The following is a 55427-nucleotide window of genomic DNA, read 5'->3' as shown; positions in this document are numbered from 1 at the left end:
GCGCATCAGCATCTCGGCGAAGTCCGCCGCGTCGACGCCGCCGGCGCCCGCGCGGATCGTGACGACGGCGTCCCGGGCGTCGTACTCGCCGGACAGCAGGGTGCGCACCTCGAGGGCGTCGAGGTCCTTGCGGATCGCCGCGACCTCGGCCTCGGCCTCGGTCAGCGAGTCCTCGTCCTCCATCTCCTGACCGAGCTCGACGAGCGTCTCGACGTCGTCGATGCGACGCCCGAGCTTCTCGACGCGCTGCAGCTCGGCCTGCGCGGTGGACAGCGCGGAGGTGACCTTCTGGGCCTTCTCCGGGTCGTCCCACAGGTCGGGGGCCGAGGCCTGCTCCGTGAGGTCGTCGATCTTCGCCTGCAGCACCGTGGGGTCGCTCACGGCCTCGATGGAGTCGAGGGTGGCGCGGAGCGCCTTGATCTCTGCGGGGAAGTCGATGGTGGCCACGATCCTCAAGGTTACCCGCCACGCGGCCCTGTCCCGCCCGACGACGTCGGCGGGCTGCCCGCGGCCGGAGTCAGCCCCGCTCGGGCAGCGCGCGGCCGAACATCTGCGCGGTGTCCCGGGCGCTGGGCGTCCCCGCGTCGGGGTCGGCGCCGGCGGCGAGGAGCGCCGCGACGACGTCGTCGGAGCCCTTGAAGACCGCGCCCGCGAGGGGCGACTGGCCGCGCCCGTTGACGCGGTCGACGTCGGCGCCGCGCTCGGCGAGGCCGCGTACCAGGCCGGCGTGCCCGTGGTACGCCGCCAGCATGAGCAGCGTGTTGCCCGCGGCGTCGGCGTGGTCGGCCGGGACGCCGGCGTCGACGAACTCCAGCAGCAGGTCGGCGCCCGCGCGGGCGAGGTCGAACATCTGGTCGAGGTCGACCGGCAGCTTGTCGACGGGCGGGTTGTCGTCGGTCATGCGCGCGAATCTACCGGGCGGGGACGGCGGTCCGGGTCGATCCTGGACCGAGCGGACCCCGTGCACGGGGTCCGCGCCACGACGGAGCACGGAGGCGGGCGGGGATGGCGACGTACCGGTGGCGGCGGCTCGGGTCCGGCGGCGTCGAGCACCTCGACCTGCTCCCCCGCGACGACCGGCTCCGCGCCCGGTCCGTCGTGGACCTCGGGCCCGTGCGGCTCGAGTACGCGATGGAGCTCGACGCCACCTGGACCTTCCGGGGCCTGCGGCTGCGCTCGTCGGACCGCCGCCAGCTCGACCTCGGCCGGGACGACGACGGCTCCTGGTGGGTCGACGGCGCCGCCCGGACCGACCTGGCCGACGCCGTGGACGTGGACCTCTCGTTCAGCCCGTTCACGAACACGCTGCCGATCCGCCGCCTCGACCTCGCGGTCGGGACGGCGGCCGACATCGTCACGGCGTACGTCGACGGGGACACCTTCGAGGTCTCGCCCGACCCGCAGCGGTACACCCGGCTCGACACCGACCGGTACGTCTACGAGTCCCGCGACGGCGACTTCCACCGCGAGATCTCCGTCGACGCCGACGGCCTCGTCGTGGACTACCCGGGCCTGTTCACCCGCCTCGCCGACGACGGATGAGCGGACCGGTCAGGCGGCGGCGATCTCCCGGCCGGGGCCGAAGACCTCGTGGTGGATGCGGTCGGCGGTGACGCCGCGGCCGAGCAGGGCCGACTGGACCACCGCCATGAAGGGCGCCGGGCCGCAGAGGTAGGCGTCGGCGTCGTGCGGGACGTCGACGCCATCCAGGTCGATGTACCCCGAGCGCAGCCGGTCCTGCACCGGACGGGTCCCGAGGTCCTCGTACCAGCGGTGCAGCTCGGCCGTCGGGAGGTCGTCGACGAGCGCGCGGAGCTCCGCGCGGTGCGCGTGGCGCGACGGCGACCGGTCGGCGTGCAGCACCACGACGCGGCGCGAGGTGCCGACGTCGCGCAGGTGGTGCAGGAAGCCGATCATCGGCGTGATGCCGATCCCCGCCGAGACCAGAACCAGCGGGTTCTCCCCCTCGACCAGGGCGAGCTCACCGAACGGGGAGGAGACCTCGAGGGCGTCGCCCTCGAACACGTTGTCGTGCAGGTGGTTGGAGACCTCGCCCGCGGGCGTGACGCCGCCCGGGACGGCGCCGGCGAGGATCGCCTTCACCGAGACGGCCCACGCGCCGGGCGCACCGGCGCCCGTGAGGCTGTACTGCCGGATCTGCCGCGCGCCGTCGGGCAGGGTGACGGCGACCGAGACGTACTGCCCGGGTCGCGCGGCGGGGAGCGGGGCGCCGTCCGAGGAGACGAGCTCGAGCGAGATCGTGTCGGGCGACTCCTGCACCCGCCGGCGCACGTAGGCGGTGCGCCACACGTCGCCGGGCGCCACCCCTGCCTCGGCGTAGAGGCCGAGCTCGATCTCGACGAGCGCGTCGGCCATGTCCCAGTAGACCTCGTCCCACGCCGCGGCGACCTCGGGCGTGACGGCGTCGCCGAGCACCTCGACGATGGCGGCGAACAGGTGCTCGTGCACGATCGGGTACTGCTCCGGGAGGATCCCGAGCGAGGCGTGCTTGTGCGCGATGCGGGCCAGGACGGCGCGCGGGTCCGGGCCGCCTTCGACGAGGAGGGTCGCGTAGGCCGCGATGGCCCCGGCGAGCGCCCGCTGCTGGTCGCCGCGGGCCTGGTTGCCGCGGTTGAACAGGTCGCGCTCCAGCTCGGGGTGCGCGGCGAACATGCGCCGGTAGAAGATCGGCGTGATGTCGCCGATCGCGCCGCCGATGGCGGGCAGCGTGGCGCGGACGACGGCGGCGGACTCGGGGGTGAGCATGGGTGACTCTCCTGTCTCTTCCTTCGGGGATCTCCGCGCCTGGTGGGTGCGCCTCGTGGGGGCGCCCGGCGCGGACGTCAGCCGGGCGGGCGCGCACCGATGGTGAGCAGCAGGTCCCGGGTGGGCGCGGCGGAGACGTCGGCGATCGTCACCGGGTCCAGGGCCGCGAAGAAGGCCTCGCGGGCGCGGGCGAGCGCCCCGCGCAGCCGGCAGCCGCCGCGCAACGGGCAGGGGTTCGCGCCCTCGCACTCGACGACCTCGCCGTCGCCCTCGAGGGCGCGCGCGACGAACCCGACGGACAGGTCGCGGGCGCCGTCCGCGAGGCGCAGCCCGCCGGCCCGGCCGCGGCGGGCCTCGACGACGCCGAGGTGCCCCAGCCTCGTGACCACCTTCGCCGCGTGCGTCGCGGGCACGTTCAGCTGCTCGGCGAGCACGCGGGTGGTGGCCGTCTGCTCGGCGTCGAGCACGGCGAGGCGCATGACGATCCTCAGGCCGAGGTCGGTGAACGCGGTGAGCTGCACACCCGCAGGCTAGCCAAATCGGCATCCTGGATGCGCCTTTGACGGTTGGGAAGTTCCACACCTGCCCACCCGGATCCCGCGAGCCTCCCGCGGGGCTCAGCCCGCGCGCGCCGACGACGTCGCGGCGACGGTGAACCCGCCGCCGAACGCATCCGTGAACCACCGCAGCAGCGGCGGGCGCGACGTGGCCGCCAGACCGACCTGCGCCGTCCGCCCGTCCGGCGAGGTCGCCTCCACCAGGCGCAGGTGGTCGAGCCCCTCCGACTCCCCCGGGTGCGCGGCGAGGTAGTCGCGCACCGACGCCTCGACGTCGGCGTCGGTGAGCGTCAGCACGGCCTCCCCCGGCGACGAGGCCGTCCCGTCGTAGAACCGCTCCGGGGGCACGGCGTCCGCCGCGTCGGCCGCGACGGCGTCCGCGAGGTCGTACAGGTGCTTGCGGTCGAGGTGCACGGCCGTCGCCGACGCCACCATGCCGACCAGCATCAGCGCTACCGCCACCACACCGGCCGTGAGCAGCATGATCCGCCCGTCCTCGGGATCGCCCTCGGGCCCGCCCCGGCTCACGACCGCGCCGTCCCGTACTCGTCCACCGTCGCGACGTGCGTCGCGGTGACCGGGATCTCCAGCGGCAGCCAGCCACGCAGCGCCTCGGGCACGAACGGCAGCGGCACCGCCAGCCGCGTCCGGACCCCCACCGTCGCGCCGGGCGTGAGGCACGGGTCGGACGAGCACTCCAGGGACACCGAGCCGTCGGCGACGGCGAACCCCTGGTCCCCGAACGCGATCCCGGCCGCCGCGCGGGCCCGCCCCGCGCCCGCCTCGGAGGAGTCGGCCGTCACCATCGCCCGGCCCGCCTCCCGCGCCGCGCCCTCGACGGCGAACGCCCCGGCCTGCACCTGCGCGACCGTGAGCACCAAATACACCAGCGGCACCAGGAGCAGCACCGCCGTGCCGAGGAACTCCACCAGTGCGGAGCCGGCCTCGGGGTCCGGTGCCTCGGGGTCCGGTGCCTCGGGGTCCGAAGCCTCTTGGTCGGGCGCCGCGGGGTCGGGTGTCCTCCGGGCTGCTCCCTGCGCCGCCCGAGGTCCGCGCGGCTGCGCAGCGCACGCTCTCACGCCTCCTCCAGCGCGTGGCCCTGGAGCGTGAGCATCCCGGACGGCCCGATCAGCCCGACCACCGGTAGCGGCACCTGCACCGTCACCTCGACGACCTCGAGGCCGTCCTGCACGGTGCGGCGCACCGAGACGTCGTCGGCGTACCGGGACCCCAGCGCGGCGGTCAGCAGCTCCTGCGTCCGGGTGGCGCCGCTCGCCAGGTCCCGGTCGGCACGGGCCGCCACGCGGGCACCCTCCGCGGCGGCGTCGATCGCCAGCGCGCGCACGTGCATCGCCAGCGCGACCTGCACCACGGCGAGGAACAGCGCGATCACCAGCGCGGACACCATGACGAACTCCGCGACGGCGGACCCCCGCTCGCCGTCCCGCCGTCCGGTCGAGGCCGACCCGACCTGGACAGGCCCGACCTGGACAGACCCGGTCTGGACGGGCCCGGTCTGGACAGGCCCGGTCTGGACAGGCCCGGCCGGTCCCGTCACGCCCGGCCCGCCTCGACCGGCGGCGCCCAGCCGGGCCGCGGGACGAGGCAGAACGGGTGGCCGGCAGGGTCGGCGTACACGTCGCCCTCCCCCGAGCCCGGCGCCGCGGCGGTCAACCGGCGGGCGCCGAGCGCCAGTACGCGCGCGTGGGCCTCCGCCACGTCGTCGACCATGACGTCCAGGTGCATCTGCTGCGGCCGTGCCGGGTCGCCCCAGTCCGGTGCCTGATGGTCGGGGGCGCGCTGGAACGCGAGGCCGGAGTGCCGGTCGCTGCGCGCCACCACGACGAAGTCGTCGTCCGCGTACGTCACGTCCTGGCCGAGCACGGCCGACCAGAACTCCGCGAGGCCCCGCGGGTCCGGGCAGTCGATCACCAGGTGGTGCAGCCTGCCGATGGCCATGTCACGGACCCGTGACGCTCGTGATCGCCCGCGTGAACGTGTCCTCGAGCAGCGGGCCGGCGATCGCCCACAGCGCGACGACCAGCCCCGCCGTCATCAACGTCACGAGCACCCAGCCGGGCACGTCCCCGCGTTCCGGGTCGTCCGCGTCGGGGCGCTCCATCAGGTTCTCGGTCTCGTCGTGCATGGTCGGTCCTTTCGGTGGCACCGCGCGGAGGCGGCGGGTTCGGATGTCGGCACGCACGTTCACAAGCCGATCTGCAGGGTGGCGAGGGACGGGAAGACGGCGAAGACGACGGTGATCGGCAGGATGAGGAAGACCACGGGCACGAGCATCGCGACCTCCTTCTTGCCACCCGCTTCCATGAGGGCCCGGCGCCCCGACTCACGCACGTCCTGCGCCTGCGCGCGCAGCACGTCGGCGAGCGGCGTGCCGCGCTCCAGCGCGACGGCGACGCCCTCGGCGAAGCGGGTGAGCGACGGCAGGCCGGTCCGGTCGGCCATGGCCGTGAGGGCGGCGGCGATGGGCGCCCCGGCGCGGACGTCGGCGAGCATCACGGAGATCTCGCCGGACAGCTCACCGCGGGCGGTGGCGGCGACACGCTCGAGGGCGGGCACCGGCCCCTCGCCTGCCGTGACGGCGAGGGCGAGCAGCTCGGCGACGGTCGGGAACTCGGCGAGCATCCGCTCCTCCCGACGGTGGACGGCGCGGCTCAGCCACTGGTCGCACAGGACGAACCCGCCGGCGCCGCACAGCAGCACGAGCGCCGCCAGCGGGACCGGTGCGGACCCGCGCGTGGCCGCGAGGAGCAGCGCGAGCACGAGCCCGGCCGCCAGCCCCAGGGCCGTCGAGACGACCTGCCGTGCCCGGAACGCCTCGACGCTCTCGTGCCAGCCGGCGCGGTCGAGCCGTCGACGCACGTCCGCGCGGGAGGAGCCGAGCCGCTCGAACCAGTGCGCGGTGTCCGCGACCCAGGGGGCGAGCAGCCGCTCGATCACGGGGAACGGGGTGTGGGTGGGCTGCTCCCGCAGCAGCCCGGACGTCGCGTCGCGCGGGCGCAGCGCCGGGGCCAGCCGTTGGTCGAGGGTCGTCCGGCGGGCGCGGAGACGCGCGATCACGAGCAGCAGGCCGAGCCCGCCGAGCAGCCCGACGAGGGCGCCGGCGCCGGAGATCCCCGGAACCGTCATCGCAGCACCCGGCCTTCCTCGGGCAACCGCCCGATCCGGCGCATCGACCAGTACGCGAGCGCCGACGTGGCCGCCCCGGCGGCGAGGACCGCGACCCCCGCCGCCGAGTTGTACGCCTGCGCCGTCTCCGGCCGGGTCGCGAGGAACGCCAGGACCACCCAGGGCCCGGCGGCCGCGAGCCGCGCGCCGTTGACGGTCCAGGACTGCCGCGCCTCGAGCTCGCCCCGCGTCCGCGCGTCCTCGCGCAGGAACGACGACAGGGTGCGCAGCAGGCGCCCCAGGTCGGTGCCACCCACCTCGCGCGTCAGCCGCAGGGCCTCCACGATCCGGTCCGCCACCGGGTCCGCCAGGCGCGCCTTCAGCAGGTCGAGGCACTCACCGAAGCGACCCGTCGCCCGGTAGTCCGCCGCGAACCGCGCGAACGGCTCACGGAGCTCCACCGGGCCGCGCTCGCTCAGCTGCGCCACCGCCTCCGGCAGCGAGAGCCCGGCCCGCACGCCCGACGCGAGGTGGTCGACCACCTCCGGCCAGACCTCGCGCAGGTCCCGCCGGCGCTTCCTGGCCCGCACCCGCACCAGCAGCTCGGGCGCGGCCGCAGCCATCAGCGCGAAGCAGGCGGCGATGGCGGGCGAGCGGGTCAGCGCCAGCCCTGCGAGCAGCACGACGACGCCCGCCGTCGCGCTGAGCCACCACAGGGCTGCCGGGGTCACCGAGGGCGCACCGGCCTGGACGAGCAGGTCCTGGACGGCGGCCGAACGACCGGCGCGACGGCGCGGACGCGCGGGTGCCTCCCAGCACGACAGCCACACGGACGCCAGGCCGGCGCCGAGCAGGAGCCCCACGACGACGCCCATCAGCGGCCCCCGGCCAGCAGCGCACGGACGTCGACGCCGGCGCGCGCGAAGCGCTCCTCACCGGGCGGGAAGCCGTCGCCGCGCACCAGGTCGCCACCCTGCTCGGCCGGCAGCCGGTGGAAGATGCCAGCGGTCTCGACCCGGTCCCCCTCGACACGTCCCGTCACGGCCACGACCTCCCGCACCTGCCTGGAGCCGTCCGAGGCCACGTCGAGGTGCACCACCAGGTCGATCGCCGACGCGACGGTCGGCACGACGAAGCGGTCGGACACGTTCTCCCCCGCGAGCAGCGGCAGGGTGCACATCTTCGTGACGGCCTCGCGCGCCGAGTTCGCGTGCACGGTGCACATCCCGGGGATGCCGGCGTTGAGGGCGACGAGCATGTCGAAGCTCTCGGCCTCGCGCACCTCCCCGATGACGATCCGGTCCGGTCGCATCCGCAGCGCCTCCTTGACCAGCCGGCGCAGCGGGATCTCGCCCGTGCCCTCGAGGCTGGGCTGGCGGCACTGCATGGCGACGTGGTCGCGGGCCGCGAAGCGGACCTCGAACACTTCCTCGCAGGAGATCACCCGCTGCCCCGCGGGGATCGAGCCGGCGAGGGCGTTGAGCATCGTGGTCTTGCCCGCCTGGGTCGCGCCCGAGACGAGCACGTTCAGCCCGGCGCGCACTGCGGCGTCGAGGAAGGCGGCGGCGTGGGCGGTGAGGGAGCCCAGCCGCACCAGGTGGTCGAGGTGGTCCGCGCGCACCAGGTGCTTGCGGATGTTGACGGCCATGTGGTCGCGTGTGACGTCGGGGATCACGACGTGGAGGCGCTCGCCGCCGGGGAGCGAGGCGTCGACGAACGGGCTGCTCAGGTCGAGGCGGCGGCCGGACGCCTTGAGCATCCGCTCCACGAGGTCGCGCACCTGCGCGGCGGTGAGGATCGTCGTCGTGAGCTCGGGGACCCCGCGTCGCGCGACGAACACCTTGGCGGGCGAGTTGATCCAGATCTCCTCGACCTCGGGGTCGTCGAGGTAGCGCTGCAGCGGGCCCAGGCCGCCGAGCGCGTCGACGACGGCGCGAGCGGTGCCCTGCGGGTCCGCGAGCGCCGGGACGACGCCGCGGGTGGCGCGCTCGGTGTAGTCGGCGGAGGCCTCCGCGACGAGGCGCTCCAGGCCCGGCCGGTCGCGGACGGGGTCGAGGGCGCGGCGGCGCACGAGCTCGCGCACCTCGTGCTCGAGCAGTGCGGCGGCGTCGGCAGGCACCGTCGTGTCGATCGACACTGATCTGTCCTCTCGTCGGTGCCCTCATCGGCGGCGAAAGCGGCACCAGAGTAGGGGACCCGGGCAATCGCCCGGGTCCGCCCTGTGGACAACCCGGGCGAAGGTCTCGTACCGCTACCCGGGACCGCCTCCGCGGGAGGCCGCCAAGAACTCTCTGACCAGCGCCGACGCCGCCTCGGGCTGGTCGTAGGTGACGATGTGGCCGGCGTCTCGGATGGTGGTCAGACGGGCGCCCGGTGCCGCCGCGGCGGCCGCGGCCAGCTCCTCGTGCCCGACCAGCGGGTCGCGGTCGCCGCGCACCCACAGCGACGGCACGCGCAGCGACGAGAGGTGGGGCAGGTGGTCGAGGGCCATGGCGAACGGCCCGTAGGCGCGGACCATCCAGTCGTCGAGCGCGGGCTCGCCACGGGCGGCCTTCGCCCGCGCCTCCTCCTGGACGAGCGCGACGATCTCCTCGAAGCCGTCCGTGGCCTCTCCGGCCACGAGGTTGTCCACCATCGACCGGCGCACCACGGCGGGTCGCCGTGCCAGCCAGCGGCTGGTGAGCCGCAGCAGGCCGGGCGTGCGCAGCGCGAGCCAGGTGACCAGCTGCGCCCGGCGCCGCCGGCCGATGCCGCCGGGCCCGATCGCCACGAGCGCGTCGACGCGCTCCGGGTGGTCCAGCGCGAACCCCACCGAGACGCCGGCGCCCAGCGACAGCCCGACCAGGGCGGCGCGCTCCAGCCCGAGGGCGTCGAGCAGCTCGCCGAGGAACGTGCGGTAGAACGCGTCGTCGAGCAACCCCGCCCACGGCCTGCTGCCGCCGTGCCGCGGCAGGTCGACGACGTGCACGCGATGGTCGGCGGCGAGGTCGCCCGCGACGTGGCGCCACACCCCCGCCGCCGTGTCGAGCATGCCGCCGTGCAGCAGCAGGACGGGCGGGCCGGTGTCGCCGGCACGGTAGTGCCGCACGGGGCCGCCGGCCACGGTGAGGTCGGTCCAGGTGGCGAAGACGCCCGCCACGGCACGGTCGGTCACGGTTCCTCCAGGAGGTCGAGCTGGTGGTCGAGCCGGGCGAGGAGGCCGAGCTGCGCGGCACGGGCGGCCTCGACGTCGGCGGGGACGTCGGCGGCGTGGCCGGAGGGCCGGTCGACGGCGAGCCCGCGGCCGACGAGGTCGGCGAAGAGCGCGACGGCGTCGCGCAGCTCGTCGTCCGACGTCGCGCCGATCGTGCCCGGCGCGTGCACCATGCCGACGCTGAAGATTCCGAGGACCCGCACCACCGACTCCGTGGGCACGGCGGGGTCCACCACCCCCGCGTCCTGCAGCCGTGCGACGTACTCGGACAGCCACCCGAGCCGCCCCACGTACCGGTCGCCGCCGGCACCGCCGGCCACGTCGCGCACGTGGTCGCCCAGGAGCGTCTCGTCGCCGACGTAGAGGGCCCGCATCAGGGGGTCGCCCAGCAGCGCCTCGGTGCCGAACCGGTAGACGGCGGGCAGGTCGACCACGCCGGCGGCCTCGACGACGCGTCGGCGCACCTCGGCGGTGAGGTCCCGGGTGCTGCGCCGCAGGACGGCGTCGAGGATCGCGGCCTTGTCGGGGAGCTCGAGGTAGACGGCGCCCTTGCCGATGCCGGCTCGCGCCGCGACGTCGGCGACCGTCGTGCGGGGCCAGCCGTGCTCGAGGATCAGGGCGCGGGCGGCGTCGAGGATGCGCGCACGACGGTCGGGGACGAGCGGACGGGGCACGAGCACCTCCGTAGTGACCATTATGTCTAATCTGGTCACTACCGTAGCCGGACACGGGCCGCACCCGCCACCGGCCGGGGCTAGGGTCGAGGACCATGCCGACCTCTCCCCCGCCCGGCCGCTGGAACGACGTCGCCCGCGCGACGGGACTGCTCGGGGCGGACGGCGCCGTCGCGCAGACGATCTTCGCGGAGATGACGGCGCTCGCCGCCCGCACGGGCGCGATCAACCTGGGCCAGGGCTTCCCCGACGTCGACGGTCCGGCGTTCATCCGGGACGCCGCCAAGGACGCGATCGACGCGGGCCGCAACCAGTACCCGCCCGGCGACGGCGTGCCGGAGCTGCGGCACGCGATCGCCGACCACCAGCGGCGCCGCTACGGGCTCGACGTCGACCCGGACGGCGAGGTGCTGGTCACCACCGGCGCCACGGAGGCGCTCGCCGCGTCGATCCTCGCGCTCGCGGGACCGGGAGACGAGGTGATCACCCTCGAGCCGTACTACGACTCGCACGCCGCGAGCATCGCCCTGGCGGGCGCGACGCACGTGCCGGTCCCGCTCACCGCGGAGGGCTTCCGGCTCGACGCCGCCGCCCTGCGCGCCGCGGTCACGCCGCGCACCCGGCTCATCGTGCTCAACACCCCGCACAACCCCACGGGCACGGTGCTCACGCGGGCCGAGCTGGAGCAGGTCGCGGCCGTCGCGCGCGAGGCCGACGCCGTCGTCCTCACCGACGAGGTCTACGAGCACCTCACCTTCGACGACGCCGTGCACGTGCCGATCGCGACCCTGCCCGGCATGGCGGAGCGCACCCTCACCGTCTCCTCCAGCGGCAAGACGTTCAGCCTCACGGGATGGAAGGTCGGCTGGGCGCACGGCCCCGCGGAGCTCGTCACGGCCGTGCGCACGGTGAAGCAGTTCCTCACGTACACCTCCGGCGCGCCCTTCCAGCCGGCCATCGCGAAGGCGCTCGCCGACGACGACGCGCCGCGCGCGCTGGCGACGTCGCTCGCCACCCGCCGGGACCTGCTGTGCGAGGGGCTGACCGCCGCCGGGTTCGACGTCGTCGTCCCCCAGGGCACGTACTTCGTCGTGGCGGACGGCGCGCACCTGCTCGAGCCGCTCGGCGTCGCCGACGGTCACGGGCTGTGCCGCCGCCTCCCCGAGCTCGCGGGCGTCGTCGGCGTCCCCGTCGCCGCCTTCTGCCGCGCCGGCTCGACGACGGCCGAGGCGCTCGCCTCCCGCGTGCGCTTCACGTTCGTCAAGCGCGAGGACGTGCTGCGCGACGCGGTCGACCGCCTGCACCGTCTGACGCGCTGACCCCACCACGTCGGCCCCGATCTGTTCGGCACCGCGTCGATCTGTTCGGCACGAGGCCATGCCGAACAGATGCAGGAGCTGCCGAACTGACGGGATCTACGGCATGAGCGCCGGCAGCACCAGGCTCACGGCGACGACCAGCATGATCGCGGCGACGACGCCGTCGACGACGCGCCAGGCACCGGGCCGCTCGAGCACGGGCGCGAGCAGCCGCGCGCCGTAGCCGAGGCCGACGAACCACAGGATGCTGGAGACGATCGCGCCGGCGGTGAAGAGCCAGCGCCCGTCGCCGTACGACGCGGCCAGCGAGCCCTGCAGCACGACCGTGTCGAGGTACACGTGCGGGTTCAGCCAGGTGAGCGCGAGCGCCGTGAGCAGCACCGGCCGCGCGCGCCGTCCGGCGTCGGGCACCGAGCCGTCCGACGCGGCGGCCAGCCCGGTCTCGTCACCGCGCCACGCCCGGCGCGCGGCCAGCGCGCCGTACCCGAGCACGACGACGGCGCCCGCCCACCGCGCCACCTCCACGACGGCGGGGTGGCTCACGACCAGCGCGCCGAGCCCGGCCGTCCCGGCGAGATACAGCACGACGTCGGACGCCGCGCACACGGCGACGACGAGGCCCACGTGCTCGCGGCGCACGCCCTGGCGCAGCACGAAGGCGTTCTGGGCGCCGATGGCGACGATGAGGGACAGGCCGAGGCCGAGGCCGGCGAGGAGGGTGAGCACCCCTCGACGCTAGGTCGGCAATGTCGTGAAGTCCATCTACGGTTTCTTCATCTGGCGAAGCACTCCTTCATCTAGGCTCGGCGCATGCGATGGGACTCCCGCCAGCTCGAGGCGCTCGCCGCCGTCGTCACCGAGGGATCGTTCGAGGCCGCTGCCCGCGCGCTGCACGTCACGCCGTCGGCGGTCAGCCAGCGCGTCCGCGCGCTCGAGAATGCCGCCGGTTCCGTGCTGGTGCGCCGCACCCGCCCGGTCGCAGCCACCGAGCCGGGGCGCACCCTGCTGCGCCTGGCGCGCCAGGTCGAGCTGCTCGGCGCGGAGGCGAGCCGCGAGCTCGGCCCCCGGGACGCCGACGACGACGGCACCGGCAGCCCTCCCCGCCCGGTCACGGTGCCAGTCGCCGTCAACGCGGACTCCCTCGCGACCTGGGTGATGCCGGCGCTCGCCCGCGTCGAGGGCGTGTGCTTCGACCTGCACCGCGACGACCAGGACCGCACGGTCGACCTGCTGCCGGCCGGCGTCGTGACGGCCGCGATCACGTCGCAACGCGACCCGGTGCAGGGCTGCACCTCGACGTTCCTCGGCATCACGCGCTACCGCCCGGCCGCCACCCGGGCGGTGGTCGACCGCTGGTTCCCGGACGGCCCCACGGTCGAGGCGCTGGGCCGCGCCCCGATGCTCGTGTTCAACCGGGCCGACGACCTCCAGGACGCCTGGCTGCGCGAGCGCGCCGCCGCGGCGGGCGCCGCCGTCCCCGGCCCGCCGCGGCACCACGTGCCGAGCACCCCCGAGTACGTGGACGGCATCCGCCGCGGCCTGGGGTGGGGCATGTGGGGCCCGCTCCCCGGCCCGGGGGCGCGCTTCGGCATGCTCGACGGCGGTCCGGGCGACGCCGGCAGCCAGGTCGTGCTGCTGCAGGACGACGCCGTCGTCGACGTCCCGGTCTACCTGCAGCAGTGGAAGCTGCGCTCGACGGTCCTCGACCGGGTCGCCGAGGCCCTGCGGCTCGAGGCACGCCGCGCCCTGCCCCAGCACTGACCTCCGGGCGCGGCGGCGATCAGGCGCAGACGCCCGGCAGCACGGACGGGCTGGGCGACGGGTCGGGCGACGCGCCCTCGCCGTCCTTGTCGCCACCCGTGTCGCCACCCGTGTCGCCACCGGCGTCCGGGGACGCGACGTCGTCGTCGACGGCGGTCGCGCCGGACGGGGTCGCGCCGGCGTCGCGGTCCGGCTCGGGGGTGCCGGGCGGAGCCTCGTCGGCGCGGATCCGCTCCCAGATCGCGTCGGCCTCGGACGTCCACTCGACCCGGCCGGGCTGGCTCACCGAGTCGACGACCGGCACCGAGGTGAACACGATCCGCGACGGGTCGAGGTCGCGGATGCTCCACGCCAGACCCGCGAGCGCCGTCGGGCTGGCGAGCTCCGGATCCGTGGAGATGGAGCCGAGGACCTCGCGCACCATCCGGTACAGGCGTGGCGAGTCGGTGATGACGTTCTGCGACAGGATCTCGCGCATCGCGGCGTCGAAGAACGCCTGCTGCCGCTCGATGCGCTTGAGGTCGCTGCCGATCTCCAGGCCCATGCCCTCGCCCTTGCGGGCGCGCAGGAAGTTGATGGCCGTGTACCCGTCGAGCTTCTGCTTCCCCTCCGGCAGGTCGAGGTCCACGCGCTGGCCCTTCACCGGCTCGGGCAGGCACATCGTGACGCCGCCGATCGCGTCGACGACGCCGATCACGCCGGTCATCTGCACCACCATGTGGTCGGCGATCCGCACCCCGGTGAGCTTCTCGACGGTCCGGATCGTGCAGGCCGCGGCACCCGTGACGTCCTTCTCGGGCCCCCCGCCGAGCGCGAAGGCCGTGTTGAACATGGCGTTCGACTGCGGCGCGGTCTCACCGCCGCCGGGCAGCTTGCAGGACGGGATGTCCACGAGGGAGTCGCGCGGGATGGAGACGGCCTCGATCCGGCTGCGGTCGCCGGAGATGTGGACCAGCAGGGTGGTGTCGGAGTGGAACTCGTCGCCCGCCCCGGCGATCTCCGCGTTGGCCTCGTCGCGGAAGTCCGTGCCCATCACCAGGATGTTGAGGTCCTTGCCCGCGAAGGGGTCGCTGGGGTCCTGCTCGACCGGCACCTCCGGCGGCCGGTCGTCGCCGGCGAGGAGGTCGTCGACGTCGGAGACGCCGATCTGGGAGCGCAGGTCGACGAACGACGCGACCGCGGTCGCCGCCACGAACGCCACCACCGCGGTGACGACGAGGGCGATCGTGCGGACGACCCGGTGCGAGGCGAGGCTTGACGCGTGCCGTGGCAGGGTCCGCACAAGCGCGATCCTAGGGCCTGAGCAGCGCGTTCGCGCGAGGGGTGCCCGGTGCAACCACAGGTTCACCCCCCGCGCGACCGGTCATCGCCGGGCTGCGACGGCGTCGACCGCGAGGCCCGGCTGGTCCGAGAAGATGCCGTCCAGGCCGGTGTCGAGGAACGTGTCGAGCTCGGCCGCCAGGTCGCCGTGCGCGGCGGGGTCCGCGGACGAGCGGTGCTCCGCCGGCAGGAACTGGTTCTCGGCGCGGAACGTCCAGGAGTAGGCCTCCAGCCCCGCGCGGTGCGCGTCGCGGACGACCGAGGTCGGCCGGCCGAGCGTCCCGTCGGCGGCGCGCGGCACGACGACGTTCTTCTCCAGGCTCACGATGTCGGCGTACCGGGCGAGGTCGCGCAGGCCGCGCGGGGTGACGAGGTCGGCGTAGGTGCGCGGGTCGCCGGCCGCCACCAGGTCGTACGGCGCGCCGGCGGCGGAGACGTTGAGCGCGAGGCGCACGTCGGTCCGCCGGTCGAGCTCGCGCAGGTTGGTGGTCTCGAAGGACTGCACGACGACGGGGGCGCGCCGCGAGTCGAGGCCGTTCGCGGCAAGCTCCGCCACGAGCGGGTCCGTCAGCGGCAGGCCGATCGACGCGAAGTACGTGGGGTGCTTGGTCTCCGGCGCCACGCCGACCGGCTCGCCGTCGCAGGTCTCCGAGTGCCGGGCGAGGTCGAGCACCTCGTCGAGGGTGGGCACCTGGTACAGCCCGTCGAAGGCCGTGTTGCCCGGGCGCAGCTCGGGCAGCCGCTCCGTGGCACGCAGCGTCCGCAGCTCGGCGAGCGTGAAGTCCTCGGTGAACCAGCCCGTGACCGCCGTCCCGTCGATCGTCCTCGTGGTGCGACGGTCGACGAACTCCGGGTGCTCGGCGACGTCGGTGGTGCCGCCGATCTCGTTCTCGTGCCGGGCGACGAGCACGCCGTCCTTGGTCGGCACGACGTCCGGCTCGATGACGTCCGCGCACTGCAGGATCGCCTGCTCGTAGGCGGCGAGCGTGTGCTCGGGCCGGTCGCCAGACGCGCCGCGGTGCCCGATGACGGTCACGCCGTCGTCGCGGGTGCGCTGCTTCTCGAGGTCGATCACGACCATCTCGGTGTCGTCGGGCGTGCCCGGGTGGCGGGCGGAGTTGCCCGGGTAGTTGTTGTCGTTGCCGATGAGGACGCGGCCGTCGCGCAGGCGCAGCACCGTCTCGAAGGACTGCACGGGCAGGGCGTACGTCTCGCCGAGGCCGTAGCCCTCCCCCGCGTCGATCCCGCGCGGGTTCTCGACGCGCAGCGCGTCGAGGACCAGCTCCTTGCGGACGAACCCGTCGCGGTCCGTCCTGCTCAGGTCGATCTCGTAGACGCGCTTGGTGACCGACGCGGGCCCCTCGAAGTCGTCGCGCTCCACCAGCCAGAACGAGTCCTTGCCCACGGCGAAGGCGTCGCCGAGCACGTTCGCCTCCTGGTCGGCCTGGTAGTCCCAGGTGCGGCCGGTGTACTCCCCGCGCCGGGTGTCGAACTCGTGGATCACGCGGCGGCGCTGGTCGGCGTCACCGACCAGGGCGCCCTCGAGCACGGGGTACAGGTAGCGCCCGCCGCGCACGCCCGCCATCGCCTCGAAGCCGCGGCTGGCGCGCACGGTGGGCTCCTCGCCGTCGGCCAGGTACGGGTTCTGCGGCGACCGCAGCCCGCCCGGCAGCGGGTAGGGCTTCTCGAGCAGCGTCCCGTCGGCGTCGAAGTGCAGCAGGAACGGGCCGAACTCCTCGCCCACCCACAGCGTGCCGTCGTCGGCCCGCACCACGGACTCGACGTCGAAGTCGGCGCCGGTCAGCAGCCGCTCGTCCGTGTCCCCGTGAACGATGTCGAAGTCCAGCACCTCGTTCTCGTCGTTGTAGGAGACGTGGTCGAGCACCTCGATCTCGCCCGAGCCGGAGCCCGTGCGCCCCGTGTCCCAGTCGGGCTTCACGAGGTAGCTGCGCAGCAGGAAGTCCGCGGAGTTGCCCTGGCTGCCGAAGCCGTTGTCCGGCTGCGCCCAGAACGTGCCGTCGCCGTTGTCGACCATCGCCGAGAAGCCGGGGATCACCTGACCGTCCCAGGGGCCCTGCCGGCCGTTGGCGGCGGAGGCCCGGGCGCCGGACGGCGGGCCCTCGGCGAGGAAGTCCGCGGACAGCGTCGCGCGGCCCTCGAGCGTCGGGACGAGGTGGGTCGTGACGGCGCCCGGTCGCCCGTGGCCGGGCGCCGCGTGATGCGTGCCGTGGTCGCCGGGGCGCCCGTCCGCGAGGGCGGCGGTGCCGGCCGCGGTGGTGAGCGCGACCGCCGCGCCGGCGCCGGCCGCGACGAGGCGCAGGGCGCGAGCCTGGTTCGGGGAGCGAGTCATGGCCTGATCCCACCGGCGCTCCGCGACGGCTCGACGAACCCTGGATGAACGCCGGGCGACGATCCCGTGGCGCCTGAGGATCCCGGCGCCGGACCACCCGGTCGCCCCCTCCCGAGCAATGCCTAGATCTGCTAGGTTCAACACCCCTAGCAGATCTAGACATAGGAGCCCGCGGTGCGCTTCGACAAGGACCTGGTGGCGGCGTCCGCCACCCCGCTGGTGCTCGGCATCCTCGCGGAGGGCGAGTCGTACGGGTACGCCATCCTCAAGCGGGTCACGGAGCTCTCGGGCGGCCGGATGCAGTGGACCGACGGGATGCTCTACCCCCTCCTGCACCGGCTCGAGCGCCTGGGCCTGGTCGTCGCGACCTGGGGCACCTCCGAGGCCGGCCGGCGCCGCAAGCACTACGCGCTCACCCCGGCAGGGCGCGACGCGCTCGCCGAGCGCCAGGAGCAGTGGTCCGTCGTCGCAGACGTGCTGCACCAGGTCTGGCGGTCCGCGCAGCAGCCGGCCCAGGCCCCGGCCCGGCCGGCCGTCGCGGACGGCTGGGCATGATGGGCGAGCACGAGCGCCTCGAGGCGCAGATCGACCAGTGGCGGTCGTACGTGCAGCGCCACCGCGCCATCGCGCCCGCCGACGTGGACGAGATGGAGGACCACCTGCGCGGCCGGGTCGACGACCTCACCGCGACGGGTCTCGACGACGACGAGGCGTTCCTCGTCGCGGTGCGCCGCATGGGCAACCTCGACGCCGTCTCGCACGAGTTCGCGCGCGAGCACTCGGAACGGCTGTGGAAGCAGCTCGTCCTCGTCCCGGACGACGACCCCGCGCAGGCGTCCGGCCCGGCCTGGCGCGAGCTCGCCGTCGTCCTCGCGCTCGCCGTCGGCGCGGGCATCGCCCTCAAGGTCGCGCTCGCCGTGTTCGACACGGACTCGGCGCTGCTGCGCAACGTCCCCCTGATGACGGCGCCGTTCCTGGCCGCCTACTTCGTGTGGAAGCGCCGCGTCGCGTGGCGCGTGGTCGCCGCGCTGCTGGTCCCGTACGCGCTGCTCGCCGTCGTGCTCAACGTCTACCCGTACGTCGACACGGGCTCGACGGTCGTGCTCGCCGCCCTGCACGCCCCCGTCGTGCTGTGGGCGCTGGTCGGCGTGGTCTACGTGGGCGGCCGGTGGCGGGACCAGGACCCGCGGATGGACTTCGCGCGCTTCACCGGCGAGCTCGTCGTGTACGTCACGCTCCTCGCGATCGGCGGCGGGGTCCTGCTGGGGCTCACGGCCGCGACGCTGAGCCTCGTCGGTGTGGACATCGAGCCCGCGATGGAGGACTGGATCATGCCGTTCGCGGTGCCGGGCGCCGTCGTCGTCGGGGCGTGGCTCGTCGAGGCCAAGCAGGACGTGGTGGAGAACATCGCCCCCGTCCTCACGCGCGTCTTCACGCCGCTGACGACGGTGATGCTGCTCGTGACGCTGGTCGTGCTCCTCGGCGCCGGCGGGCTCGCGGACGTCGAGCGCGAGCTGCTCATCCTCATGGACGCGACCCTCGTGCTCGTGCTCTGCCTGCTGCTGTACTCGGTCTCGGCACGCGACTCGCTCGCCCGGCCGGGCTGGTTCGACGGGCTCCAGCTCGTGCTCGTCGGTGCGGCGCTCGCCGTGGACGCCGTCGCGCTCACGGCGATGCTCACCCGCATCGCCGAGTTCGGCTTCAGCCCCAACAAGGTGGCCGCGCTGGGGCTCAACCTGCTGCTGCTGGTGCACCTGGCCCGGTCCGGGCTGCTCCTGCTCGGCTTCCTGCGCGAGCGGCAGCCGTTCGGCGCGCTGGTCCGGTGGCAGACGCGCTTCCTGCCCGTCTACGCGGTGTGGGCGGCGTTCGTGGTGGTCGCGTTCGGGCCGGTGTTCGGCTTCGCCTGAGCTCGTCCGGCGTCGGGTCGTCGAGCGATCACGCCAGCTTGACCCAGCCGTCCTTGCGGTAGGCCGGCGTCGCGAACGCGAGGACGGCGAGCGCGCAGGCCAGCGCGGCGAGCATCACCCAGGACATCGCGACGGCGTCGCCGCCGAGCACGCCCACCAGCGGGGAGACGAGGCCCGCGACGCCGGACTGGACGGCGCCGATGACGGCGGCCGCGGTGCCCGCGCGCTCGCCGTGCCGGGACAGGGCGATGGCCGACGCGTTGGCGGGGATGAGGCCCTGGAACGCGAGCACGAGCCAGAGCATCGCGAGGAGCCCGATCAGCCCGCCCGCCCCGGTGAGCGCCACGACCAGCAGCCCGACCCCGACGACGCCCTGGATCGCGAGCGCAGCCCGCAGCAGCCGGATGGGCGCCACGCGCCGCACCAGGGCGGCGTTCACCTGCGCGGACAGCACCAGGCCCAGGCCGTTGACGGCGAACAGCACGGAGAACTGCCCGTGGCTCAGCCCGTAGCCCTCCTGGAAGATGAACGGCGAGCCGACCACGTAGCTCATCAGCACGGCCTGCCCGAGCCCGGGGATGACGGCGAGCGCCATGAACTGCCGGTCCTTGACGAGGGTGCGGTAGCCCGCGAAGACGCCGCGCGCGCCGCCGGCCTGCCGGCGCCCGGCCGGGAGCGTCTCCGGCATGAACCGCCACACGACCAGACCCATCGCCACGCCCGCGAGCGCGAGGAAGCCGAACACCCAGCGCCAGCCCGCCGCGGCCGCGACCGCCGAACCGAAGGTCGGCGCCAGCATCGGCGCGACGCCGATGACGAGCATCAGCCGGGACAGGATGCGCGCAGCCTCGGCACCGACGAACCGGTCGCGCACGACCGCCATCGCCGCGACGCCGCAGGCGGCGTTGAAGAAGCCCTGCATCAGGCGCAGGCCCACGAGGATCGTCATGTTGGGCGCGAACGCGCACAGGACCGACGTGACCACGTGCAGCGCCAGGCCCCACATGAGGGGCGCCCGCCGCCCGAAGCGGTCCGACAGCGGCCCGATGGTGAGCTGCCCCAGGGCGCCGCCGATGAGCATCACGGAGACGGACAGCTGCGCGAACGACGCCGAGGAGCCCAGGTCGGCCGCCACCTCGGGCAGCGACGGCAGGTACATGTCGACGGTGAACGCCGGCAGCGCTGCGAGCGCCCCGAGCATGATGACCCAACGGTACGGAGAGCGGGCGCGCGGAAGTCTCGCGGAGTCGGAGGGCATGACCCCGATCCTATCGAATCGTTACGACCGAGCCCAGGGAGAATCCCGCGGCCACCCGCACGGGTGTCGGTGGGATGCGTCACGATGGACCCATGTGCGGCCGCTACGCGTCCTTCCGCGACGCCCAGGACATCGCCGACGACCTCGCCGTCGCCGAGATCGCGGAGGACGCGCGCCTCCTGCCCCCGTCGTGGAACGTCGCCCCCACCGATGCCGTGCGCATCGTCGTCGAGCGCCCGCAGCGGCTCGAGGGCGGACAGACCGGGGAGATCACGCGCTCGCTGCGGCTGGCGCGCTGGGGGCTCGTGCCGTCGTGGTCCAAGGACCCGTCGATCGGCGCGCGCATGATCAACGCGCGCACCGAGACCCTCCTCGAGAAGTCGGCGTTCGCGAAGCCGCTCGGCGTCCGGCGCTGCCTGCTGCCGGCCGACGGCTACTACGAGTGGCGCAAGCTCGAGCTGCCGCCCGGCGCCCCCGAGCGTGGCGGGTCGAAGGGCGGGTCGAAGGGCGGGTCGAAGGGCAAGGTGCCGAAGCAGCCCTACTGGATCCACCCGGACGACGGCGGCGTCGCGGCGCTCGCCGGCCTGTACGAGTTCTGGCGGGACCGGACGAAGGCGGACGACGACCCCGACCGCTGGCTCGTCTCCGCGACCGTGATCACCACGGCGGCGTCGCAGGACCTGGAGCGCATCCACGACCGCATGCCCGTGGTGCTGCCGCGCGCGTCGTGGGACGCCTGGCTCGACCCCGCCGTCGGGGCCGAGCAGGCGATGGGCATCGTCACGGGACCGCAGGTCGGCATGGCCACCCGCCCGGTGGGCGACGCCGTCGGGTCGGTGCAGAACAACCGGCCCTCGCTCATCGACGTCGACCCCGACCCGCGGGACCCGGACGTCGTCGCGACGGGTCGGTCGTGAGCGCGGTCAGGCGCCGCCGGTCACCGCGACCTCCTGCCCGGTGATGCCGGTGTTCGCCGCGGAACCCAGGTAGGCGACGGCGTTCGCCACCTCGCGGGCGTCGAGCAGCCGGCCGATCGGGGCGCGCGCCGCCGAGGCCTCGCCGAACGCCTCGACGATCCCCGCGTTGCGCACCGTCCGGGTGAGGCCGGGCAGCACCACGTTCGACAGGATGTCGCCCTCGCGCCCGAGCGCGAACGCGACCGACCGGCTGAACCCGTGCAGCGCCGCCTTGGCCGTGGCGTAGTACGTCGTGCCCTCGTCGCCGTCGCGCACCAGGATGGACGACAGGTGCACGAGGCGTCCCCACCGCTGCGCGCGCATCGTCGGCGCGACCGCGCGGGTCAGCCGCACGGCCCCCTCAACGTTCGCGCGCACGGGCTCCACCCAGGCGTCGTCGGGCACGTCCTCGAAGTCACGCGGACCGTCCGCCCCCGGCGGGCTCCAGCTCACCGCGTTGTTGATCAGCACGTCGACGCGGCCGGTCCACGCGAGGGCGGCGTCGCGCAGCCCCTCGGCCGCGCCGTCCTCGGTCTGGTCGTAGCGGACGACGAGCGCGCGTCCACCGATCTCCTCCGCGACCCGCGCGGCGTCGTCCTTCGACTCGCGGTACGTGACGACGACGTCGGCGCCCTCCGCGCCGAACAGGGCGGCGACGTGCCGCCCGATCCCCCCCGGACGCCCCCGTGACGACGACGGTGCGCCCCTGCAGTCCCAGGTCCGTGCTGCTCTCCTCGCGACGGATGTGCGTCGGCCACCGGTCGGTGCCGACGCCGTCCACCGTCGCGCGGCCGGCACGGCACATGGAGGCCGCCGCCATGCTGGCCGCGCCAGGGCCACTCTCCGACGCCGCGGCGCGCCTACCCTGGCCGCATGACCGACCGCGACCTCGGCTCGTTGCTGCGCGCGTACCGCGAGGACGTGCGCCCGCGGGACGTCGGGATGCCCGAGGGCGGGCGCCGCCGCACCCCGGGCCTGCGGCGAGCGGAGCTGGCGGTGCTCGCCGGCGTGAGCGTGGAGTACCTCACCCGCCTGGAGCAGGGGCGTGACCGGCACCCGTCACCCGCCGTGATGGGCGCGCTCGCCGACGCGCTCCGGCTCGGCCACGACGAACGGCGCGTGCTGCTGCTCGCCGCCAAGGACGTCCAGGGGTCGGGCGTCTGCCTGGCGACCGCGCCGGACGACGACGTCCCGGCCACCACCCGCGCCGTGCTCGACCGGCTCGCCCCGGCCCCTGCCGTCCTGCTCGACCGGTTCGGCACCGTGCTCGCGTGCACCCCCGCCTACCGGGCGCTCCTCGCGCCCGCCGGCCTGTTCGACGACGGGGAGCCGCGGCTGGCGCCCGTCGTCCTCACCGACCCGCGGGCCCACGACCTCTTCCCCGACTGGGACGCCGTCGCGGACCGCGTGGTGGCCGACCTGCAGCGCGAGTCGGTCCCGTCCGACCCGATCCTGGGCGAGCTGGTGGACGCTCTCACGGTGCTGGCGGGAGCCGCGTTCACCGAGCGCTGGGCCCGCCCCGTCGCCGACCGGGGACGGGACGCCGTGCTGCGGCTGACCCACCCGCAGGCCGGCGCCCTGCGCGTGGTGCCGCAGGTGCTGGTCCCCGGCGGCGGCGAGCACCTGCGGATCGAGCTGCTGCTCCCGGCGGACGCGGCGACCGAGCGGGCGCTGGACGACCTGGCCGTCGGCGACCGCACCCTCCGCGTGGTGCGCTCGGACGCCTCCTGACGGCGGTCTGCCGCCGCGCGGCCGTCAGGCCCCGGTGTAGGCGCGCTGCAGCCGCACCGGCGTGATCTCGCCGATGCCCTGCACCTCCTGCGGCGGCTGCGCCGTCAGGGCGTAGCGGGACGACGACGCGAGCAGCGACGCGGTGTGCGGGTCCACCAGCACGGTGGCCGGCTCCGCGAGCTCCGTGATGCGGGAGGCCAGGTTGACGTCGGAGCCGAACACGTCGCCGAACCGGGACAGCACCCGCCCCCACACGAACCCGACGCGCACGGGGATCTCGGGCTCGGTCGCGTGCGGGGCCGCCAGGCCGAGCGCCACCTCGGCGCCGGTCGTCACGTCGTCGGCCACGAACAGCACCGCGTCGCCGATGGTCTTGACCACGCGTCCGCCGGCCTCGGTGATGACGTCGCGGGCCCGGGACTCGAAGAGCTGCACGAACTCCGACAGCTCCTGCGACCCGAGGCCCGCGGTGCGCTTGGTGAACGACACGATGTCCGCGAACCCGACGGCGCGCGGCAGCGGCAGCTCGTCGCCGTGGGCCTCCTGCGTGCCGCGACGCGCGCCCCCGAACTCGGTGGCCAGCCGCCCGGTGAGCGCGGCGAGCTGGCGTCGCCAGGCGTGCTCGAGCTGACGGGAGAGCTGCGAGGTGAGGTCCGGCATGCGGTCGATGGCGGCGAGCCGCGCGCTCACGTCGTCCAGGCCGTCGCGGCGGCTGAGGTGCTCCACGAACGCCTCCACCTGCCACAGCGCCAGCCGGTCGGTGGTGTGCCCGAGGGAGCGGATGAGCGTCATCTGGGCCTGCTCGTCCAGCCGCTCCGTGTCCACGAGCTCGCCGATCTCGCGCAGCGCCCGCATGTCCGCGTCGGTGAACCCCACCTCGGTGGGATGGGTGACCGGCAGCCCCAGCCAGCGCCAGTAGTTCTCGATGAACTCCTGCGACAGACCGGTGCCCTCCACGAGGTCCGACAGCGTGTACCGGCGGGGACCACCGAGGATCGCCTCGTCCAGCCGCGCCGCGGTGTCCCCCGCCCGCCGGGCGTCGTCGTCCGTCGGCAGGCCGGGTCCCGTCGTGGTGTCGCTCGTCACGCCCCCACTGTAGTCAGCGCGGGCTGTGCCCCGGCTGGGAGCGGCGCAGGTGGTGCACGTCGCCGGCGGTGACGGCCCGCTCGCCCGCGCCCGTCGCGAGCACGAGGCTGCCGTCCGCGTCGACCCGCAGCGCCTCGCCCTCGACGACGTCGGTGCCACCGGCCAGCTCGGCGCGCACCGGGTGACCGAGCGTGGCCGACCGCTCCGCGTACGCCGCCGCGAGGCCCGCCGCGCCCGCGTCGCCCCCGGCGTCCTCCAGCGCGCCGACGGCCTCGACCAGGCCCCGCACGAGCGCCTCGAGCAGAGCCTCGCGGGAGGCCCCCGCCCCCGCGAGCGCCAGCGACGTCGCGGTCGGCACGGGCAGCTCGGCCGCGGCCTGGTCGACGTTCAGCCCGACGCCGACGACGACGCCCGGGACCCCGGCGGCCGGCACCACCTCCGCGAGCACCCCCGCGACCTTGCGGAACGGCCCCAGCCCGGCCACGTCGTCAGCGGCCGGCAGCAGCACGTCGTTGGGCCACTTCACCGCGGCGCCGGGCACCCCGGCGGCGTCGACGGCCCGGGCGACCGCGAGCCCGGCGAGCAGGGGCAGCCAGCCCAGCCGGGCGGGACCGAGCCGCGGACGCAGCAGCACCGAGACGGTGAGCGCGGCGCGTGCCGGCGTCTCCCAGGCGCGCCCCGCACGGCCCCGCCCGGCGACCTGGTGCTCGGCGACGAGGGCCGCGGGCGCCGGCCACTCCCCCGGCGCCCGCCGCACGCCCGCGACGAGGTCGGCGTTCGTGGACCCGGAGACCTCGACGACGTCGAGGCGGGCGAAGGGGCCCGCCGGCGCGAGCAGGGCGCGGCGCAGCGCGGGGACGTCGAGGGGGTCACGGCGAGGAGCACTGGTCACGGTCCGATCGTGCCCCATCGGCCGGCCACCGACCCTTTGTGGGGTCTCTCCAAAGAATCCGGGCGGGCCGCAGCCTGTCGCGCATCGATGCGTGGCAACCCACCAACTAGGGTCGGTCGGGTGAACGATGCCACCCCCTCGACCGGCCCCACGACCGACATCGAGCCGCCCGCCCTCTCCGGCACCGCCGCCAAGCTCGCCGACCTGGAGCGCCGCCGGTCCCAGGCCGTGACCGACGCCGAGGAGAAGGCGAAGGCCAGGCAGCACCCGCGCGGCAAGAAGACGGCCCGCGAGCGCATCGAGGCGCTGCTGGACGAGGGCAGCTTCGTCGAGCTCGACGCCCTCGCCGTGCACCGCAGCCGCAACTTCGGCCTCGACAAGCGGCGCGTGGCGGGCGACGGCGTCGTGACGGGCCACGGCACGATCGACGGGCGCCAGGTGTGCGTGTTCAGCCAGGACTTCACGGTCTTCGGCGGCTCGCTGGGCGAGGTGCACGGCGAGAAGATCGCCAAGGTGCAGGACCTCGCGCTGCGCACCGGCGTGCCGATCATCGGCATCTCGGACGGCGGCGGCGCGCGCATCCAGGAGGGCGTGGCCGCGCTCACGCAGTTCGCCGAGATGTTCCGGCGCAACGTCGCGGCCTCCGGCGTGATCCCGCAGATCTCGCTCATCCTCGGCCCCAGCGCGGGCGGCGCCGTCTATTCCCCCGCCCTGACCGACTTCATCGTCATGGCGGACGGCACGTCCAACATGTTCATCACCGGCCCGGACGTGATCCGCACGGTGACGGGCGAGGACGTCGACTTCGAGACCCTGGGGGGCGGCCGCACCCACAACGCCAAGTCCGGCGTGGCGCACTACCTGGGCGCGGACGAGGACGACGCGATCGACTACGTGCGCCACCTCGTGGGCTACCTGCCGCAGAACAACCTGGGCGACGCGCCGTCGTTCCCGCCCGAGGACGAGACGCCTCTGGAGGTCACCGAGGACGACGAGGCGCTCGACGTCCTCGTCCCCGACAGCGACAACCAGCCCTACGACATGCGGGCCGTCGTGGAGGCCGTCCTCGACCCGGAGTCGTTCCTCGAGGTGCAGCCGCTGTTCGCGCAGAACGTGCTGATCGGCTTCGGCCACGTGGAGGGGCAGTCGGTGGGCATCATCGCCAACCAGCCGCTGTCCATGGCGGGCACGCTCGACATCGACGCCGCGGAGAAGGCGGCCCGGTTCGTGCGCACGTGCGACGCGTTCAACCTGCCCGTGCTGACGTTCGTCGACGTGCCCGGCTTCCTGCCCGGCGTCGGCCAGGAGCACCAGGGCATCATCCGCCGCGGCGCCAAGCTCATCTACGCGTACGCCGAGGCGACCGTGCCGCTGGTCACCGTCATCACGCGCAAGGCCTACGGCGGCGCGTACATCGTCATGGGCTCCAAGCAGCTCGGGGCGGACGTCAACCTCGCCTGGCCGACGGCGCAGGTCGCGGTCATGGGCGCGTCGGGGGCGGTGAACATCCTGCAGCGCTCGGCGCTCAAGGAGGTCGCGGAGTCCGGCGGCGACGTCGAGGCGGAGCGGCAGCGCCTCACCGACGAGTACACCGAGGCGATCGTCAACCCGTGGGACGCGGCCGAGCGCGGCTACGTGGACGCCGTCATCCGGCCGTCCGAGACGCGGGTCCAGGTGGTGCGCGCGCTGCGGGCGCTGCGCACCAAGCGCGCGAGCCTGCCGCCCAAGAAGCACGGCAACATCCCCCTGTGACGCCGCCGGTGGTTGAGCACCGTCGAAACCGGGAAGAATGAGCAGATGAGCCACGAGGACGCCACGCACGGACCCGCCCCGCTGGGGTCGGTCGACCCCGAGCCCATGCACCACGCCGTCGACGCGCTGGCCGCCGCCCTGCACGAGTACGTGCAGACCGCGGTCGGCGTGCGCGCCGAGTTCGGCGCCTCCGAGGCGGACGAGGACCCGCGGGTGCTCGCGCTGGAGAACCGGGTGGGCCAGCTCAACGCCGCCGTCTTCGACGCGCTGCACGACGGCCTCGGCATGCACCCCGACCTCACGAGCTCGGTGTGGGAGGGCGACGACGAGGAGCCCGAGCACGCGCACGACGCCCCGGAGGGCGCCGTGCCGGCCGAGGTGTTCTACCTCGGCTTCGTCGTGGCCGACCCGGCACCCGGCTCGCCCGGCACCCTGGACGGCGTCGTCGAGCTGCTGGACGAGGTCGGCGGCGACGTCGCGCAGCGGCTGTTCGACGGCGGCTACGAGGTCGCGGAGTGGGCGACGTCGCGCGGGGCGGCCGTCGAGTTCGGCGACGACGACCTGGACGACGAGCTGGACGACGAGCTGGACGACGAGGACGGCGACGACCCGCTCGGAGGTGCCCGATGAGCAACGAGGTGCGCGTGGTGCGCGGGCGGCCCGACGACGTCGAGGTCGCCGCCCTGGTGGCCGGGCTCGCGGCGGTCGCGTCGGCGAGCGGACTGCCGGACGACGAGACGCCGGTCGAGGAATGGACCAACCGCGCCCGCACGGTGCGCGGCAACGGCGCGGGCGTGACGGCGAAGAGCTTCGGCGGTCGCTGGGGACGGCACAACGCCGACGCGTGGCGCTGGAGCCTGCACTCGTGAGCGTCGTCTGGCAGCAGGTCGAGAGCCCCGACGACGTCGACGCCCCGCTGGCGGAGCTGCCCGTTCCTCCGCGCCCGGGCTGGCTGCGACGGTGGCTGTGGGCGCCCGCCCTGGTCGTGACCGCGGCCCTCTACGTGCTGCGACGCACGATCGAGGACCCGTCCGGCGAGGTCGAGCTCTGGCTGTTCATGGCCATGCTCGCCGGCCTCATGATCACCGCCGTCGCCGCCCTGGTCCGCTACCGGGACGACCAGCGCCAGGCCGCCGAGGGGCGCGACGCCGCGGCGTTCGGCGCGGCCCCCCGGGCGGCCACGGGGACGGTCTCGGTGAACGAGCGCCGCACGAGCTCCGGCCTCCTGCTCAGCGGCCTCGTGTCCTACCCGACGGACGACGGCACCGCCGACCGCGCCTTCTCGCACCTGGTGCGCCGGGACGAGGAGGAGCAGCTCCCGCCGCCGCGCGACGGCGACCCCGTCGCCGTCTGGTGGGCGCCGGGCACCGAGACCGTCGTGGTGCGGTACCACCGCGGCTGGGCCGACGCCGTGCGTCGGCGCACCCGCAAGCGCTGACGCGTCAGCGCGAGGCGCGGCCCGCCGCGAACAGCCGGCACGCGTGCGCCGCCGTGCGCTCCAGCTCGACCACGGCGTCGCGGGAGAGCTCGGCGAGCGTGCGCGGCCCCGGTGCGAGGGAGAACGCCGCCGCGATCCCGGCGTCCGCGACCTGCGCGGGCGTGAGCTCCACGCCGCCCGCCACGACGACGACCGCCGCCCGGCCGGCCACGAGCCGCACCACGGTGTCCACGACCTTGCCGTGCAGGGACTGCTCGTCGAGGCGGCCCTCCCCGGTGAGCACGAGGTCGGCCCCCGCCAGAGCCTCGGCCAGCCCCACCGCCTCGGCGACGAGCTCCCCGCCGGGCACCAGCTCGGCCCCGAGCGCGGCGGACAGGCCGACCGGCAGCCCGCCGGAGGCTCCGGCGCCGGGCAGGTCGCGGGCGTCGTGACCGGTCGCGGCGGCGAGCGCGTCGGCGAGGTGCGCGAGCCCGTCGTCGAGCACCGCGACGTCGCCGGCCGTCGCGCCCTTCTGCGGCCCGAAGACGGCGGCCGCGCCGCGCGGCCCGAGCAGCGGGTTGTCGACGTCGCACGCGATGCGCCACCGCAGCGCGCGGGCGCGAGGGTCGAGGCCGTCCAGGTCGATCCGCGCCAGCGAGCGCAGCCCGCCGCCGCCCGGCGCCACCGCCGAGCCGTCGGCGTCGAGCAGCACCGCGCCGAGCGCCTCGAGCACGCCCGCGCCGCCGTCGGTCGTGGCGGAGCCGCCGACGAACAGCACGACCTCCTCGGCCTCCGGCGCGGCGTCGAGAGCGGCGAGCACCACGGTGCCGACGCCGTGGCTGGTCGCGTCCAGCGGACGCAGCGCGACGTCCGACACCTTCGGCAGCCCGTAGGCCTCCGCCGCCTCGACCGCGAGGGTGCGGCCGTCGGGCGAGACGCCGTAGCGCGCCGCCGTGGGCCGGCCCAGCGCGTCGGTCGTGGCACAGGTGCGTGGGTCCTCGCCCCACGCCCCGAGGATCGCGTCCAGGGTGCCCTCGCCGCCGTCGGCGAACGGCACGGCGCGCACGTCGGCGTCGGCGCCCAGGGCGGCGCGGGCCCCGGCCGCGAGCGCCGCGGCCACCTGCGTCGCCGTGGCGCTGCCCTTGAACGAGTCGGGGGCGACCACCACGTTCAGGGGTCGGGTCCGGGGGCCGGGGGTGTTCTTCACGTCCTCGTGCACGAGGACAGACCGTACCCGGCGGGGTGGAAAGGCGGCGCGCCGTCTCGGGCCGGGTCGATAGGGTGCGTCCTGTGACCTCGAGCACCCCCCTCCCGCCCCGCACCCCTTCCGCGGTCGACGCCGTCGCCGACGCGTACGTCGCCCGGTCCGCCGAGCTCGACCCGCTGCTCGCCACGGCGATCGGCCTGCCGGGTCACGACCACCGCATGACCGACCTGTCCCCCGCCGGGCACGAGGCCCGGGCCGAGTCCGACCGCGCCGTGCTGCGCGAGCTGGACGCGGCCGAGCGCGACGGCGGCCGGCTCGACGCCGTCGACCAGGTCACCCTGGCCGCGATGCGCGAGCGCGTGGGCCTGGCGCTCGAGCTGCACGACGCGGGCGAGCCGCTGGCGAGCCTCAACAACATCGAGTCGCCGGTGCAGCAGCTGCGCGACGTCTTCGACCTCATGCCCACCGGCTCGGTCGAGGCCTGGGAGAACGTCGCCGCGCGGCTCAACGCGGTGCCCGACGCGATCGACGGCTACGTCGCGTCGCTCACCGAGGCGGCGCGGCGCGGCCAGGTCGCCGCGATCCGGCAGGTGCGCGAGGGCGTGTCCCAGTCGCGCGAGCTCGCCGGCGAGGACTCCTTCTTCCTGGGCCTCGTGCGCGGCGAGGACGCCGCCGCGGTGCTCGACGAGTCGGCCGCGTGCAGCCTCGTGCGCGCCGAGCTGGAGCGTGGCGCGACGGCCGCGCGCGGTGCCTACGCCCGCCTCGCCGAGTTCCTCGAGCGCGACCTCGCGCCGCAGGCGCCGGAGCGCGACGCCGTGGGCCGCGAGCGCTACGCGCGCTTCTCCCGCGAGTTCCTCGGCGCCGAGGTGGACCTCGACGAGACGTACGAGTGGGGTCTCGACGAGCTCGCCCGCATCGTCGCCGAGCAGGAGGCCGTGGCCCGGCAGATCGCGGGCCCGGGCGCGAGCGTCGAGGACGCGGTCGCCGCTCTGGACGCCGACCCGGCCCGCACGCTGCACGGCACGGACGCGCTGCGCCGCTGGATGCAGGAGACCGCCGACGCCGCGATCGAGGACCTCGCGGGCACGCACTTCGACATCGAGGGCCCCGTGCGCACCATCGAGTGCCGCATCGCCCCCACCCAGACCGGCGGCATCTACTACACGCCCCCGAGCGACGACTTCTCGCGGCCGGGCCGCATGTGGTGGTCCGTGCCCGCCGACGTCACGGAGTTCAACACCTGGCGCGAGAAGACGACCGTCTACCACGAGGGCGTCCCCGGCCACCACCTGCAGTGCGCGGCCGCCGTCGTCGCGCGCGACACCCTGAACTCGTGGCGCCGCCTCATGTGCTGGGTCTCCGGGCACGGCGAGGGCTGGGCCCTGTACGCCGAGCGGCTCATGGCCGACCTCGGCCACCTCGACGACCCGGGCGACCGGTTCGGCATGCTCGACGCGCAGCGGATGCGCGCCGCCCGCGTGGTGCTCGACATCGGCGTGCACCTCGGCAAGCCCGCCCCCGAGCGCTGGGGCGGGGGCGTGTGGGACGCGGACAAGGCGTGGCCGTTCCTCCAGGCGAACGTCAACATGCCCGAGTCGTTCGTGCGGTTCGAGCTCAACCGCTACCTGGGCTGGCCCGGCCAGGCACCGTCGTACAAGGTGGGCCAGCGCCTGTGGGAGCAGGCCCGCGACGACGCCCGGACCGCGGCGCGGGCGCGCGGCGAGGAGTTCGACCTGCGGGCGTTCCACGCCCGGGCGCTGAGCCTCGGCTCGGTGGGCCTCGACGTGCTGACCGGCGCTCTGCGCGACGCCCGCTGACGCGGCGCGCCCCCGCCCCGCAGGTCGACCGGCATGGAAGGCATCCTCACCGGCTTCGCGATCATCGGCGTGGTCATCGCCGTCGGGTACGTCGCGGCGCGCCTGCGCCTCGGCGGCCCCGACGCCCGGACCGCGCTCAACCGCATCGGGTTCTTCGTCGCCAGCCCCGCGCTGCTGTTCACGGTCATCGCGGACGCCGACGTCGGCGAGCTCTTCCAGGCGCCCCTGCTGGTGCAGGCGCTCTCCGCCGTGGCGGTCGCCGGGCTCTTCGTCGTCGCCAACCTGCTGTGGCTGCGCCGGCCCGCCGCGGAGGCGACGATCGGCGCCGTCTCGGCCGGCTATGTGAACGCCAACAACATCGGCCTCCCCGTGGCCGTGTACGTGCTGGGCGACCCGGCCGTCGTCGTGCCGGTGATCCTGCTGCAGCTGCTGATCCTCGCCCCCGTGACGCTGCTGGTGCTGGACGCCCAGACGTCCGGGCGGGTGTCGGTGCGGTTCGTGCTCGCGCAGCCGGTGCGCAACCCGATCATCCTCGGGTCGCTCGCGGGCGCCGTCGTCTCGCTGACCGGGTGGGACGTCCCGGCGCCCGTGCTCGCGCCGCTGGAGATCCTCGGCGGCGCGGCGGTGCCGATGATCCTGCTCGCGTTCGGGATGTCGCTGCACGGGTCGCGCCCGTTCCAGCAGCCCGGCGGGCGGACGGCCGTCGTGGTGGCGTCCGTGCTCAAGGCCGCGGTCATGCCGGCGGTCGCGTTCGTCCTCGCGCGGTACGCGTTCGGGCTGGACGCCGCGCAGGTCGCCTCGGCCGTGACCCTCGCCGCGCTGCCCGTGGCGCAGAACGTGTACAACTACGCGGCGCGCTTCCGGACCGGCGAGCTGCTGGCGCGCGACACGATCCTGGTCACGACCGTCGCCTCGCCGGTCGTCCTGCTGGTGTCGTCCCTGCTGCTGCACACGGGCTGAGCCGGTCCGGTCGCCGGTCCGGCCGCCGTCCGATCGGTAGGGTGCGACCCGTGCCTTCCGTGAGCCTCGTCCTCGCCTCCCAGTCCCCCGCCCGCCTGGCCACGCTGGCCGCGGCCGGCGTCACGCCCCGGGTCGTCGTCTCCGCCGTCGACGAGCCCGCCGTGCTCGACGCCGCGCGCGCAGGGTTCGGCGGCGACCTCGAGCCCGCGGACGCCGTCCTCGTCCTGGCCCAGGCCAAGGCGGAGGACGTGAGCGCGCGCCTGGAGGAGGACGACGACGACGAGGTGTCCGCCCTCGTGCTCGGCTGCGACTCGATGCTCGAGCTGGACGGCGAGGTGCTGGGCAAGCCGGCCGACGCCGCGGACGCCCGCCGCCGCTGGCGCGCGATGCGCGGCCGCGCGGCCGTGCTGCACACCGGCCACTGGCTCGTGGACCTCCGCGCGCCCGAGGACGGCGGCACGGGCGGCACGCTCGGCGCCTCGTCGTCCACCACCGTGCACTTCGCCGACGTCGACGACGACGAGATCGACGCCTACGTCGCGACGGGCGAGCCACTGCACGTGGCGGGCGCGTTCACGATCGACGGCCTCGGCGGCCCGTACGTGGACCGGATCGAGGGCGACCACCACGGCGTCGTCGGGCTGAGCCTGCCCCTGCTGCGCGAGCTGCTGGGCGAGCTGGAGGTCCCCTGGCGCTCGCTCCGCGACCCCCGCTGAGCCTGTCGAATCCACTGTCGAAACCACCAACTCCGGGAGCATCCGGCACCACCTACCGCCCGGGTCCATGTGGGATCCCTCCAAACGGCCCGGATCGTCGTTGGTACCCGGCACAGACTTCGGCGCGGGCGTCCCGCAGGTGCCGGAGGACGGCGGCGCACGCGTTACCGTGAGCCGTGCCCACCATCAGCAAGGTCCTCGTCGCGAACCGCGGCGAGATCGCCGTCCGCATCGCCCGTGCCTGCACCGACGCCGGGATCGCCTCCGTCGCCGTCTACGCCGACTCCGACCGTGACGCGCTGCACGTGCGGCTCGCCGACGAGGCGTTCGCGCTGCAGGGCCAGCGCGCGGCCGACACCTACCTCGACGTCGAGAAGCTGCTCGACGTCGCGCGCCGCTCGGGCGCGGACGCGGTGCACCCCGGCTACGGGTTCCTGTCGGAGAACGCCCAGTTCGCCCAGGCGGTCCTCGACGCCGGCCTGGTGTGGATCGGCCCGCCGCCGGCGGCGATCGAGTCCCTCGGCGACAAGGTGAGCGCGCGGCACATCGCGAAGGCCGCGGGCGCGCCGCTGGTCCCGGGCACGTCCGACCCCGTGAACGGCGCGGACGAGGTCCACGCCTTCGCCGCGGAGCACGGCCTGCCGATCGCGATCAAGGCGGCGTTCGGCGGCGGCGGCCGCGGCCTCAAGGTCGCCCGCAGCGCCGACGAGATCGACGAGCTGTACGAGTCCGCGGTGCGCGAGGCCGTGGCGGCGTTCGGTCGCGGCGAGTGCTTCGTGGAGCGCTTCCTCGACCGCCCCCGGCACGTCGAGACGCAGTGCCTCGCCGACGCGCACGGCAACGTCGTGGTGGTCTCCACCCGCGACTGCTCGCTGCAGCGTCGCCACCAGAAGCTGGTCGAGGAGGCGCCCGCGCCGTTCCTCACCCCGGAGCAGGAGGCCGAGCTCGACCGCGCCTCGCGGGCCATCCTCACCGAGGCGGGCTACGTCGGCGCCGGTACCTGCGAGTTCCTCGTCGGGACGGACGGCACCCTGTCGTTCCTCGAGGTCAACACCCGCCTCCAGGTGGAGCACCCGGTCACCGAGGAGATCACCGGCATCGACCTCGTGCGCGAGCAGCTGCGCATCGCGGCGGGCGAGCCGCTCGGGTACGACAGCACCGCCCCGCGCGGTCACTCCTTCGAGTTCCGCATCAACGGCGAGGACCCGGCCGCGGGCTTCCTGCCCTCCCCCGGCACCGTCTCCACGCTGCGCTGGCCGTCGGGCCCGGGCGTGCGCGTCGACACGGGCGTCGTCGAGGGCGACACGATCTCGGGCGCCTTCGACTCGATGATCGCCAAGCTGATCGTCACGGGCGCCACCCGCGAGCAGGCGGCGCAGCGCGCCCGCCGCGCGCTGCGCGAGCTCGAGGTCGCGGGCATCCCCACCGTCGTGCCGTTCCACCGCGCGGTGATGGAGGCGGAGGACTTCGTCCCCACCGACGGCTCGGCGTTCCGCGTGCACACCCGCTGGATCGAGACGGACTTCGCCGACGAGCTGGGCAGGCTCGCCCCGGCCGCCGCGGCTCCGGTGCCCGACGCCGAGGAGCCGGCCGAGGAGCTGGCCGAGCGCGTCGTCGTCGAGGTCGGCGGCCGCCGCCTCGAGGTCGTGCTGCCCGCCGGTCTGGGCGTGGCCGCCGGTCGCGCGCGCCGCGCGAGCGCCGCCCGCCGTCCCGCCCGCCGCGGCAACGGCCGCGCGTCCTCCGCCGCGAGCGGCGCGACCCTCGCCTCACCGATGCAGGGCACCATCGTCAAGGTCGCCGTCGAGGACGGCGCGCAGGTGGCCGAGGGCGACCTCGTCGTCGTGCTCGAGGCCATGAAGATGGAGCAGCCGCTGCTGGCGCACAAGGCCGGCACCGTGCGCTCGCTGTCCGCCGCGCCCGGCGACGGCGTCACCGCCGGAGCCGCCATCTGCGAGATCGTCGACTGACCCGAGGGAGCACCCCCTCGGCGAGGTAGCACGGGTCCCCGCGAGGTAGTCCTACCTCGCGGGATCCGGTACGACCTCGGCGGGTTCGTCCGTCGCCGGTCGCGCGATGGCGGCGAGCGACCGCCGCGCGGACGGGACGGACAGCACGGCCGCGACGAAGGCGACGAGCAGCGCGCCGGCGACGACCAGCAGCACCTGCACCGAGTACCGGTCGGCGAGCGGGCCGAAGACGACCATGCTCAGCGGCATGGCGACGGTCATGACGATGCCGACGAAGCCGAAGACGCGGCCCTGCATCTCGGGCTCGACCGTCTCCTGCAGGATGGCCATGCTGGGGGCGGACATCAGCGTGAACGTGACGCCGATCAGCAGTCCCAGGACGAAGAAGACCCACATGTTCGTGGACAGGCCGAGCCCGGCGGTGAACACCCCCGCCGCGAGGGTGCTCCCGACGATCAGCGCCACACGGTTGGTCACGCGGGTCCCGACGAACGCCATCGCGAGCCCGCCCGCGAGCATGCCGGCCGCCCAGAACACCTCGTTCGTGGTGAGCTTCCAGACCTCCTCGCCGAACGTCCGGGTCACCATGAGCGGCGTGAGGTAGGACGGCGCGCCGATGAGCACCATGGTCGTGGCGAAGATGGTCATGAGCCACTTCACGGTGCCGTGGCCGCGGATGTAGCGGACGCCCGCGGCCAGGTCCCCGAAGTAGCTCGGCTTCTGCGGCGCCCCGTCCTCGGGCGCGGCGTCGTCGTGCCGGACCAGTCGCGGCACGGTGACCAGCAGCAGCATGCCGATGCCGAGCACCGCGGTGACGACGTCCACGAAGAACACCGCGACGATGTCGAAGCTCGCGTAGATCGCGGCCGCCACCACGGGGGCGAGCAGCATCATCCCGGACTGGATGGACTGGTTGATCCCGTTGATGCGGATGAGCTGCGGCGCCGGCACGATCTGCGGCACCATCGCGTTCACGGCGGGCGTCTGGATGCCGGCGAACGTGGAGCGGACCGCGAGCGCCACGTAGATCAGCCACAGGTCGTCGACGCCGGACAGCATCAGCAGCGCGAGCGCGAGCGTGATCGTCGCGATCGCGCTGTCCGCGCCGATGATCAGCAGCTTGCGGGAGTGCCGGTCGGCCCACACACCGCCGAAGATCGACATGAACGCCTGCGGCAGCATGCCGAACACGATGCTGAGCATGAGCACGGACCCCGACTGCGTGACGATCGTCAGGTGCCACATCACGGCGAACTGCACGAGCATCGACCCGAGCAGCGAGATCGTCTGGCCGGTGAGGAAGATCGCGACGTTGCGCTTCCAGCCGGGCATCTCGTCGGGTGTCTCGTCGGGTGTCTCGTCGGGCAGGTCGTCCATGGTGGTGGGTGACGGTGCGGGGTCGGGGAACTCATCGGTGCCGTGCGCGCTCACCGTCCCATCGTCGCCTGTAGCCTGACCGCGTGCCCAGCCGATTTCCCCCGCGCGAGACCCTCTACCGGCACCCCGGGGACGGGTGGGTGGCCTGCGGTGACCACCGGCACTGGGGCCTGTACGGCGCGGCCGGGCTGCTGCTCGCGCGGCGCGCGCCGTCCTCGACCGCGCCGGGCCCGGTGACCGACGTCGTGCTGCAGCACCGCGCGGTCTGGTCGGACCAGGGCGGCACGTGGGGCGTCCCGGGCGGCGCGCTCGCCCCGGACGAGACGCCCGTGGACGGCGCTCTGCGCGAGAGCCTCGAGGAGGCGGCCGTGGAGCCGCGCGCGGTGCACGTGCTGGGCACGCACGTGCTCGACCACGGCCCGTGGGCCTACACCACCGTGCTCGCGGACGTCGCCCCGGGTGCCCGCGTGACGCCCGGCGCGGCCGACCCGGAGAGCCTCGAGGTGCGGTGGGTCGCCGTGGACGACGTGGCGACCCTCCCGCTGCTGCCCGCGTTCGCCGTGGCGTGGCCCGCGCTGCGGGCGCGGCTCGACGGCCGCTCCTGACCACCAGCCTCTCGGCGTGGCCAGGCGCGACCGTCAGACGGCGGCGCCCTCCCCCGACTGCCCGTGCAGCACGCGCGCGGCCTCGGCCACCGACCCGGACAGCGACGGGTAGACGGTGAAGGAGTCGGCGACGTCGTCCACGGTGAGGCGGTGCGCGACGGCGAGGGTGATCGGGAAGATCAGCTCGCTGGCACGCGGGGCCACGACGACGCCGCCGAGCACGACGCCGGCGTCCGGGTGGGCGAAGAGCTTCACGAAGCCGTCGCGCATGCCCAGCATCTTGGCGCGCGGGTTGCGCGCCAGCGGCAGCGTCGTCGTGACGTAGCGGTAGCCCCGCTCGCGGAGCGTCGACTCGCTGAGGCCGACCGTGGCGATCTCCGGCGCGGTGAAGATGTTGGCGGCGACGCGGCCCGGCTTGAGCGGCGCGACGGCGTCGCCGAGGGCGTGCGACATCGCGATGCGGCCCTGCATGGCCGCGACGGACGCGAGCGGCAGCACGCCGGTGCAGTCGCCCGCGGCGTAGACGCCGGGCACGGAGGTGCGCGACACGCGGTCCACCTCGACGTGCCCGCTCGCCGCCAGGCGCACGCCCGCCTCCTCGAGGCCGATCCCGGCGGTGGAGGGCACCCCGCCGACGGCGATGAGCACGTGCGAGCCCTCGACGACGCGGCCGTCGGTGAGCGTGACGGCGACGCCGTCCTCGGTGCGCACCGCGGACGCCGCGCGCGAGCGCGACATGACGGTCATGCCGCGGGCACGGAAGACGCCCTCGAGCAGCTCGGCGGCGTCCATGTCCTCGCCGGGCAGCACCCGGTCGCGGGAGGAGACGAGCACGACCTGCGAGCCGAGGGCCTGGTAGGCGCCCGCGAACTCGGCGCCGGTGACGCCGGACCCGACGACGATCAGCTTCTCGGGCAGCTCGGCGAGGCCGTAGAGCTGCGTCCACGTGAGGATGCGCTCCCCGTCGGGGACGGCGGTGGGCAGCGTGCGCGGCGTGGCGCCGACGGCGAGCAGCACGGTGTCGGCGTGGAGCGTCGTCGTGCCCGGGTCGGTGTCCGTGCCCGTGTCGACGACGACCCGCGACGGACCGTCGAGCCGACCCTCGCCGACGACGATCTCGACGCCCTCGCGCTCGAGGCGGGAGTGGATGTCGCGCGACTGCGCGTCGGCGAGCGCGAGCACGCGGGCGTTCACGGCCTCGAGGTCGACCAGGTCGCGGCGCTCGCCCGCCGGTGCCTCCCCGCGGACGCCGAGCTCGGGCCCCTGCTCGGCCGTGGTGAACCACTCGGCGGTGGCGATGAGCGTCTTGGAGGGCACGACGTCGGTGAGCACGGCGGCACCGCCGAGGCCGTGCCGCTCGACGACGGTGACGCGGGCTCCGAGGCGGCGGGCGACGAGGGCGGCCTCGTAGCCGCCCGGTCCGCCGCCGACGACGACGACGTGCGGGGGGCGCGGGTCGGCCTCGGGGATGCCGCGGGTGGCGGCGCCGGCGGAGGCCGAGGTGTCCGGGGAAGGGGTGTTCACGGAGGGCACGGGGGCCATTGTGTCAGGCCGCCGGGCCCCCGGTGCCGGCGCGGCGGCGTGCCCCCGCCCGGACTACCCTCGGGACCATGAGCACCACGAGCCGCAGCGTCGGGGACCTCGACGACCCGACCACCGACCCGTTCGACGTCGCCCGCGCCGCGGCCGACCACATCGCCGAGGCGACCGGGGTGCCGGGGCACGACGTCGCCCTCGTCCTGGGCTCCGGCTGGGGCGGCGCCGCCGAGCTGGTCGGCGACGTCGTGGCGGAGATCCCGACCCACGAGATCCCCGGCTTCGCCCGGCCCGCCGTGGCGGGCCACGCGGCGACGACCCGCTCGATCCGCGTGGAGCGGCCCGACGGCGCGGTGCGGCACGCGCTCGTCATCGGCGGGCGCACTCACCTGTACGAGGGCAAGGGGGTGCGGCGCGTCGCCCACGGGGTGCGCACCGCGGCGGCCACCGGCTGCGAGAGCGTCGTGCTCACCAACGGCTGCGGCGGCCTGCACATCGCGTGGCGCCCGGGCCAGCCGGTCCTCATCCGCGACCACCTCAATCTCACGGCCACGTCCCCCCTCGAGGGCGCGACGTTCGTCGACCTCACCGACCTGTACTCGCCGCGCCTGCGCGAGATCGCCCGCACCGTCGACCCGGAGCTGCCCGAGGGCGTGTACGCGCAGTTCCCCGGGCCGCACTACGAGACGCCCGCCGAGGTGAAGATGGCCGGCCTCATGGGCGCGGACCTGGTCGGCATGTCGACCACGCTCGAGGCCATCGCCGCCCGGCACGCCGGCATGGAGGTGCTCGGCGTGTCCCTCGTGACCAACCTCGCCGCGGGCATCAGCCCGCAGCCGTTGTCGCACGAGGAGGTGCTGGAGGCCGGCCAGGCCGCCGGCCCGCGCATCAGCGAGCTCCTCGCCCGCATCGTCACCGCCCTGTAAGCCGAGCACCCGACGGAGGGATCCGCCATGAGCCTGGACACCGACGACCCGGCCTTCGAGCCGGCCGCGACGGCGACCGCCCTGTCCACCCTGCTCGACGAGGTGGAGCGCTGGATCCGCTACGACGTCGACGACGACGACAAGGCGGAGCTGTCCCGGCTCGCCCAGCAGACGTCGTCCGAGCGGCCGAGCACGCGCGAGCACGCCGTCGCGCTGCTGCGCGACCGGTTCGCGGGCTCGCTCCAGTTCGGCACGGCGGGGCTGCGCGGCGCGATGGCGCCGGGCCCGAACCGGATGAACCGCGCGGTCGTCACGACGGCGGCGTCCGGCCTCGGCACGTACCTCACGTCGGTGCTGGGCCGGGGCGTAACCGCGCGCGTGGTGGTCGGCTACGACGCCCGGGACCGCTCGTCGACGTTCGCGACCGACACCGCCGCGGTGCTCACCGCCGCCGGCCACGAGGTGCTGCTGCTCCCCTCCGCCCTGCCCACCCCGGTGCTCGCGTTCGCTGTGCGCCATCTCGACGCCGACGCGGGCGTCATGGTCACCGCGAGCCACAACCCGGCGCAGGACAACGGCTACAAGGTGTACCTCGGCGGCCGCGTCGTCACCGACGCCGGCCAGGGGGCGCAGATCGTGCCGCCCCACGACGCCCGCATCGCCGAGGCCATCTCTGCCGCCGGTCCGCCGTCGGGGGTCCCGCGGGTGGAGTCGGGCTGGCGGGTCCTCGGCCGCGAGGTGGTCGACGCGTACGTCGCGTCGGTGCACGACCTGGCCGAGCGGGCGGGCACGTCCACCGGGCCGCAGGAGCGGGCGGCGCTGCGGGTGGTCACGACCTCCCTGCACGGCGTCGGCGGCCGCGTCCTCGCCCGGGTGCTGGCCGACGCCGGCTTCACGCGGGTGCTGCCGGTCGAGGAGCAGCTCGACCCGGACCCGGCGTTCCCCACGGTCCGGTTCCCCAACCCCGAGGAGCCCGGTGCGATCGACATGGCGGTCGCCCTCGCCGAGGCGCACGCCGACGTGGTGATCGCCAACGACCCCGACGCCGACCGGTGCGCGGTCGCCGTCTACGACCCGAGCCACGGCACGCACCAGGGTGCGGAGACGGCCCGCTCGCACGGCTGGCGGATGCTGCACGGCGACGAGGTGGGCGCCCTGCTCGGGCGGGAGGCGGTGCGCCGCATCGCCCGCGGCGAGGTGCCCGCGCCGGACGGCTCCGGCGTCGGCCCGGTCGTGGCCTCCTCGGTCGTGTCCTCCCGGGTGCTGTCCTCGATCGCGGTCCGCTACGGGGTCGGGCACGCGACGACCCTCACGGGCTTCAAGTGGATCGCCCGCACCCCCGGGCTGGTCTTCGGGTACGAGGAGGCGCTGGGCTACTGCGTGGACCCGGCCCGCGTGCGCGACAAGGACGGCCTGAGCACCGCGGTGCTCGTGGCCCTGCTCGCCGCCCGGGAGAAGGCCGCCGGGCGCACGCTCGTGGACGCGCTCGACGACGTCGCCCGCGAGAACGGCCTGTTCGTCACCGACCAGCTCTCCGTCCGGTTCGACGACCTGTCACGCATCCCCGACACGATGGCGCGGCTGCGCACGTCGCCGCCGCGCACGCTCGCGGGGGCCGGCGTCGCCGACGTGCTCGACCTGTCCGACGGCATCGACGGTCTGCCGCCCACGGACGGCGTCGTGCTCCTGGGTGCCGACGACACGCGCGTCGTGGTGCGACCCAGCGGGACCGAGCCGAAGGTCAAGTGCTACCTGGAGGTCGTGGAGCCCGTGGCCGCGGACGCGTCGGCGGTCGACGTCGGCCGGCTGCGCGTCGCGGCGCACAAGAAGCTCGACCGGATCAAGGCCGACCTCCGGACCGCGCTGGGGCTCTGAACGCTCAGCCGACCGCTCCACCGACCAGGGCTGCGTCGTCCTGGTCGACGGCGGCCTTCCACTCGCCCTTGCGGGCGCGCCAGTCCTCGTCGTCGCTGCCGCGGCGCCAGTAGCCCGACGCCGACAGCAGCTCGCGCGGCACGTCCAGCTCGGTGCGGACCCAGCGGCGCAGGTCGCGCACCATGCCCGCCTCGCCGTGCAGGAAGACGTGCGGCGCCCCCGCGGGGAGCTCCCCGGCGGCGTGGGCGGCGCGCACGGTGCCGGCCAGGTCGCCGGTGCCGCGGTGCACCCACGTGAGCGTGAGGTCGGCGGCGCTGGCCAGCTCCTGCTCGTCCTCGGGCCCGGGGACCTCGACGACGACGTGCGCGACCGCGCCGGCCGGGAGCGCCTCGAGCGAGGCCGCGATCGCGGGCAGGGCGGCGTCGTCGCCCACGAGCAGGTGCCACGGCGCCTGCGGGTCGGGCGCGTAGCCGGCGCCCGGGCCGAGGAACGTCACCGGCTCCCCCGGCTGCACCCGCACCGCCCACGGCCCGCCCACGCCGGCGTCCCCGTGCACCACGAGGTCGAGGTCCCACTCCACATCGCCCGACGCCGCGACGGCCGCGTCGCGCCGCGCGCGCACCGTGTAGGCGCGCAGCAGCGGACGGCCGTCCGCCAGCTCCCCGAGCACCAGCTTCACGTAGGTGTCGGTGTGTCCGGTGAGGTCGATCTCCGCGAGCTCGGGGCCCGCGATCGTGACCCGCACCAGGTGCGGGGTGTGCCGGTGGACGGCCGTGACGGTCGCGTGCCGAGGGGTGCGCTTGCGGGCGGGCGGGCCGGCGGGGGCCTGGGGCTGCGTGTCAGACATGGTGAGGTGAGCCTAACTTCCCTCGGGTGCCCCGTCCGGTGTGAGGCTCGTCACCGCGCTCACTCCACGGCGTCGTCCGCGCGGTCGCGGCGGGCGGTCCCGTCGAGCTCGGGGATCAGCCCGAAGTCGGTGAGCAGCTCGCCGATCTGCGTGCCGTCGAGACGCCGCAGCAGCCGCTCGCGCAGGAACCTCGGGCCCGGCAGGTCCACCTCCTCGCCGTCGCGCAGGCGGCTCGTGGCCTTGAGCAGCGTCCGCACGTCGTAGGTGGAGCCGAAGACCTCCGGCACGCCGCGCTCGATGTCGAGCAGGCGGTAGGCGGCCTCCATGCCCGTGCGCACCGAGTACTCGGTCGTGAAGATGCAGTCCCGGCTCGTCTCGGCGAACTGGCCGATGAACGCGAAGTTCACCGCGCCGTCGGGCACCACGTCCGGCCGGTCGCCCGCGTGCCGGGGCATGAAGAAGGAGGTGACGTACGGCATCATCACGGGCACCGTCCTGGCCCCGGTGGCCGCGAGCTCGTCGATCTGGTCGGTCGGCACGCCCAGGTGGTAGAGCCACTCGCGGGTGATCTCCTCGCCCGTGCACTCCTGCATCGGCTTGCGCACGTAGTCGCCCGGGGTGTCGACGAACAGCGAGTACACCCACACCACGACCTGGTCGGGCGGCTGCTGCTTGAAGTGCGGCTGCCGGTTGACCGTCCAGCTCATCAGCCAGCTCGAGTCCTTCACCGTGACGATGCCGCCCGTGACGACCTTGCCGCTGAACGGGTCGCGCTTGCAGATCCGCCGGATGTGCTCGGGGATGCGCGGGTCGAGGGTCGTGACGGTCGCCGACTCCCACTTCGTGCTCTCGACGTCGCCGCCGAAGACGTCCGGGTGCCCGAACGCGGGGTCCTTCGCCGCGATCCGCCGCCACAGGTCCCAGGCCGGCGCGGGGCCCGTGTCGAGTCGGGCCGGGGTGTGGTGGTCGCCGTCGTCGGAGTTCTCCGTGAGCGAGCCGATCGTCGCCAGCACGAGGTCGTCCTCGCCGAGGTCGACGCCGCCCGGCTCGCCGTCGGCCACCCAGTGGATCCGCGTCGCCTGCTTGCGGCCGGGGCGGATCTCGAAGTCGACGTCCGTGACCTCGGTCGAGAACCGGAACGTCACGCCCTGGTCGAGCAGCCAGCGGTACAGCGGCAGCACCAGGGACTCGTACTGGTTGTACTTGGTGAACTTCAGCGCGGAGAAGTCCGGCAGCCCGCCGATGTGGTGCACGAACCGGTGGATGTACAGCTTCATCTCGAGCGCGCTGTGCCACTCCTCGAACGCGAACATCGTGCGCCAGTACAGCCAGAAGTTGCTGTCCAGGAACTCGCGGCCGAAGACCTCGTCGATCCGCTTGCCCTCCATCTCCTCGCGCGTCGCGAGGAAGACGGTCACGATGTCCTTCTGCGCCTTCTCCGACAGCGCGAACAGGCCGTCCGTGCGCGCGTCCCGGCCGCGGTCCACCGTGGCCCGCTGCAGCGAGAAGTTCGGGTCGTCCTTGTTGAGCCAGTAGAACTCGTCGAGCACCGAGGCGCCCTCGACCTCGATCGACGGCACGGACCGGAACAGGTCCCACAGGCACTCGAAGTGGTCCTCCATCTCGCGGCCCCCGCGCACCACGAAACCCTTCTTCGGCTCCTTGATGCCGTCCAGGGCACCGCCCGGCAGCCGCAGGCGCTCGAGGATCGTGATCCGCTCCCCCGCCAGCTGCCCGTCGCGGATCATGAACGCCGCGGCGGACATGGACGCCAGTCCGGCGCCCACGAGCCACGCCGACTTGTCGTCGACGCCGGCCGGCTTGCGCGGCCGCGCGAACGCCTCGTAGTTCCCGTTGCTGTAGTACACGCGCTGTCCCTCCGGTCGGGTGGCGGCCCCGGGTCACGGGCCCAGGCATGAGCCTGCGCCGGACGGCGCCGCACCGCGACCGGGAGCGGCGTGCGGGGTCACGCCCGGGCGAACCGCCGCAGCCCCGTGGCGGCGAGCCCGGCCGCCAGCGCCAGCACCAGCACGGCCGTCGCGGCACCGGGACCGGCACGCTGGAGGAGCCAGGCGGCTGCCGCCACGACCAGCCAGCCGCGCAGGTACCACGCGCCCAGCACCAGCATGGACATGTCGCCGTTCGGCGTCATCATCGGCGTGAAGAGGCCGGGCGGCGCTGCCGTCGCGCCCGCCACCCAGACGCGCGCGGCCAGCACCAGCACGACGACGAGGACGACGGCGGCCGCCTCCTCGCCCCGCCCACCGGCGGCTCCCGCGGCCGCGGCGAGCAGCCCCAGGACCGTGGGCACGACCGCGTGCCCGGCGACGGCGCGCGCCGCCGTGCCGGGCAGGAGGGCGCCCGGCTGGGGCTGGGCGGCGAACGCGTGCAGCCCGTCGGTCCAGGTCCGCGCCGCGCCGTACAGGGTGAGGGCGCCCGCCAAGGTCGCGAGCGCCGGCCCGTCCTCCGCGCCGAGGCGCACGAGCACGGCCCCCGCGCACCCCGCAAGGAGCGAGACGACCAGGGCCGCCGGCCGGCGGCGCAGCCCGAGCAAGTCGCGCGCCACCAGCGGGGCGCGGCGCAGCAGCCGCGCGGGGAGCCGCGCCGCCCGGCCGGCGTAGGCCCGCGGCCCGAGGACGTCCGCGACCGCCCCGGAGTCGCCACCCACCAGGCCGCGTCCGGCCGTCACCGTGCGCGACTGGCCCGCGGCCGCCCGGTCGACGTCGAGCTCGCCCGGCAGCACCCGGACCACCAGCCACGCCGACGCCAGCCCGACGGCCACGACCAGCGCGACGCCCGCGACCGCCCCGGCCCGCGCACCGGGCGACGGCACCAGGGCGGGGACGGGTGACACGGTGCCCAGGGCCGCGACCAGACCGAGCACCAGCAGGAGCAGGGTGACCCCGACGGCCGCGCGCCGCCGACCCGGGGCCTGGGCCGCCGCGCCGACGGCCACCGGCACCTGGGCCAGCAGGGCGGCGCCCGCTCCCGCGACGAGGAGGGGCCCCGGTGCGCCCGCGGTGGCCCCGCCCGCGAGCCCCGCCGCGGCCGCGGTCGCGAGGAAGGCGCCGCCGGCGGCCGCCGCGAGCGCGAGCAGCACGGCTCGCCGCCGCAGCACGTCGCGCGGGCGGAACTGGCCGGAGAGCGCGAAGGTCGCCTCGGCACGGCTCGTCCAGAGCGGGCCTCCGGCCCGGGCTGCGGCGAGCCCGGCGAGGCACGCGACGCCGAGCCCCAGCGCCCACCCGGCGAGCAGCGCCGCCGCCCGCCCCTCCACCGCGTCGGGCAGCGGCACCGCCGCGGCCGCCTGGGCGAGGGCGCTCCACAGGACCGGCCCGTACACGAGCGCGAGCAGCACCACCCCGTAGCCGAGGTAGACGCGGTCGTGCGGGTCGCCGCCGGACTCCGCGGCCCGCACGACGAGCGCCCGGCGCCGCAGCGAGCCGACCCAGCGCCGCCAGCGCGGGTACGGCACGCGGGCGCCGTCGTCGACGTGCCCCGCCGGGACCTGGGGGGCGCCCGTCACCGCGCCGTCACCGCATCCTCATCGCGGCCCCGGCGCCGCGAGCTCGACCTCGCGGCCGCGGCGGGCGAGGTCGGCGCGCAGGTCCGGGTCGTGCGTCGCGACGAGCAGCGCCCTGCCCGCGTCCAGCGCGCCCGCGACGAGACGCCGCGCCACGGCACGCCAGCGCGCGTCGAGCCGCTGCTCCGGCTCGTCGAGCAGCACGAGACGGGCGGGCCGGTAGAGCGTCGTCGCGAGGGCGAACATCTGCCCCTCACCCGACGACAGCTCCCCCGGGAGCTGGTCGCGCACGCGGTCGAGCTCGGCCTCCGCGAGCGCGGTCTCGACGTCGGGGCCGCGATGGCGTCCCGACCAGGCCGACGCGACGAGGCGCAGGTGCTCGGCGACCGTGAGGTCGGGGTACGCCGACAGACCGCCCAGCAGCAGCGCGACGTCCTCCCGCCGACGCAGGCGCGCCTGCCCGGCGGGCAGGCCGAGGACGCGCACGTCGCCCGACGTCGGCTCGTCCTTGCCCGCGACCAGGCGCAGCAGCGTGGACTTGCCGCTGCCGTTCGGCCCGACGACGGCGGCCGCCTCGCCGGGCCCCAGCGTCAGCGACGTCGGCCCGAGGACCTGGACGGTGCCGTGCGTGCGCGTGGCGGCGCGGACGTCGACGAGCGGTTCGGGCACGCCGGCGGTCAGTAGCCGGACCCGGCGACGGCCTGCTCGCCCCCGGCGAAGCCCGCGAGCACGCCCGCGGTCCCGGAGAGGCCCAGCCGCGTGGCGCCGGCGCGGATCATGGCGAGCGCGTCGTCCAGGGTCCGGACCCCTCCGGAGGCCTTGACCCCCAGCGCGCCGCCCACCGTGCCGGCCATGAGCTCCACCGCGTGCACGGAGGCGCCCCCGGCCGGGTGGAAGCCCGTCGAGGTCTTCACGAAGTCGGCGCCGGCGTCCCGCGCGGCCCGGCAGACGGCGACGATCTCGTCGTCGGTGAGCGCGGCCGCCTCGATGATGACCTTGAGCAGGTGCTCGGCGGGCACGGCCGCGCGCACGGCGGCGATGTCCGCCCGGACCGCGTCGAACGCGCCCTCCTTGGCCGCGCCGACGTCGATCACCATGTCGACCTCGTCGGCGCCGTCGGCGACCGATCGGGCCGCCTCGGCCGCCTTCACCGCGCTGACGTGCTTGCCCGACGGGAAGCCGCACACGGTCGCCACCGCGAGGCGACCGGCCGCGACCCGCGCCGCGTGCGCGACGAACGTCGGGGAGATGCAGACCGAGAACACGCCCAGCCGGACGCCCTCCTCGACCAGCGCGGTGACGTCGGCGGTGGTCGCCTCCGGCTTGAGCAGCGTGTGGTCGACGAACCGCGCGAGCGCGAGGGCGTCGGCGGGCAGGTCGCTCTGCCCGGGCCGGGCGGCAGACGGCGTCGAACGGTTCATCGCTGCGCCCCTTCGACCTGCTGGTACCCCGGCAGGATGACGTCGTCGACCAGCGCGCGGCGCTCGTCGTGATGCATGAACGTGCTCCACGCGGCGGTCAGGGTCACGTCGGCCAGGTCGTCGATGGTCCACCCCGCCTCGGTGACGAGCCGCGTCATCTCGTTCGACATGGACGTGCGGGACATGAGGCGGTTGTCCGTGTTGAGCGTGACGGCGAAGTCCAGCTCCTTGAGCCGCGTGATCGGGTGGTCGGCCACGGACGTCGCCGTCGTGGCGCCCGTCTGCAGGTTCGACACGGGGCACACCTCGAGCGCGATCTGGTGGTCGCGCACCCAGTGCGCGAGACGCCCCAGCTCGGCGCGCCGCTCGCCGTCGTCGTCGAACCCCTCGTGGAACGCGATGTCCTCGACGATCCGCACGCCGTGGCCGATCCGGTCGGCCTGGCCCAGGTGGACGGCCTCCGCGATCGAGGCCGGCCCGGCCGCCTCGCCGGCATGGATCGTCGTCGGGAAGTCCTGCTCGGCCAGGTAGCGCCAGATCTCCACGTGCCGCGACGGCGGGAACCCGTCCTCCGGGCCGGCGATGTCGAAGCCCACCACGCCGCGGTCCCGGTACGCGACCGCGAGCTCCGCGATCTCCTGCCAGCGGTCGGTGTGCCGCATCGCGGTGACCAGCTGCCCGACGCGGATGATCTGCCCGCGCGACGCCGCCTCGCGGATGCCCTCGTCGATGCCCGCCTGCACGGCCTCGACCGTCTCCGGCAGCGTCAGCCCGCGGGACAGGTGCTGCTCCGGCGCCCAGCGCTGCTCGGCGTACACGACACCGTCGGCGGCGAGGTCCAGCACGGCCTCGCGCGCCACGCGCGCCAGGGCGTCCGCCGTCTGCATGACGGCGATGGTGTGGTCGAACGTCTCCAGGTACCGCACCAGGGACCCGGAGTCCGCGGCCTCGACGAACCAGGTGCCGAGCGACTCGGCGTCCGACGCCGGGAGCTCGTGGCCCACCTCGGCGGCGAGCTCGAGGACGGTCTGCGGTCGCAGGCCTCCGTCGAGATGGTCGTGCAGCAGCACCTTGGGCAGGGCGGGGATCAGGTCGACGAGGGCTTGCGTCATGGGGCCAACCTACCGGCGATCACGCGTCTCCGGAGGCCTCGGGATCGTCGAGCCCGGGGACCTCCTGGCTCTGCTCGACGACGTCGGCCTCCGCGGCCTCGCCGTCCAGGTCGGGCCGGGCGTGCCGCGGCTTGTACTCCTCCGCGCGACCGCCGGCCGCAGCGTCCTCGCCACCCTGCGCGTCCTCCGTCAGGGCGTCCTCGACCAGGCTCGTGGTGTCGTCGGGGCTCTCCAGCCCGGCGTCCCGCCAGGCGTCGTCCGGGGCGGTGCTCATGGGGGCTGTCCCTTCGCTCGACGGCGGTGCGCTCCCATCGTGGACCCGGCCCCCGCGACGCGCCAGAGGAGCCGGTCAGCCGCGGGCGTCCCGGGGCAGCAGCGCCCACACCACGTGCGGCCAGCCGCCGAGCGCGGGGGCGAGCAGCCGGTCGTCCCGACGCCCGCGGGCGCCCGCGACGAGCCCGGCGACCGGCACCGCGTGCAGCCGGCCGGCCGACGGCTCGTAGACCGTCGCGACACCGCTCCGCACGGTCGTGAGGAGGACGACGTGCCGGGGCACCGCCGTCGACGCGCCGCCGGCGAGGTCGCCACCCGTGTACAGCGGGACGGGCACGCCGGCGCCCGCCGCCTCCACGGCGGCGCCCAGCACCGTGCGGGCCGTGCGGCCGCCGACCACCCGGTGGCCGTACCGCACCCGGCCGTACCGGGCGACGCGGGCCGCGCCCCACGGCGGGGTCCCCAGGGCGGCGGGCCACAGCGGGAGGCCGCCCGGTCCCCGGGTCGCGCGCGCGTGCAGCACCCGCTGGGCGGCGGCGAACGCGGCGCCGACCCCGTGCGGCCCGCGGCTCAGCCCGAGCGCGAGCCGGGGGTCGCCCGCGAGCGCCAGGAGGGCCAGCACCGCCGCGCCGCACGTCCGCTCGTCGACCTGGCGCGCGGGGGCGACGACGCCGTCGGACGCGGGGAGCACGAGCGTCCGCGGGCGCCCCGGGACCGGCGGTGGGTCCTCCCGGCCGAGCGGGTCGAGCACCCGTGCCCGCACCGCCGGGGCGAGCGCGTCGAGCGCCGGGACGAGGTCGCCGGGCACCTCCGGGCGGCCGAACCGTCCGACGGGCGGCGGCACCGGCGCCGGCCCGGCGAACGCGCCCACGAGCGCGAGGACGTCCGTCACGCGCACCGTCCGCGCCGCCATCGCCCCGACCGTCCCGACCAGCCCGTGCCGCTCAGCCGATCCGGTCGAGCAGGAGCGGTCGGGCCGCGTCGCCGCCCACGGCGTCGTCGACCGCCCACTGCCCCTCGAGCGCCGCCCGGGCGCGGTCGAACCGCTCCGGGGTGTCCGTGTGCAGGGTGAGCAGCGGCTGACCCGCGGAGACCTCGTCCCCCGGCTTCGCGTGCAGCTCGACGCCGGCCCCGGCCTGCACCGGGTCCTCGCGGCGCGAGCGCCCGGCGCCCAGCCGCCAGGCCGCGATGCCGACGGCGTAGGCGTCCAGCCGGGTGAGGACGCCGGACCGGTCCGCGACCACGTCCTGCCGCTCCCGTGCCCGGGGCAGCTCCGCGTCCGGGTCGCCGCCCTGCGCCGCGATCATCCTGCGCCAGACGTCCTTGGCGCGGCCGTCGGCCAGCGCCGCTCGCACCTCGGGCTCGGGCACGGGCTTCCCTGCGCCCGCGAGCATCTCCACGGCCAGCGCGACGGTGAGGTCGACGACGTCGGCCGGCCCGCCGCCGTCGAGGACCTCGACGGACTCGCGCACCTCGAGCGCGTTGCCCGCGGTGCGGCCGAGCGGGACGGCCATGTCCGTGAGCAGCGCGACCGTGCGCACGCCCGCGTCCGTGCCGAGGTCGACCATCGTGCGGGCGAGCTCGCGGGCCGCGTCGAGGTCCTTCATGAACGCGCCGGAGCCCACCTTGACGTCGAGGACCAGCGCGCCGGTGCCCTCCGCGATCTTCTTGCTCATGATCGAGCTCGCGATGAGCGGCACCGACTCGACCGTGCCCGTCACGTCCCGCAGGGCGTAGAGCTTCTTGTCGGCGGGGGCCAGCCCCGCCCCGGCCGCGCAGACCACCGCGCCGACGTCCTCGAGCTGGTCCATCAGCTCGGCGTTGCTCAGCGCCGCCCGCCAGCCCGGGATCGCCTCGAGCTTGTCCAGCGTGCCGCCCGTGTGCCCGAGGCCGCGGCCCGAGAGCTGCGGCACGGCCACCCCGAACGACGCGACGAGCGGCGCGAGCGGCAGCGTGATCTTGTCCCCCACCCCGCCGGTCGAGTGCTTGTCCGCGGTGGGGCGCGACAGGCCGGAGAAGTCCATCCGCTCGCCGGACGCGATCATCGCGCCGGTCCAGCGCGCGACCTCCGGGCGGGTCATCCCCCGCAGCAGGATCGCCATCGCGAGGGCCGACATCTGCTCCTCGGCGACCGCGCCGCGCGTGTAGGCGTCCACCACCCAGTCGATCTGCTCCGCCTCGAGCGGGTGCCCGTCGCGCTTGGTCCGGATGACGTCGACGGCGTCGAACGCCTCGTGGGCCGGCGCGCTGCCCGGCGTGCTGCCCGTCGTGCTGCCCGTCGTGGTCATGCCTCGCTCCCCTCGCGATATCGGTCCAGGTCCGGTGCGCCGAACGCGTCCGGCAGCACCTCGGTCATGGGCACCACGCCCCGGACGGACTCCACCAGCAGGTCGGGGCCGCCGTGCTCCCACAGGAGCTGGCGGCACCGTCCGCACGGCATGAGGGTCCGCCCCGCGCCGTCCACGCACGTGAACGCGACGAGCCGGCCGCCCCCGCCCGTGACCAGGGCGGACACGAGCGAGCACTCCGCGCAGAGCGTCACCCCGTAGGCGGCGTTCTCCACGTTGCAGCCCACCACCACGCGGCCGTCGTCCACGAGCGCCGCGGCACCCACCGGGAAGCCGGAGTACGGCACGTACGCCCGCTCGACGACGTCCCGTGCCGCGGCGCGCAGCGCCTCCCAGTCGACGGTCGGACCACTCGTGCTCGCCATCGCTACTCCTTGGTGTAGGGCGTCCCCGACGCGGCGGGCGCGCGGGACCTGCCGACCAGCCCGGCCACCGCCAGCAGCGTCACCACGTACGGGAGCATGAGCATGAACTGGCTCGGGACGGGCGAGCCCACGACCGACAGCACGTTCTGCAGGTTCGTCGCGAAGCCGAACAGCAGACCGGCCAGGGCCGCCCGGAGCGGGTCCCACTTGCCGAAGATGACCGCGGCCAGGGCGATGAAGCCCGCGCCGGCCGTCATCTCGCGGCCGAACTGGTTGATCGACACCACGGTGTAGAACGCGCCGCCGAGCCCGACCACGGCGCCGCCCACCAGGACGGCCCGGTAGCGGGTGCGCAGCACGTCGATGCCGACCGTGTCGGCCGCCTTGGGGTGCTCGCCCACGGCACGCACCCGCAGGCCCCACTTCGTACGGAACAGGGCGTACGAGACCGCCGGCACGGCGAGGTACATGAGGTAGACGACGATGGTCTGGTTGAACAGCACCGGCCCGATCACGGGGATGCTCTCGAGCCCGGGGATCGGCAGGCGCGGGAACCGGACGGTCGAGTTGAGCGTCTCGGCGTTCGGGACCAGCACCTCGGAGTAGAAGAAGCTCGTCAGGCCGATGACCAGCACGTTGAGCACCACACCGACGATCACCTGGTTGACCCGGTAGGTGATGGTGAACAGCGCCAGCACCAGGGCCACGAGGGCGCTCGCCAGCACGGCCGCCACCAGCCCGGCCCACGGGTTCTTGGTGAGCGACGCGACGATCGCGGCGACGAACGCGCCCGCCAGCAGCTGGCCCTCGATGGCGATGTTGACGACGCCCGCGCGCTCGCCGATGACGCCGCCGAGCGCGCCGTAGACGAGCGGCACGGACAGGCCGATGGCACCACCGAGGAGCCCGACCACCGAGATGTCGCGCGGGCTGCCCGCGCCCGCCCAGGCGAGGAACCCGACGAGCAGCGCGGCCGCGAAGACGGCCACCGCCCACACGGGTACGCGTCGCCCGGCCCGGGTGCGCACGACGGCGAACGCCAGCACGGCGAGCCCGACGACGGCGCACACCCAGGCCGTGGCCATCGCGGGCACGACGAGCGTCGACAGGACGACGAAGTCGGTGCTGGTCGACAGCGCGAACCGCGCGGAACCCTCGTGGGGCGCCAGGAGCAGCAGCAGCGCGTACAGGACCAGGACCACGCCGAGGCCGACGACGGCCTTCCACGTCACCGGGGCCGTGGCGCGCGACGCGGGGGCCGGGGCCGCGGCCCCGGGCTGGTCGACGGTCGTGGCGGTCATGCCTGTCCCTCCCCGGCGCCCTGCGCGCCTGCCGCCCGACGGCGGTCGCGTCGGCTCTCCCGTCGGCGCGGCGTCCGCTCCGGCTGCGGCAGGCGGAACACCGCCCGCACGAGCGGCGGCGCCGCGATGAACAGCACGATCAGCGACTGCACGACGAGCACGATCTCGATCGGGATGCCCTCGGCGGCCTGCATCGCGGAGCCGCCGGCCTTGAAGCCGCCGAACAGGATGCCGGCGCCGAGCACGCCCCACGGCGAGGACCCGCCGAGCAGCGCCACGGTGATCGCGTCGAAGCCGATGCCGGCGTCGATGTCGGTGCTGAAGCCGGAGGTCACCGTGCCCAGCACCTGCTGCGCCCCGGCGAGACCCACCAGGCCACCGGCCACGAGCATGACGAGCACCGTGGTCCGTGGCACGTCGATGCCGGCCACCCGTGCGGCCTTGGGGTTCTCGCCGACGGCACGGAAGGCGAAGCCCGTGCTCGAGCGGTTGAGCAGCCACCACACCCCGACGACGGCGAGCAGCGCGAGCACGAAGCCCCAGTCGAGGTTGTACTCGCTGCCGAGCAGCGACGGCAGCACGGCCGAGTCCTGCATCGGCGGCGTCTTCGGGTACGCGGAGCCGGGCGCCTGCATGAGCCCCGGCGTGGAGAGCAGGTAGGACAGCAGGTAGAACGCGACGTAGTTGAGCATGATCGTGACGATCACCTCGTGGGCGCCGGTGCGGGCCTTCAGCAGGCCGGCGATGCCCGCCCACAGCGCGCCGGCGGCGACGCCGGCCACGAGGGCGATCAGCAGGTGCAGCGGGAACGGGAGCCCGGTGACGCCGAAGCCGATCCACCCGGCGGCGGTGGCCGCCATGAGCATCTGGCCCTGGCCACCGATGTTGAACAGCCCCGCGCGGAACGCCAGGGCGACGCCCAGGCCGGCCGCGATGAGCGGCGTGGCGTTGGCGAGCGTCTGCGTCAGCGGCTTGATCCCCTGCGCGAACGTGTCCGCGCCGAAGTTGTAGACCGCGCCCTGGAACAGGGCGGAGTACGCGCCACCCACCGCCTGGCCGACCGCGGCGAGCGTGTCGGCCGGCCGCGCGAAGAAGTACGGCGCCGCGGCCTGGACCTTCTCGTCGGTGACGACGATGAGGATCGACCCCGCCAGCACCGCCAGCACGATCGCGCCGAGGGCGACGGCCCAGCCGCCGGACGTCGCGCGACGCAACGCGTCGCGCCACCGCTGGCCGGACTCCTCGACGACGGCCGCCTGCTCGCGCGCCGCCTCCTGCTCCAGCTCCTCTGCGAGCCCGGGCTCGGCCGTCGCGTCGACCTGCTCGAGCGCCTCGCCGAGCCGCGAGTCGGGGTCGACGTCGGGCCCTTGGTCCTGTGCCGGTTCCTGGGCCCGGTCCTGCGCCCGGTCCTGGGGCGTCTCGCCGCTCACGCCGCGTCTCCTTCTCGATCGGGGCCGCTCTCGGGCGCGACGCCGGCCATCATCAGGCCGAGCACGTCGCGCGGGGTGTCCGCCGGGACGATGCCGACGACGCGGCCCCGGTACATCACCATGATCCGGTCGGCGAGGGCGACGGCCTCGTCCAGCTCCGTCGACACCACCACGACCGGGATGCCCGAGTCGCGCGTCTCGACGATCCGCTTGTGGATGAACTCGATCGAGCCGACGTCGACGCCGCGCGTCGGCTGCGCCGCCACGAGCAGGCGCAGCTCGCGGGACAGCTCGCGCGCGAGGACGACCTTCTGCTGGTTGCCGCCCGACAGGCGGCCGACGCGCGTCTCGATGCCCTGCGTGCGGACGTCGTACTCCGCGACCTTCTCCCGCGCGAAGTCGTCGCGCAGCGCGAGCTGCAGGGCGCCGCGGCGCACGAACGGCGGGCCGTCCGTGCGGTCGAGCACGAGGTTCTCGGCGATCGTGAACTCGCCGACGAGGCCGTCCTCGTTGCGGTCCTCGGGCACGAAGCCGACCCCCGCCTGCAGGATCCGGCGCACCGAGCGGCCCACCAGCTCCTTGCCGTCGAGCCGCACGCTCCCCGCGACCTGCTCCTGGAGGCCCACGAGGGCCTCGGTCAGCTCCGTCTGGCCGTTGCCCTGGACGCCGGCAACGACGAGCACCTCGCCGCCGCGCACCGTGAAGCTCACGTCGTCCACGAGCACCTGGCCCTCGGGCCCCGTGACGCGGAGGTCCGTGACGGCGAGCTCGTTGTCGGTCGTGCGGGCCGCGTCCTTGCGCACCGTCAGCTCGACGGCGCGGCCCACCATGAGCGACGCGAGCTCGGCGTCGGTCGCGCCGGGGCTCGCCTCGCCGACGACCTTGCCGTGCCGCACGACCGTGATGCGGTCGGCGACGGCGCGCACCTCGCGCAGCTTGTGCGTGATGAAGACGATCGCCGCGCCCTCGTCCCGCAGCTGCCGCATGATCCCCATGAGCTCGTCGGTCTCCTGGGGGGTCAGCACGGCCGTGGGCTCGTCGAAGACCAGCACGTCGGCGTCGCGCGAGAGCGCCTTGATGATCTCGACCCGCTGCTGCACGCCCACCGGCAGGTCCTCGACCAGGGCGTCCGGGTCGACCTGGAAGCCGAACCGGTCCGCGATCTCCGTGACCCGGGAGCGCGCGCTGGCCAGGTCCAGCACCCCCGCGGCACCGGTGGTCTCGTGCCCGAGCATGACGTTCTCCGCGACCGAGAACACCGGCACGAGCATGAAGTGCTGGTGCACCATGCCGATCCCGGCGGCCATCGCGTCGCCGGGCCCCTCGAAGGCCTGGACCTCGTCGTCCAGGAGGATCTCGCCCTCGTCGGCCTGGTACAGGCCGTAGAGCACGTTCATCAGGGTGGACTTGCCGGCGCCGTTCTCGCCCAGCAGGCAGTGGATCTCGCCCGGCTCCACCACGAGGTCGATGTGGTCGTTCGCCACGAGGGCGCCGAAGCGTTTGGTGATGCCGCGCAGCTCGAGCCTCATGCTCTGCCTTCCATCGGTCGCGGGTCGTCGGGATGTCGTGGAGCTCGCACCGCGGCCAGCCTCTCACCGGGGCGGCCTCGTCGCCGTCCGCGCCGCGGGACGGCGCACAGAGTGCGGACGGTGGCGCGGCCCCCGGGGGGGGGCCCCCGCCCGGGGGGGGGGGGGGGTTGGGGCCCACGCCCGAGGTTACACGCTGGTTTGGGGGGGAAGATAGAGCTGGGACGACGCCC

The 55427-nt window shown here is 75.1% G+C and carries 55 protein-coding genes (1 of these 55 only partly in view); 18 read left to right on the top strand and 37 right to left on the bottom strand.

The window, feature by feature from the left end; translation table 11 throughout:
• Positions 1–447, bottom strand: partial view of a peptide chain release factor 2 gene (gene prfB / locus ACFQ8Y_RS07515; protein WP_430549739.1) — the 5' end (the start) only. It extends 669 nt beyond the left edge of the window; 447 of the gene's 1116 nt are visible here — the first part of the coding sequence; its start codon is at positions 445–447; its stop codon lies beyond the left edge, outside the window.
• 70 nt (positions 448–517) lie between these two features.
• On the bottom strand, positions 518–901 hold the full coding sequence (locus ACFQ8Y_RS07510; RefSeq protein WP_430562671.1) for an ankyrin repeat domain-containing protein: 384 nt from the start codon (positions 899–901) through the stop codon (positions 518–520).
• A 104-nt stretch (positions 902–1005) separates the two neighbouring features.
• On the opposite strand from ACFQ8Y_RS07510, the gene ACFQ8Y_RS07505 reads away from it, so the two are divergent.
• Positions 1006–1542, top strand: a complete 537-nt coding sequence (locus ACFQ8Y_RS07505) for a putative glycolipid-binding domain-containing protein (RefSeq protein ID WP_430549737.1) — start codon at positions 1006–1008, stop codon at positions 1540–1542.
• A 9-nt stretch (positions 1543–1551) separates the two neighbouring features.
• Here ACFQ8Y_RS07505 and ACFQ8Y_RS07500 read toward each other — a convergent pair whose 3' ends face one another.
• From ACFQ8Y_RS07500 to ACFQ8Y_RS07445, 12 genes are all read right to left on the bottom strand, one after another.
• Positions 1552–2766 (bottom strand): globin domain-containing protein, encoded by a 1215-nt coding sequence (locus ACFQ8Y_RS07500; RefSeq protein WP_430585082.1) that lies wholly within the window; start codon positions 2764–2766, stop codon positions 1552–1554.
• Between the two features lie 77 nt (positions 2767–2843).
• Positions 2844–3287: an RrF2 family transcriptional regulator gene (locus tag ACFQ8Y_RS07495; protein ID WP_430585081.1), complete on the bottom strand. Its 444-nt coding sequence runs from the start codon at positions 3285–3287 to the stop codon at positions 2844–2846.
• A gap of 96 nt (positions 3288–3383) precedes the next feature.
• Positions 3384–3806 carry a hypothetical protein gene (locus ACFQ8Y_RS07490; RefSeq protein WP_430585080.1) on the bottom strand — a complete coding sequence of 141 codons (423 nt, stop codon included), beginning with the start codon at positions 3804–3806 and terminating at the stop codon, positions 3384–3386.
• A gap of 41 nt (positions 3807–3847) precedes the next feature.
• Positions 3848–4252, bottom strand: a complete 405-nt coding sequence (locus tag ACFQ8Y_RS07485) for a pilus assembly protein (protein ID WP_430585079.1) — start codon at positions 4250–4252, stop codon at positions 3848–3850.
• Between the two features lie 146 nt (positions 4253–4398).
• Entirely contained in the window at positions 4399–4881 is a 483-nt protein-coding gene (locus ACFQ8Y_RS07480; RefSeq protein ID WP_430585078.1) for a TadE family protein, read from the bottom strand.
• The gene (locus tag ACFQ8Y_RS07475) at positions 4878–5282 is read right to left on the bottom strand and encodes a VOC family protein (protein ID WP_430585077.1); all 405 of its coding nucleotides are present in this window, start codon (positions 5280–5282) and stop codon (positions 4878–4880) included. The genes ACFQ8Y_RS07480 and ACFQ8Y_RS07475 overlap by 4 nt, the downstream gene beginning before the upstream one ends.
• 1 nt (position 5283) lies before the next feature.
• Positions 5284–5469 (bottom strand): hypothetical protein, encoded by a 186-nt coding sequence (locus ACFQ8Y_RS07470; protein WP_430549730.1) that lies wholly within the window; start codon positions 5467–5469, stop codon positions 5284–5286.
• 59 nt (positions 5470–5528) lie between these two features.
• A complete protein-coding gene (locus tag ACFQ8Y_RS07465) occupies positions 5529–6470 on the bottom strand; it encodes a type II secretion system F family protein (RefSeq protein ID WP_430549729.1) in 942 nt (313 codons plus the stop codon).
• Complete coding sequence (locus ACFQ8Y_RS07460) at positions 6467–7324, bottom strand: type II secretion system F family protein (RefSeq protein ID WP_430585076.1); 858 nt, start codon at positions 7322–7324, stop codon at positions 6467–6469. Before ACFQ8Y_RS07460 ends, ACFQ8Y_RS07465 begins: the two co-directional genes overlap by 4 nt.
• Complete coding sequence (locus ACFQ8Y_RS07455) at positions 7324–8586, bottom strand: CpaF family protein (protein ID WP_430585075.1); 1263 nt, start codon at positions 8584–8586, stop codon at positions 7324–7326. The genes ACFQ8Y_RS07460 and ACFQ8Y_RS07455 overlap by 1 nt, the downstream gene beginning before the upstream one ends.
• A 114-nt stretch (positions 8587–8700) precedes the next feature.
• Positions 8701–9603, bottom strand: coding sequence for an alpha/beta fold hydrolase (locus ACFQ8Y_RS07450; RefSeq protein WP_430585074.1), 903 nt, complete (start codon positions 9601–9603; stop codon positions 8701–8703).
• Positions 9600–10337: a TetR/AcrR family transcriptional regulator gene (locus ACFQ8Y_RS07445; RefSeq protein WP_430585073.1), complete on the bottom strand. Its 738-nt coding sequence runs from the start codon at positions 10335–10337 to the stop codon at positions 9600–9602. Before ACFQ8Y_RS07445 ends, ACFQ8Y_RS07450 begins: the two co-directional genes overlap by 4 nt.
• 74 nt (positions 10338–10411) lie before the next feature.
• Between ACFQ8Y_RS07445 and ACFQ8Y_RS07440 the strand changes: the two genes are divergently transcribed.
• Complete coding sequence (locus ACFQ8Y_RS07440; protein ID WP_430585072.1) at positions 10412–11635, top strand: pyridoxal phosphate-dependent aminotransferase; 1224 nt, start codon at positions 10412–10414, stop codon at positions 11633–11635.
• A gap of 96 nt (positions 11636–11731) precedes the next feature.
• Here ACFQ8Y_RS07440 and ACFQ8Y_RS07435 read toward each other — a convergent pair whose 3' ends face one another.
• The gene (locus tag ACFQ8Y_RS07435) at positions 11732–12361 is read right to left on the bottom strand and encodes a LysE/ArgO family amino acid transporter (RefSeq protein WP_430585071.1); all 630 of its coding nucleotides are present in this window, start codon (positions 12359–12361) and stop codon (positions 11732–11734) included.
• A gap of 84 nt (positions 12362–12445) precedes the next feature.
• On the opposite strand from ACFQ8Y_RS07435, the gene ACFQ8Y_RS07430 reads away from it, so the two are divergent.
• Positions 12446–13396, top strand: coding sequence for a LysR family transcriptional regulator ArgP (locus ACFQ8Y_RS07430; protein ID WP_430585070.1), 951 nt, complete (start codon positions 12446–12448; stop codon positions 13394–13396).
• A 19-nt stretch (positions 13397–13415) separates the two neighbouring features.
• On the opposite strand, the gene ACFQ8Y_RS07425 is transcribed toward ACFQ8Y_RS07430, so the two are convergent.
• A complete protein-coding gene (locus ACFQ8Y_RS07425) occupies positions 13416–14678 on the bottom strand; it encodes an LCP family protein (RefSeq protein WP_430585069.1) in 1263 nt (420 codons plus the stop codon).
• Between the two features lie 81 nt (positions 14679–14759).
• Positions 14760–17066, bottom strand: a complete 2307-nt coding sequence (locus ACFQ8Y_RS07420; RefSeq protein WP_430585068.1) for an esterase-like activity of phytase family protein — start codon at positions 17064–17066, stop codon at positions 14760–14762.
• Positions 17067–17240: 174 nt separating this feature from the next.
• Here ACFQ8Y_RS07420 and ACFQ8Y_RS07415 point away from each other — a divergent pair, with 174 nt between their 5' ends.
• Together ACFQ8Y_RS07415 and ACFQ8Y_RS07410 are read left to right on the top strand one after the other, a co-directional pair.
• Positions 17241–17621, top strand: a complete 381-nt coding sequence (locus tag ACFQ8Y_RS07415) for a PadR family transcriptional regulator (protein WP_430585067.1) — start codon at positions 17241–17243, stop codon at positions 17619–17621.
• Entirely contained in the window at positions 17618–18973 is a 1356-nt protein-coding gene (locus ACFQ8Y_RS07410; protein WP_430585066.1) for a permease prefix domain 1-containing protein, read from the top strand. Before ACFQ8Y_RS07415 ends, ACFQ8Y_RS07410 begins: the two co-directional genes overlap by 4 nt.
• Positions 18974–19001: 28 nt before the next feature.
• On the opposite strand, the gene ACFQ8Y_RS07405 is transcribed toward ACFQ8Y_RS07410, so the two are convergent.
• Entirely contained in the window at positions 19002–20231 is a 1230-nt protein-coding gene (locus ACFQ8Y_RS07405; RefSeq protein ID WP_430585065.1) for a multidrug effflux MFS transporter, read from the bottom strand.
• Positions 20232–20323: 92 nt separating this feature from the next.
• On the opposite strand from ACFQ8Y_RS07405, the gene ACFQ8Y_RS07400 reads away from it, so the two are divergent.
• On the top strand, positions 20324–21148 hold the full coding sequence (locus ACFQ8Y_RS07400) for an SOS response-associated peptidase (protein WP_430585064.1): 825 nt from the start codon (positions 20324–20326) through the stop codon (positions 21146–21148).
• 6 nt (positions 21149–21154) lie between these two features.
• Here ACFQ8Y_RS07400 and ACFQ8Y_RS07395 read toward each other — a convergent pair whose 3' ends face one another.
• Positions 21155–21985, bottom strand: a complete 831-nt coding sequence (locus tag ACFQ8Y_RS07395; RefSeq protein ID WP_430585063.1) for an SDR family NAD(P)-dependent oxidoreductase — start codon at positions 21983–21985, stop codon at positions 21155–21157.
• Between the two features lie 75 nt (positions 21986–22060).
• Here ACFQ8Y_RS07395 and ACFQ8Y_RS07390 point away from each other — a divergent pair, with 75 nt between their 5' ends.
• Positions 22061–22918, top strand: coding sequence for a helix-turn-helix transcriptional regulator (locus ACFQ8Y_RS07390; RefSeq protein WP_430549714.1), 858 nt, complete (start codon positions 22061–22063; stop codon positions 22916–22918).
• A gap of 24 nt (positions 22919–22942) precedes the next feature.
• Here the strand turns inward: ACFQ8Y_RS07390 and ACFQ8Y_RS07385 are convergent, their stop codons facing one another.
• Together ACFQ8Y_RS07385 and ACFQ8Y_RS07380 are read right to left on the bottom strand one after the other, a co-directional pair.
• Complete coding sequence (locus ACFQ8Y_RS07385; RefSeq protein WP_430549713.1) at positions 22943–24004, bottom strand: adenylate/guanylate cyclase domain-containing protein; 1062 nt, start codon at positions 24002–24004, stop codon at positions 22943–22945.
• Between the two features lie 13 nt (positions 24005–24017).
• Positions 24018–24896 (bottom strand): biotin--[acetyl-CoA-carboxylase] ligase, encoded by an 879-nt coding sequence (locus ACFQ8Y_RS07380; RefSeq protein WP_430585062.1) that lies wholly within the window; start codon positions 24894–24896, stop codon positions 24018–24020.
• A gap of 120 nt (positions 24897–25016) precedes the next feature.
• Between ACFQ8Y_RS07380 and ACFQ8Y_RS07375 the strand changes: the two genes are divergently transcribed.
• From ACFQ8Y_RS07375 to ACFQ8Y_RS07360, 4 genes are read left to right on the top strand one after another with little or no spacing between them, the layout of a single operon-like run.
• On the top strand, positions 25017–26648 hold the full coding sequence (locus tag ACFQ8Y_RS07375) for an acyl-CoA carboxylase subunit beta (RefSeq protein ID WP_430562695.1): 1632 nt from the start codon (positions 25017–25019) through the stop codon (positions 26646–26648).
• Between the two features lie 45 nt (positions 26649–26693).
• Positions 26694–27278 (top strand): hypothetical protein, encoded by a 585-nt coding sequence (locus ACFQ8Y_RS07370; protein ID WP_430585061.1) that lies wholly within the window; start codon positions 26694–26696, stop codon positions 27276–27278.
• Complete coding sequence (locus tag ACFQ8Y_RS07365) at positions 27275–27517, top strand: acyl-CoA carboxylase epsilon subunit (RefSeq protein ID WP_430549709.1); 243 nt, start codon at positions 27275–27277, stop codon at positions 27515–27517. The genes ACFQ8Y_RS07370 and ACFQ8Y_RS07365 overlap by 4 nt, the downstream gene beginning before the upstream one ends.
• A complete protein-coding gene (locus tag ACFQ8Y_RS07360; RefSeq protein WP_430549708.1) occupies positions 27514–28086 on the top strand; it encodes a hypothetical protein in 573 nt (190 codons plus the stop codon). Before ACFQ8Y_RS07365 ends, ACFQ8Y_RS07360 begins: the two co-directional genes overlap by 4 nt.
• Positions 28087–28090: 4 nt before the next feature.
• Here the strand turns inward: ACFQ8Y_RS07360 and ACFQ8Y_RS07355 are convergent, their stop codons facing one another.
• On the bottom strand, positions 28091–29284 hold the full coding sequence (locus ACFQ8Y_RS07355; RefSeq protein WP_430585060.1) for a glycerate kinase: 1194 nt from the start codon (positions 29282–29284) through the stop codon (positions 28091–28093).
• Positions 29285–29355: 71 nt separating this feature from the next.
• Between ACFQ8Y_RS07355 and ACFQ8Y_RS07350 the strand changes: the two genes are divergently transcribed.
• The 4 genes from ACFQ8Y_RS07350 to ACFQ8Y_RS07335 all read left to right on the top strand — a co-directional run bounded on the left by ACFQ8Y_RS07350 (position 29356) and on the right by ACFQ8Y_RS07335 (position 34732).
• The gene (locus tag ACFQ8Y_RS07350) at positions 29356–31089 is read left to right on the top strand and encodes a DUF885 domain-containing protein (protein ID WP_430549706.1); all 1734 of its coding nucleotides are present in this window, start codon (positions 29356–29358) and stop codon (positions 31087–31089) included.
• A gap of 33 nt (positions 31090–31122) precedes the next feature.
• A complete protein-coding gene (locus tag ACFQ8Y_RS07345) occupies positions 31123–32049 on the top strand; it encodes an AEC family transporter (protein WP_430562699.1) in 927 nt (308 codons plus the stop codon).
• A gap of 50 nt (positions 32050–32099) precedes the next feature.
• Entirely contained in the window at positions 32100–32765 is a 666-nt protein-coding gene (locus ACFQ8Y_RS07340) for a nucleoside triphosphate pyrophosphatase (RefSeq protein ID WP_430585059.1), read from the top strand.
• Between the two features lie 176 nt (positions 32766–32941).
• Positions 32942–34732 (top strand): acetyl/propionyl/methylcrotonyl-CoA carboxylase subunit alpha, encoded by a 1791-nt coding sequence (locus tag ACFQ8Y_RS07335; RefSeq protein WP_430585058.1) that lies wholly within the window; start codon positions 32942–32944, stop codon positions 34730–34732.
• Positions 34733–34783: 51 nt separating this feature from the next.
• Here ACFQ8Y_RS07335 and ACFQ8Y_RS07330 read toward each other — a convergent pair whose 3' ends face one another.
• Entirely contained in the window at positions 34784–36163 is a 1380-nt protein-coding gene (locus ACFQ8Y_RS07330) for an MFS transporter (RefSeq protein ID WP_430585057.1), read from the bottom strand.
• 29 nt (positions 36164–36192) lie between these two features.
• Here ACFQ8Y_RS07330 and ACFQ8Y_RS07325 point away from each other — a divergent pair, with 29 nt between their 5' ends.
• A complete protein-coding gene (locus tag ACFQ8Y_RS07325) occupies positions 36193–36714 on the top strand; it encodes an NUDIX domain-containing protein (RefSeq protein WP_430585056.1) in 522 nt (173 codons plus the stop codon).
• Positions 36715–36747: 33 nt separating this feature from the next.
• Here ACFQ8Y_RS07325 and ACFQ8Y_RS07320 read toward each other — a convergent pair whose 3' ends face one another.
• Positions 36748–38256: an NAD(P)H-quinone dehydrogenase gene (locus tag ACFQ8Y_RS07320; protein WP_430585055.1), complete on the bottom strand. Its 1509-nt coding sequence runs from the start codon at positions 38254–38256 to the stop codon at positions 36748–36750.
• A gap of 68 nt (positions 38257–38324) precedes the next feature.
• Between ACFQ8Y_RS07320 and ACFQ8Y_RS07315 the strand changes: the two genes are divergently transcribed.
• Entirely contained in the window at positions 38325–39176 is an 852-nt protein-coding gene (locus ACFQ8Y_RS07315) for a purine-nucleoside phosphorylase (RefSeq protein WP_430549699.1), read from the top strand.
• Between the two features lie 27 nt (positions 39177–39203).
• Positions 39204–41051 carry a phospho-sugar mutase gene (locus ACFQ8Y_RS07310; protein ID WP_430549698.1) on the top strand — a complete coding sequence of 616 codons (1848 nt, stop codon included), beginning with the start codon at positions 39204–39206 and terminating at the stop codon, positions 41049–41051.
• Between the two features lie 4 nt (positions 41052–41055).
• Here the strand turns inward: ACFQ8Y_RS07310 and ACFQ8Y_RS07305 are convergent, their stop codons facing one another.
• The 13 genes from ACFQ8Y_RS07305 to ACFQ8Y_RS07245 form a co-directional block, all read right to left on the bottom strand.
• Positions 41056–41898 (bottom strand): siderophore-interacting protein, encoded by an 843-nt coding sequence (locus tag ACFQ8Y_RS07305; protein ID WP_430585054.1) that lies wholly within the window; start codon positions 41896–41898, stop codon positions 41056–41058.
• A gap of 59 nt (positions 41899–41957) precedes the next feature.
• Positions 41958–43766, bottom strand: coding sequence for an oleate hydratase (locus ACFQ8Y_RS07300; protein ID WP_430585053.1), 1809 nt, complete (start codon positions 43764–43766; stop codon positions 41958–41960).
• A 98-nt stretch (positions 43767–43864) separates the two neighbouring features.
• Positions 43865–45421 carry a DUF6297 family protein gene (locus ACFQ8Y_RS07295; protein ID WP_430585052.1) on the bottom strand — a complete coding sequence of 519 codons (1557 nt, stop codon included), beginning with the start codon at positions 45419–45421 and terminating at the stop codon, positions 43865–43867.
• A gap of 18 nt (positions 45422–45439) precedes the next feature.
• Positions 45440–46087: an ATP-binding cassette domain-containing protein gene (locus tag ACFQ8Y_RS07290; protein ID WP_430562709.1), complete on the bottom strand. Its 648-nt coding sequence runs from the start codon at positions 46085–46087 to the stop codon at positions 45440–45442.
• Positions 46088–46095: 8 nt separating this feature from the next.
• Positions 46096–46839 (bottom strand): deoxyribose-phosphate aldolase, encoded by a 744-nt coding sequence (gene deoC / locus ACFQ8Y_RS07285; RefSeq protein WP_430585051.1) that lies wholly within the window; start codon positions 46837–46839, stop codon positions 46096–46098.
• A complete protein-coding gene (locus ACFQ8Y_RS07280; RefSeq protein ID WP_430562711.1) occupies positions 46836–47951 on the bottom strand; it encodes an adenosine deaminase in 1116 nt (371 codons plus the stop codon). Before ACFQ8Y_RS07280 ends, deoC begins: the two co-directional genes overlap by 4 nt.
• A gap of 19 nt (positions 47952–47970) precedes the next feature.
• A complete protein-coding gene (locus ACFQ8Y_RS07275; protein ID WP_430585050.1) occupies positions 47971–48225 on the bottom strand; it encodes a hypothetical protein in 255 nt (84 codons plus the stop codon).
• A 75-nt stretch (positions 48226–48300) separates the two neighbouring features.
• Positions 48301–49137, bottom strand: coding sequence for a hypothetical protein (locus tag ACFQ8Y_RS07270; protein WP_430585049.1), 837 nt, complete (start codon positions 49135–49137; stop codon positions 48301–48303).
• Between the two features lie 31 nt (positions 49138–49168).
• Positions 49169–50512, bottom strand: coding sequence for a thymidine phosphorylase (locus tag ACFQ8Y_RS07265; protein ID WP_430585048.1), 1344 nt, complete (start codon positions 50510–50512; stop codon positions 49169–49171).
• On the bottom strand, positions 50509–50937 hold the full coding sequence (locus ACFQ8Y_RS07260) for a cytidine deaminase (RefSeq protein ID WP_430549688.1): 429 nt from the start codon (positions 50935–50937) through the stop codon (positions 50509–50511). The genes ACFQ8Y_RS07265 and ACFQ8Y_RS07260 overlap by 4 nt, the downstream gene beginning before the upstream one ends.
• Before the next feature lie 2 nt (positions 50938–50939).
• Complete coding sequence (locus ACFQ8Y_RS07255) at positions 50940–52238, bottom strand: ABC transporter permease (RefSeq protein WP_430549687.1); 1299 nt, start codon at positions 52236–52238, stop codon at positions 50940–50942.
• The gene (locus ACFQ8Y_RS07250) at positions 52235–53521 is read right to left on the bottom strand and encodes an ABC transporter permease (protein WP_430562718.1); all 1287 of its coding nucleotides are present in this window, start codon (positions 53519–53521) and stop codon (positions 52235–52237) included. Before ACFQ8Y_RS07250 ends, ACFQ8Y_RS07255 begins: the two co-directional genes overlap by 4 nt.
• Positions 53522–53664: 143 nt before the next feature.
• Complete coding sequence (locus ACFQ8Y_RS07245) at positions 53665–55197, bottom strand: ABC transporter ATP-binding protein (RefSeq protein WP_430549685.1); 1533 nt, start codon at positions 55195–55197, stop codon at positions 53665–53667.
• Positions 55198–55427 lie beyond the last annotated feature (230 nt).

It is taken from the genome of Isoptericola sp. NPDC056605, from assembly GCF_042792795.1.
Classification (GTDB): Bacteria; Actinomycetota; Actinomycetes; order Actinomycetales; family Cellulomonadaceae; genus Isoptericola.
This window is presented reverse-complemented; position numbering and strand designations above follow the sequence as displayed.

What these genes read in the sequence shown, in the direction of transcription:
- ACFQ8Y_RS07510 (WP_430562671.1), bottom strand. Translation starts at nt 901, where the DNA reads ATGACCGACGACAACCCGCCCGTCGACAAGCTGCCGGTCGACCTCGAC.
- ACFQ8Y_RS07390 (WP_430549714.1), top strand. Translation starts at nt 22,061, where the DNA reads ATGACCGACCGCGACCTCGGCTCGTTGCTGCGCGCGTACCGCGAGGAC.
- ACFQ8Y_RS07430 (WP_430585070.1), top strand. Translation starts at nt 12,446, where the DNA reads ATGCGATGGGACTCCCGCCAGCTCGAGGCGCTCGCCGCCGTCGTCACC.
- ACFQ8Y_RS07320 (WP_430585055.1), bottom strand. Translation starts at nt 38,256, where the DNA reads ATGGCCCCCGTGCCCTCCGTGAACACCCCTTCCCCGGACACCTCGGCC.
- ACFQ8Y_RS07490 (WP_430585080.1), bottom strand. Translation starts at nt 3,806, where the DNA reads ATGCTGCTCACGGCCGGTGTGGTGGCGGTAGCGCTGATGCTGGTCGGC.
- ACFQ8Y_RS07465 (WP_430549729.1), bottom strand. Translation starts at nt 6,470, where the DNA reads ATGACGGTTCCGGGGATCTCCGGCGCCGGCGCCCTCGTCGGGCTGCTC.
- ACFQ8Y_RS07275 (WP_430585050.1), bottom strand. Translation starts at nt 48,225, where the DNA reads ATGAGCACCGCCCCGGACGACGCCTGGCGGGACGCCGGGCTGGAGAGC.
- ACFQ8Y_RS07370 (WP_430585061.1), top strand. Translation starts at nt 26,694, where the DNA reads ATGAGCCACGAGGACGCCACGCACGGACCCGCCCCGCTGGGGTCGGTC.
- ACFQ8Y_RS07260 (WP_430549688.1), bottom strand. Translation starts at nt 50,937, where the DNA reads ATGGCGAGCACGAGTGGTCCGACCGTCGACTGGGAGGCGCTGCGCGCC.
- ACFQ8Y_RS07505 (WP_430549737.1), top strand. Translation starts at nt 1,006, where the DNA reads ATGGCGACGTACCGGTGGCGGCGGCTCGGGTCCGGCGGCGTCGAGCAC.
- ACFQ8Y_RS07245 (WP_430549685.1), bottom strand. Translation starts at nt 55,197, where the DNA reads ATGAGGCTCGAGCTGCGCGGCATCACCAAACGCTTCGGCGCCCTCGTG.
- ACFQ8Y_RS07470 (WP_430549730.1), bottom strand. Translation starts at nt 5,469, where the DNA reads ATGCACGACGAGACCGAGAACCTGATGGAGCGCCCCGACGCGGACGAC.
- ACFQ8Y_RS07440 (WP_430585072.1), top strand. Translation starts at nt 10,412, where the DNA reads ATGCCGACCTCTCCCCCGCCCGGCCGCTGGAACGACGTCGCCCGCGCG.
- ACFQ8Y_RS07310 (WP_430549698.1), top strand. Translation starts at nt 39,204, where the DNA reads ATGAGCCTGGACACCGACGACCCGGCCTTCGAGCCGGCCGCGACGGCG.
- ACFQ8Y_RS07475 (WP_430585077.1), bottom strand. Translation starts at nt 5,282, where the DNA reads ATGGCCATCGGCAGGCTGCACCACCTGGTGATCGACTGCCCGGACCCG.
- ACFQ8Y_RS07315 (WP_430549699.1), top strand. Translation starts at nt 38,325, where the DNA reads ATGAGCACCACGAGCCGCAGCGTCGGGGACCTCGACGACCCGACCACC.
- ACFQ8Y_RS07345 (WP_430562699.1), top strand. Translation starts at nt 31,123, where the DNA reads ATGGAAGGCATCCTCACCGGCTTCGCGATCATCGGCGTGGTCATCGCC.
- ACFQ8Y_RS07365 (WP_430549709.1), top strand. Translation starts at nt 27,275, where the DNA reads ATGAGCAACGAGGTGCGCGTGGTGCGCGGGCGGCCCGACGACGTCGAG.
- ACFQ8Y_RS07255 (WP_430549687.1), bottom strand. Translation starts at nt 52,238, where the DNA reads ATGACCGCCACGACCGTCGACCAGCCCGGGGCCGCGGCCCCGGCCCCC.
- ACFQ8Y_RS07410 (WP_430585066.1), top strand. Translation starts at nt 17,618, where the DNA reads ATGATGGGCGAGCACGAGCGCCTCGAGGCGCAGATCGACCAGTGGCGG.
- ACFQ8Y_RS07280 (WP_430562711.1), bottom strand. Translation starts at nt 47,951, where the DNA reads ATGACGCAAGCCCTCGTCGACCTGATCCCCGCCCTGCCCAAGGTGCTG.
- ACFQ8Y_RS07405 (WP_430585065.1), bottom strand. Translation starts at nt 20,231, where the DNA reads ATGCCCTCCGACTCCGCGAGACTTCCGCGCGCCCGCTCTCCGTACCGT.
- ACFQ8Y_RS07305 (WP_430585054.1), bottom strand. Translation starts at nt 41,898, where the DNA reads ATGTCTGACACGCAGCCCCAGGCCCCCGCCGGCCCGCCCGCCCGCAAG.
- deoC (WP_430585051.1), bottom strand. Translation starts at nt 46,839, where the DNA reads ATGAACCGTTCGACGCCGTCTGCCGCCCGGCCCGGGCAGAGCGACCTG.
- ACFQ8Y_RS07265 (WP_430585048.1), bottom strand. Translation starts at nt 50,512, where the DNA reads ATGACCACGACGGGCAGCACGACGGGCAGCACGCCGGGCAGCGCGCCG.
- ACFQ8Y_RS07400 (WP_430585064.1), top strand. Translation starts at nt 20,324, where the DNA reads ATGTGCGGCCGCTACGCGTCCTTCCGCGACGCCCAGGACATCGCCGAC.
- ACFQ8Y_RS07500 (WP_430585082.1), bottom strand. Translation starts at nt 2,766, where the DNA reads ATGCTCACCCCCGAGTCCGCCGCCGTCGTCCGCGCCACGCTGCCCGCC.
- ACFQ8Y_RS07420 (WP_430585068.1), bottom strand. Translation starts at nt 17,066, where the DNA reads ATGACTCGCTCCCCGAACCAGGCTCGCGCCCTGCGCCTCGTCGCGGCC.
- ACFQ8Y_RS07270 (WP_430585049.1), bottom strand. Translation starts at nt 49,137, where the DNA reads ATGGCGGCGCGGACGGTGCGCGTGACGGACGTCCTCGCGCTCGTGGGC.
- ACFQ8Y_RS07460 (WP_430585076.1), bottom strand. Translation starts at nt 7,324, where the DNA reads ATGGGCGTCGTCGTGGGGCTCCTGCTCGGCGCCGGCCTGGCGTCCGTG.
- ACFQ8Y_RS07445 (WP_430585073.1), bottom strand. Translation starts at nt 10,337, where the DNA reads ATGGTCACTACGGAGGTGCTCGTGCCCCGTCCGCTCGTCCCCGACCGT.